This window comes from Marinobacter fuscus, assembly GCF_003007675.1.
GTDB lineage: Bacteria > Pseudomonadota > Gammaproteobacteria > Pseudomonadales > Oleiphilaceae > Marinobacter > Marinobacter fuscus.
This window is the reverse complement of sequence record NZ_PXNP01000109.1, coordinates 1389-59059: the sequence shown is the minus strand read 5'-3', so window position 1 is coordinate 59059 and position 57671 is coordinate 1389. Positions and strand designations below refer to the sequence as shown.

The 57671-nt window shown below is 56.6% G+C and carries 50 protein-coding genes, 1 tRNA gene and 2 pseudogenes (1 of these 53 only partly in view); 33 read left to right on the top strand and 20 right to left on the bottom strand.

Going from position 1 to position 57671, the window contains the following annotated elements; all coding sequences use genetic code 11:
* The 3 genes in view from prmB to C7H09_RS17355 are tightly spaced (at most 37 nt apart) and all read left to right on the top strand, a layout consistent with a single transcriptional unit that may run on beyond the window.
* Nucleotides 1-372, top strand: the 3' end of a protein-coding gene (prmB, locus tag C7H09_RS17365; protein ID WP_106765519.1) for a 50S ribosomal protein L3 N(5)-glutamine methyltransferase. The gene continues 534 nt to the left of window position 1, outside the view; only the last 372 of its 906 coding nucleotides appear in the window; its start codon lies beyond the left edge, outside the window; the stop codon is at nucleotides 370-372.
* 37 nt (nucleotides 373-409) lie between these two features.
* Nucleotides 410-1504 (top strand): chorismate synthase, encoded by a 1095-nt coding sequence (gene aroC / locus C7H09_RS17360; RefSeq protein ID WP_106765083.1) that lies wholly within the window; start codon nucleotides 410-412, stop codon nucleotides 1502-1504.
* Nucleotides 1505-1522: 18 nt separating this feature from the next.
* Entirely contained in the window at nucleotides 1523-2674 is a 1152-nt protein-coding gene (locus C7H09_RS17355) for an MFS transporter (protein ID WP_106765081.1), read from the top strand.
* 5 nt (nucleotides 2675-2679) lie between these two features.
* Here the strand turns inward: C7H09_RS17355 and C7H09_RS17350 are convergent, their stop codons facing one another.
* Entirely contained in the window at nucleotides 2680-3555 is an 876-nt protein-coding gene (locus tag C7H09_RS17350; protein WP_106765079.1) for a LysR family transcriptional regulator, read from the bottom strand.
* Between the two features lie 474 nt (nucleotides 3556-4029).
* Between C7H09_RS17350 and leuC the strand changes: the two genes are divergently transcribed.
* The 21 genes and pseudogenes from leuC to cobA all read left to right on the top strand — a co-directional run bounded on the left by leuC (nucleotide 4030) and on the right by cobA (nucleotide 28856).
* A complete protein-coding gene (gene leuC, locus C7H09_RS17345; protein ID WP_106765076.1) occupies nucleotides 4030-5448 on the top strand; it encodes a 3-isopropylmalate dehydratase large subunit in 1419 nt (472 codons plus the stop codon).
* A 17-nt stretch (nucleotides 5449-5465) separates the two neighbouring features.
* A complete protein-coding gene (gene leuD, locus C7H09_RS17340) occupies nucleotides 5466-6113 on the top strand; it encodes a 3-isopropylmalate dehydratase small subunit (protein ID WP_106765074.1) in 648 nt (215 codons plus the stop codon).
* A 19-nt stretch (nucleotides 6114-6132) separates the two neighbouring features.
* A complete protein-coding gene (gene leuB / locus C7H09_RS17335) occupies nucleotides 6133-7206 on the top strand; it encodes a 3-isopropylmalate dehydrogenase (protein ID WP_106765072.1) in 1074 nt (357 codons plus the stop codon).
* Between the two features lie 123 nt (nucleotides 7207-7329).
* Nucleotides 7330-8445 (top strand): aspartate-semialdehyde dehydrogenase, encoded by a 1116-nt coding sequence (asd, locus tag C7H09_RS17330; protein ID WP_106765070.1) that lies wholly within the window; start codon nucleotides 7330-7332, stop codon nucleotides 8443-8445.
* Between the two features lie 317 nt (nucleotides 8446-8762).
* A complete protein-coding gene (locus tag C7H09_RS17325; RefSeq protein ID WP_106765068.1) occupies nucleotides 8763-11906 on the top strand; it encodes a FimV/HubP family polar landmark protein in 3144 nt (1047 codons plus the stop codon).
* Nucleotides 11907-11990: 84 nt separating this feature from the next.
* Nucleotides 11991-12899, top strand: coding sequence for a tRNA pseudouridine(38-40) synthase TruA (gene truA / locus C7H09_RS17320; RefSeq protein ID WP_106765066.1), 909 nt, complete (start codon nucleotides 11991-11993; stop codon nucleotides 12897-12899).
* Nucleotides 12896-13525, top strand: coding sequence for a phosphoribosylanthranilate isomerase (locus tag C7H09_RS17315; RefSeq protein WP_106765064.1), 630 nt, complete (start codon nucleotides 12896-12898; stop codon nucleotides 13523-13525). The genes truA and C7H09_RS17315 overlap by 4 nt, the downstream gene beginning before the upstream one ends.
* The gene (trpB, locus tag C7H09_RS17310; RefSeq protein WP_206074358.1) at nucleotides 13518-14726 is read left to right on the top strand and encodes a tryptophan synthase subunit beta; all 1209 of its coding nucleotides are present in this window, start codon (nucleotides 13518-13520) and stop codon (nucleotides 14724-14726) included. The genes C7H09_RS17315 and trpB overlap by 8 nt, the downstream gene beginning before the upstream one ends.
* An 11-nt stretch (nucleotides 14727-14737) precedes the next feature.
* Nucleotides 14738-15550 carry a tryptophan synthase subunit alpha gene (gene trpA / locus C7H09_RS17305; protein ID WP_106765060.1) on the top strand — a complete coding sequence of 271 codons (813 nt, stop codon included), beginning with the start codon at nucleotides 14738-14740 and terminating at the stop codon, nucleotides 15548-15550.
* Nucleotides 15551-15588: 38 nt separating this feature from the next.
* Complete coding sequence (gene accD / locus C7H09_RS17300; RefSeq protein ID WP_106765058.1) at nucleotides 15589-16518, top strand: acetyl-CoA carboxylase, carboxyltransferase subunit beta; 930 nt, start codon at nucleotides 15589-15591, stop codon at nucleotides 16516-16518.
* Complete coding sequence (gene folC / locus C7H09_RS17295; protein ID WP_106765056.1) at nucleotides 16499-17794, top strand: bifunctional tetrahydrofolate synthase/dihydrofolate synthase; 1296 nt, start codon at nucleotides 16499-16501, stop codon at nucleotides 17792-17794. The genes accD and folC overlap by 20 nt, the downstream gene beginning before the upstream one ends.
* A 91-nt stretch (nucleotides 17795-17885) precedes the next feature.
* Complete coding sequence (locus C7H09_RS17290; RefSeq protein ID WP_106765054.1) at nucleotides 17886-18521, top strand: SPOR domain-containing protein; 636 nt, start codon at nucleotides 17886-17888, stop codon at nucleotides 18519-18521.
* Nucleotides 18522-18624: 103 nt separating this feature from the next.
* Nucleotides 18625-19164, top strand: coding sequence for a CvpA family protein (locus C7H09_RS17285; RefSeq protein ID WP_106765052.1), 540 nt, complete (start codon nucleotides 18625-18627; stop codon nucleotides 19162-19164).
* A 64-nt stretch (nucleotides 19165-19228) separates the two neighbouring features.
* Nucleotides 19229-20755 carry an amidophosphoribosyltransferase gene (purF, locus tag C7H09_RS17280; protein ID WP_106765050.1) on the top strand — a complete coding sequence of 509 codons (1527 nt, stop codon included), beginning with the start codon at nucleotides 19229-19231 and terminating at the stop codon, nucleotides 20753-20755.
* 25 nt (nucleotides 20756-20780) lie between these two features.
* On the top strand, nucleotides 20781-22013 hold the full coding sequence (locus C7H09_RS17275) for an O-succinylhomoserine sulfhydrylase (RefSeq protein WP_106765048.1): 1233 nt from the start codon (nucleotides 20781-20783) through the stop codon (nucleotides 22011-22013).
* 14 nt (nucleotides 22014-22027) lie between these two features.
* A pseudogene (locus C7H09_RS20575) lies at nucleotides 22028-22640 on the top strand (DNA translocase FtsK 4TM domain-containing protein); the annotation flags it as partial.
* A gap of 515 nt (nucleotides 22641-23155) precedes the next feature.
* Nucleotides 23156-24649, top strand: a pseudogene (locus C7H09_RS20570) (DNA translocase FtsK); the annotation flags it as partial.
* Nucleotides 24650-24660: 11 nt separating this feature from the next.
* Nucleotides 24661-25311 carry an outer membrane lipoprotein periplasmic chaperone LolA gene (gene lolA / locus C7H09_RS17265; protein WP_106765042.1) on the top strand — a complete coding sequence of 217 codons (651 nt, stop codon included), beginning with the start codon at nucleotides 24661-24663 and terminating at the stop codon, nucleotides 25309-25311.
* Nucleotides 25311-26645, top strand: coding sequence for a replication-associated recombination protein A (locus C7H09_RS17260; RefSeq protein ID WP_106765039.1), 1335 nt, complete (start codon nucleotides 25311-25313; stop codon nucleotides 26643-26645). The genes lolA and C7H09_RS17260 overlap by 1 nt, the downstream gene beginning before the upstream one ends.
* Nucleotides 26646-26739: 94 nt before the next feature.
* A complete protein-coding gene (gene serS, locus C7H09_RS17255; RefSeq protein ID WP_106765037.1) occupies nucleotides 26740-28014 on the top strand; it encodes a serine--tRNA ligase in 1275 nt (424 codons plus the stop codon).
* Between the two features lie 32 nt (nucleotides 28015-28046).
* Entirely contained in the window at nucleotides 28047-28856 is an 810-nt protein-coding gene (cobA, locus tag C7H09_RS17250; RefSeq protein WP_240616639.1) for a uroporphyrinogen-III C-methyltransferase, read from the top strand.
* 26 nt (nucleotides 28857-28882) lie between these two features.
* Here cobA and C7H09_RS17245 read toward each other — a convergent pair whose 3' ends face one another.
* On the bottom strand, nucleotides 28883-29956 hold the full coding sequence (locus tag C7H09_RS17245; protein ID WP_106765033.1) for a 3-deoxy-7-phosphoheptulonate synthase: 1074 nt from the start codon (nucleotides 29954-29956) through the stop codon (nucleotides 28883-28885).
* 184 nt (nucleotides 29957-30140) lie between these two features.
* On the opposite strand from C7H09_RS17245, the gene C7H09_RS17240 reads away from it, so the two are divergent.
* On the top strand, nucleotides 30141-31967 hold the full coding sequence (locus tag C7H09_RS17240; RefSeq protein ID WP_106765031.1) for a DUF1631 family protein: 1827 nt from the start codon (nucleotides 30141-30143) through the stop codon (nucleotides 31965-31967).
* An 8-nt stretch (nucleotides 31968-31975) separates the two neighbouring features.
* Nucleotides 31976-32392, top strand: coding sequence for a PilZ domain-containing protein (locus C7H09_RS17235; protein ID WP_106765029.1), 417 nt, complete (start codon nucleotides 31976-31978; stop codon nucleotides 32390-32392).
* Nucleotides 32393-32414: 22 nt separating this feature from the next.
* Here the strand turns inward: C7H09_RS17235 and C7H09_RS17230 are convergent, their stop codons facing one another.
* The 7 genes from C7H09_RS17230 to gloB all read right to left on the bottom strand — a co-directional run bounded on the left by C7H09_RS17230 (nucleotide 32415) and on the right by gloB (nucleotide 41547).
* A complete protein-coding gene (locus tag C7H09_RS17230) occupies nucleotides 32415-33200 on the bottom strand; it encodes an enoyl-ACP reductase FabI (protein WP_106765027.1) in 786 nt (261 codons plus the stop codon).
* A gap of 67 nt (nucleotides 33201-33267) precedes the next feature.
* Nucleotides 33268-34866, bottom strand: a complete 1599-nt coding sequence (locus tag C7H09_RS17225; protein WP_106765025.1) for an ABC transporter ATP-binding protein — start codon at nucleotides 34864-34866, stop codon at nucleotides 33268-33270.
* Between the two features lies 1 nt (nucleotide 34867).
* Nucleotides 34868-35893 (bottom strand): ABC transporter permease, encoded by a 1026-nt coding sequence (locus C7H09_RS17220; protein ID WP_106765022.1) that lies wholly within the window; start codon nucleotides 35891-35893, stop codon nucleotides 34868-34870.
* Complete coding sequence (locus tag C7H09_RS17215; protein ID WP_106765020.1) at nucleotides 35894-36979, bottom strand: microcin C ABC transporter permease YejB; 1086 nt, start codon at nucleotides 36977-36979, stop codon at nucleotides 35894-35896.
* A 44-nt stretch (nucleotides 36980-37023) separates the two neighbouring features.
* Entirely contained in the window at nucleotides 37024-38847 is a 1824-nt protein-coding gene (locus C7H09_RS17210; RefSeq protein WP_106765017.1) for an extracellular solute-binding protein, read from the bottom strand.
* 12 nt (nucleotides 38848-38859) lie between these two features.
* Nucleotides 38860-40596: a LysM peptidoglycan-binding domain-containing protein gene (locus C7H09_RS17205; RefSeq protein WP_106765015.1), complete on the bottom strand. Its 1737-nt coding sequence runs from the start codon at nucleotides 40594-40596 to the stop codon at nucleotides 38860-38862.
* 153 nt (nucleotides 40597-40749) lie between these two features.
* Nucleotides 40750-41547: a hydroxyacylglutathione hydrolase gene (gene gloB / locus C7H09_RS17200; RefSeq protein ID WP_106765012.1), complete on the bottom strand. Its 798-nt coding sequence runs from the start codon at nucleotides 41545-41547 to the stop codon at nucleotides 40750-40752.
* Between the two features lie 115 nt (nucleotides 41548-41662).
* Here gloB and C7H09_RS17195 point away from each other — a divergent pair, with 115 nt between their 5' ends.
* The 4 genes from C7H09_RS17195 (at nucleotide 41663) to C7H09_RS17175 (ending at nucleotide 45626) form a co-directional block, all read left to right on the top strand.
* The gene (locus C7H09_RS17195; protein WP_106765010.1) at nucleotides 41663-42469 is read left to right on the top strand and encodes a class I SAM-dependent methyltransferase; all 807 of its coding nucleotides are present in this window, start codon (nucleotides 41663-41665) and stop codon (nucleotides 42467-42469) included.
* Nucleotides 42469-42912: a ribonuclease HI gene (gene rnhA / locus C7H09_RS17190; RefSeq protein ID WP_106765007.1), complete on the top strand. Its 444-nt coding sequence runs from the start codon at nucleotides 42469-42471 to the stop codon at nucleotides 42910-42912. Before C7H09_RS17195 ends, rnhA begins: the two co-directional genes overlap by 1 nt.
* Before the next feature lie 85 nt (nucleotides 42913-42997).
* Nucleotides 42998-43708: a DNA polymerase III subunit epsilon gene (gene dnaQ, locus C7H09_RS17185; protein ID WP_106765005.1), complete on the top strand. Its 711-nt coding sequence runs from the start codon at nucleotides 42998-43000 to the stop codon at nucleotides 43706-43708.
* Between the two features lie 211 nt (nucleotides 43709-43919).
* Nucleotides 43920-45626: a FimL-related protein gene (locus C7H09_RS17175; RefSeq protein WP_106765001.1), complete on the top strand. Its 1707-nt coding sequence runs from the start codon at nucleotides 43920-43922 to the stop codon at nucleotides 45624-45626.
* Nucleotides 45627-45696: 70 nt separating this feature from the next.
* Here the strand turns inward: C7H09_RS17175 and C7H09_RS17170 are convergent, their stop codons facing one another.
* Complete coding sequence (locus C7H09_RS17170; RefSeq protein ID WP_106764998.1) at nucleotides 45697-46011, bottom strand: SCP2 sterol-binding domain-containing protein; 315 nt, start codon at nucleotides 46009-46011, stop codon at nucleotides 45697-45699.
* 227 nt (nucleotides 46012-46238) lie between these two features.
* Here C7H09_RS17170 and sohB point away from each other — a divergent pair, with 227 nt between their 5' ends.
* Entirely contained in the window at nucleotides 46239-47303 is a 1065-nt protein-coding gene (gene sohB, locus C7H09_RS17165) for a protease SohB (RefSeq protein ID WP_106764995.1), read from the top strand.
* A gap of 45 nt (nucleotides 47304-47348) precedes the next feature.
* On the opposite strand, the gene C7H09_RS17160 is transcribed toward sohB, so the two are convergent.
* From C7H09_RS17160 to metH, 4 genes are all read right to left on the bottom strand, one after another.
* Entirely contained in the window at nucleotides 47349-47855 is a 507-nt protein-coding gene (locus tag C7H09_RS17160) for a DUF934 domain-containing protein (protein WP_106764993.1), read from the bottom strand.
* On the bottom strand, nucleotides 47848-49500 hold the full coding sequence (locus C7H09_RS17155) for a nitrite/sulfite reductase (RefSeq protein ID WP_106764991.1): 1653 nt from the start codon (nucleotides 49498-49500) through the stop codon (nucleotides 47848-47850). Before C7H09_RS17155 ends, C7H09_RS17160 begins: the two co-directional genes overlap by 8 nt.
* Before the next feature lie 351 nt (nucleotides 49501-49851).
* Nucleotides 49852-50112 carry a DUF2970 domain-containing protein gene (locus tag C7H09_RS17150; RefSeq protein WP_106764989.1) on the bottom strand — a complete coding sequence of 87 codons (261 nt, stop codon included), beginning with the start codon at nucleotides 50110-50112 and terminating at the stop codon, nucleotides 49852-49854.
* A gap of 13 nt (nucleotides 50113-50125) precedes the next feature.
* Nucleotides 50126-53824, bottom strand: coding sequence for a methionine synthase (metH, locus tag C7H09_RS17145; RefSeq protein WP_106764987.1), 3699 nt, complete (start codon nucleotides 53822-53824; stop codon nucleotides 50126-50128).
* 247 nt (nucleotides 53825-54071) lie between these two features.
* On the opposite strand from metH, the gene nfuA reads away from it, so the two are divergent.
* Nucleotides 54072-54659: a Fe-S biogenesis protein NfuA gene (gene nfuA / locus C7H09_RS17140; RefSeq protein ID WP_106764984.1), complete on the top strand. Its 588-nt coding sequence runs from the start codon at nucleotides 54072-54074 to the stop codon at nucleotides 54657-54659.
* Nucleotides 54660-54755: 96 nt separating this feature from the next.
* On the opposite strand, the gene C7H09_RS17135 is transcribed toward nfuA, so the two are convergent.
* The 5 genes from C7H09_RS17135 to C7H09_RS17115 form a co-directional block, all read right to left on the bottom strand.
* Complete coding sequence (locus tag C7H09_RS17135; protein WP_106764982.1) at nucleotides 54756-55082, bottom strand: TusE/DsrC/DsvC family sulfur relay protein; 327 nt, start codon at nucleotides 55080-55082, stop codon at nucleotides 54756-54758.
* A 3-nt stretch (nucleotides 55083-55085) separates the two neighbouring features.
* Nucleotides 55086-55373, bottom strand: a complete 288-nt coding sequence (tusB, locus tag C7H09_RS17130; protein WP_106764979.1) for a sulfurtransferase complex subunit TusB — start codon at nucleotides 55371-55373, stop codon at nucleotides 55086-55088.
* Between the two features lie 17 nt (nucleotides 55374-55390).
* Complete coding sequence (locus C7H09_RS17125; protein ID WP_106764977.1) at nucleotides 55391-55741, bottom strand: DsrE family protein; 351 nt, start codon at nucleotides 55739-55741, stop codon at nucleotides 55391-55393.
* A 2-nt stretch (nucleotides 55742-55743) separates the two neighbouring features.
* Nucleotides 55744-56148, bottom strand: coding sequence for a sulfurtransferase complex subunit TusD (gene tusD / locus C7H09_RS17120; RefSeq protein ID WP_106765518.1), 405 nt, complete (start codon nucleotides 56146-56148; stop codon nucleotides 55744-55746).
* A gap of 95 nt (nucleotides 56149-56243) precedes the next feature.
* Nucleotides 56244-56963 (bottom strand): Bax inhibitor-1/YccA family protein, encoded by a 720-nt coding sequence (locus C7H09_RS17115; RefSeq protein ID WP_106764975.1) that lies wholly within the window; start codon nucleotides 56961-56963, stop codon nucleotides 56244-56246.
* A gap of 292 nt (nucleotides 56964-57255) precedes the next feature.
* On the opposite strand from C7H09_RS17115, the gene C7H09_RS17110 reads away from it, so the two are divergent.
* Nucleotides 57256-57346 (top strand) — tRNA-Ser (locus C7H09_RS17110).
* Between the two features lie 121 nt (nucleotides 57347-57467).
* Here the strand turns inward: C7H09_RS17110 and C7H09_RS17105 are convergent.
* On the bottom strand, nucleotides 57468-57671 hold a 204-nt coding region (locus C7H09_RS17105), incomplete at its 5' end, for a transposase (RefSeq protein ID WP_206074354.1).

Here is a 57671-nt window from a genome sequence, read left to right as displayed (position 1 = left end):
GATCGTGTACAAACTCTGCAGTCTGATGTCTTTGACCAGATAGAAAGCCGCTATGATGTCATCCTGAGCAATCCTCCCTACGTGGATGCGGAAGACCTCGCAGATATGCCGGAAGAGTACCAACATGAGCCTGCACTGGGGTTGGCTGCAGGCGCTGATGGGCTGGACATTGCACATCGTATTATTGCCGGGGCGGCGAACCACCTGACTGAGAACGGTCTGTTGATTGTCGAGGTCGGCAACTCCTGGGGTGCCATGGATGAGGCCTACCCGGATCTGCCTCTCACCTGGCTGGAATTTGAAAACGGTGGTGACGGCGTGTTCCTGATTTCGGCGCCCGATTTGCGGGAATGGCAGTCGAAGAATAATTAAAGTCAGATCTTATAAACTTAATATAAAGTGCTGAAATATGTCTGGAAATACATTTGGAAAGCTGTTCACAGTAACCACTTTTGGTGAGAGCCATGGGGCGGCTCTCGGGTGCATTATCGACGGTTGCCCGCCCGGGCTTGAGCTATCCGAAGAAGACATGCAGCGGGATCTGGATCGCCGCAAGCCGGGTACTTCCCGGCACACCACTCAGCGCCGGGAAGCGGACGAGGTGCGTATACTGTCGGGTGTGTTTGAGGGCAAAACCACCGGCACCCCGATCGGCCTGATCATCGAGAATACCGACCAGCGCTCGAAAGACTATTCCAAAATTGCCTCCCAGTTTCGCCCGGCCCATGCTGATTACAGCTACCACCACAAGTACGGCGTGCGGGACTATCGGGGCGGCGGCCGTTCCTCGGCCCGCGAGACCGCAATGCGTGTGGCGGCAGGTGCCGTGGCCCGTAAATTCCTGGAGCAACGCCTGGGCATCCGGGTTCGCGGCTATCTCTCCCAATTGGGGCCTATCAAGGCAGAAAAGCTCGATTGGTCACAGGTTCATAAAAACCCGTTTTTCTGCCCGGATGCGGACAAGGTGGCAGAGATGGAAGCGTACATGGATGCGCTGCGCAAGGAAGGCGATAGCATCGGCGCTCGTATCAATGTGGTCGCAGAGGGCGTGCCGCCGGGGCTGGGTGAGCCGATTTTCGACCGGCTGGATGCGGATTTGGCCCATGCGCTGATGAGCATTAATGCGGTGAAGGGCGTGGAAATCGGCGCCGGGTTCGCGTGCATCGAACAAAAGGGCACCGAGCATCGGGATGAGATGACGCCGGAAGGATTTCTGTCCAACCAGGCGGGCGGTGTGCTGGGAGGCATTTCCTCCGGCCAGCCCATTGTGGCCAGTATTGCTCTGAAGCCCACCTCGAGTTTGCGGTTGCCGGGCAAGAGTATCGACGTGGATGGCCAACCGACAGAGATCATCACCACCGGCCGTCATGACCCCTGCGTGGGCATACGCGCCACCCCGATTGCCGAGGCGATGATGGCCATTGTGCTGATGGACCATTATCTGCGTAATCGTGGGCAGAACGGCGATGTTGAGGTAAACACGCCGGTTCTCGGCCAGCTGTGATCCGGGGGAGGCGCTACCATCTACTGGCGGCTGTCTAACCTCTATTTCTGGTTCTTCGCCCTCCTCGGAGGGCTGTTGCCTTACTGGTCCCTCTATCTTGAGGGGCAGGGCTACTCCTATCTTCAGATCGCCACGCTGATGGCGACGATCCAGCTTACCAAAATTGTTGCGCCCAGCGTCTGGGGGCATCTCGGTGACCGAACCGGCCAGCGGGTATGGCTGGTGCGCTTTGGCGCCATTTCCGGCTCGCTGTTCTTTACCGGGGTGTTTCTGGAGCCGGGGTTTTACGGCTTGCTGCTGGTAATGCTGATTTTTACCTTCTTCTGGAACGCCGTCCTTCCTCTGTACGAAGTGATCACGCTGCGCACATTAGGGCCGCACAGGGAACGTTACGGCAAGATCCGTCTTTGGGGATCTGTGGGCTTCATTGGTGCGGTGGCGTTGGTGGGCGGTTTGCTGGAATGGCTGCCCGTCGGCTACCTGCCTTATCTATTGTTACCGGTTTTCGCGGGCATTGCGATATCGGCGTTTTTACTGCCATCCGAGCGGGGGCAGCGGAAGCCACCGGCGCCGAGAGGAAGTTTGAAGGCGATTGTCACACACCCGGCGGTGTTGGCGTTTTTTGCCATGAATTTTCTGTTGCAGGTATCGCATGGCGCTTATTACACCTTCTTCAGCATTCATCTGGCACAGCATGGCTATGGAAAGCTTGCCATCGGACTACTGTGGTCACTTGGGGTGCTGGCGGAAATCGGCCTGTTTCTGGTGATGCACCGTTTGTCTCGTCGCTTTAGTGTGCGCCAGATTGTGCTCGGTGCACTCTTTCTCACCATGATCCGTTGGCTGCTTATTGCCGAGCTAACGTCTGTTCTGCCCATTCTGCTTTTGGCCCAGCTGCTCCACGCGGTTTCCTACGGAGCGCTTCACGCCGTGTCGGTGCAATACGTCCAGAGCTTTTTTGGCAAGCATCACCATGGCCAGGGGCAGGCGCTATACAGCGGCCTGACCTTTGGCGCTGGCGGCGCCTTGGGCGCCTGGCTGTCCGGATTTCTGGTAGATGGTTTCAGCACGTCAGCCGCTTTTTTGGGCGGCGCTGCGGCCATGGCTTTAGCCCTGATCATCAGTTGGAGAGGTCTCAAGGCGCCTCCCGAGCTTCCATTCGCGAAGTAGCATCGCTACTGACAAGCTTCTTCCTCTTGCACAACTTTCAACAGTGCCCCCGCAGCACTGCTCAGGTGCCTGCGCTCCAGCGCGACCGCGCCCAGTACCCGGCTGACAGTGTGCGGAACCGGGAGTACTTTCAGGCTGCTGTCAATCATATTGACTGGTAACACGCTCCAGCCCAGACCAACGCTGGTCATCATCTTGATGGTTTCGAGGTAGTTGGTGGGCATCAAGGGTTTCAAAGTGAGGTTGGCCTCCAGGAACAGGCGGCTGATGCCGCGATAAGTAGCGGTGCTGGTGTCTGGCAGCAGGGCGGGATGGGGTGCGAGATCGGCAAGGCTCGGGCAAGGCAATAAGGCGAGGGGGTGCTCCCGGCCAACCACGAAGGCCATGGGGTCTGGCCATTGGGCGAGTACGGTAAATTGCGGGTCCATGCTGTCACTGAGGGTGACAAAGGCCAGCTCGGCATTACGCTTGTTCATCTGGTGGTAGGCGGCATCGGATTCCATGAACTGCAGGTGCAGCTCTACCTGGGGGTACTCTTTGCGGTATCGGCGCAGCCAGTCGGGCAGGTGATGCAGGCCTATGTGGTGGCTGGCAATGAAGTGCAGTTGACCGTCGATGGTGTTGGTGTCGTGGGTCAGCGCGCTTTTGGCGTTATGGATTTCATCGAGGATTTTGCGGGCATGGGGCAGTAATCTGGCGCCGCTTTCGGTGAGGCGGATTTCGCGGTTGCTGCGGTCGATGAGTTTGGTGCCGAGTTGGCTTTCGAGGGTGGCCAGGCGTTTGCTGATGGCAGGTTGGGTAAGATGCAGGGCTTCGGCGGCTTCAGAGAACGAGCCCTGGTCGACGATGGTCAGGAAAGCTTTTAGTGCGTTTGAGTCCATGGAGTTGCCCGTTCAGTAGCCTGATCGCGTTGGTGTAAGAATCAGCTTCGGGGCCCCTTCCCAAAAACCGCTACAAGCACATCCCTGTGCGCTTCTCTCCGGCCATCCTTGGCCTCCGAAATTTTTGGGAAGGGGCCCCGAAGCTGATTCCCCAACATTTCACTTGTATCCGGCGATGATGGTGCTGCTATGCAGTACGCCTGGGGCATGATCGGATGGGGGGTGGCTTTTCAAAACCGTTGAGGGCCATGGACGGCCCGAAACGAGACCACATGGACGTGCTTGTAGGCGTGTTTTGAAAAGTCACCCCCCATCCGATCGTGACTCGCACCAAGGTATCGTCCTGATCATGTTCTCGAATAGCTGATTGGAATGCAATGAATAAAAAACATGAATTGAGGTTATTTAACCGAAGGGAGTATGATGAGCTCAGCTAAAGCAAAAACAGAAACCCCCGGAAAGTGAGAGAGAATCATGGCGGGCAAGACCTTATACGACAAGTTGTGGGACGACCACCTGGTCAAGCAGCGGGATGATGGTTCCGCGTTGATTTATATTGATCGTCAATTACTGCACGAAGTGACTTCACCCCAGGCCTTTGAAGGCCTTCGGTTGGCAGGGCGTAAGCCCTGGCGTATCGATGCCAACCTCGCCACGCCGGACCACAACGTGCCAACGACGGATCGCGATAAGGGCATCGATGGAATCGTCGATCCGGTATCCCGTACCCAGGTGGAAACACTCGACAAGAACTGCGACGAGTTTGGCATTCTTGAATTCAAGATCAAGGATCAGCGCCAGGGCATTGTGCATGTGATCGGGCCGGAGCAGGGTGCCACCTTGCCGGGTATGAGCATTGTGTGTGGTGATTCCCATACCTCTACCCATGGCGCTTTCGGTTGTCTGGCCCACGGCATCGGTACCTCGGAAGTCGAGCATGTTCTGGCCACTCAGTGTCTGGTTCAGAAGAAAATGAAGAACATGCTGGTGAAGGTGAATGGCAAGCTCGGGCCTGGCGTGACCGGTAAAGATGTTGTGCTCGCGATTATTGGCAAGATTGGCACTGCGGGCGGTACCGGTTATGCCATCGAGTTTGGCGGTGAGGCCATTCGTGGCCTGAGCATGGAAGGGCGGATGACCATCTGCAATATGTCCATCGAGGCAGGTGCCCGGGTGGGTATGGTGGCGGTTGATGACACCACCATCGATTATGTGAAAGGTCGTCCGTTTTCACCTAAAGGCGAAACCTGGGACAAGGCCGTAGCATACTGGCGCACCCTGCACAGCGATGACGATGCCGAGTTCGACAAGGTGGTCGAACTGGACGGCAGTGCCATTCAGCCCCAGGTGAGCTGGGGAACTTCTCCGGAAATGGTGGTTGGTGTGGACGGCAATGTGCCGGATCCCGAGCAGGAAGACGATCCGATCAAGCGTGAGGGCATTGTTCGTGCGCTGAAGTATATGGGTCTGGCGCCAAATCAGAAGATTACGGATATCAAGCTCGACCGGGTGTTCATTGGCTCTTGCACCAACAGCCGGATTGAAGATTTGCGCGAGGCGGCGGCGGTGGTGAAAGGCCGTAAAGTGGCAGCCAGCCTGAAGCAGGCGATGGTGGTGCCGGGTTCCGGGCTGGTTAAGGCTCAGGCCGAGCAGGAAGGCCTGGACAAGGTTTTCGTCGAAGCAGGCCTGGAGTGGCGTGATCCCGGTTGCTCCATGTGTCTGGCGATGAATGCCGACAAACTGGGCCAGGGTGAGCATTGTGCGTCTACGTCGAACCGTAACTTTGAAGGCCGTCAGGGCTTTGGTGGGCGCACTCACCTGGTCAGCCCGGCGATGGCAGCCGCAGCGGCGGTGACCGGCCATTTCGTTGATGTTCGTGACTTGCTGAACTGATCCACAGGAGAGAGACCATGCGCGCATTTACGCAACACAAGGGTATTGTTGCCCCCATGGACCGTTCCAATGTGGACACGGACATGATTATTCCCAAGCAGTTTCTGAAATCCATCAAGCGCACCGGCTTCGGGCCGAATCTGTTTGATGAGCTGCGTTACCTGGACGAAGGCAAACCAGATCAGGATTGCTCCCAGCGTCCAATCAATCCGGATTTCATGCTGAACCAGGAGCGCTACAAGAGTTCGAGCATTCTGCTGGCTCGCCGCAATTTTGGCTGTGGCTCCAGCCGCGAGCATGCCCCCTGGGCGCTGGATGACTTTGGTTTCCGGGTGGTCATTGCTCCCAGCTATGCCGATATTTTTTACAACAACTGCTTTAAGAATGGCTTGTTACCCATTGTTCTTGAAGAAGAAATTGTTGATCAGCTGTTCCGTGAGACAGAGGCTGAAAGCGGCTATGAGCTGAGTGTTGACCTGGAAGCCAAAACCGTAACCACGCCGTCCGGTCAATCTTTCAGTTTTGAGGTGGACGATTTCCGCCGTCACTGCCTGCTCAATGGTCTGGACGACATTGGCGTGACCCTGGAGGATGCGGATACCATTCGCGCCTATGAAGATGCGCGTCGCTCATCGGCACCCTGGCTGTTTAACGCTGGAAACTGAAAAGACAAGGAAACTGACTATGCCCCGTAATGTATTGTTGTTGCCCGGTGATGGAATCGGGCCGGAAATTGTCGCAGAAGCCGAGAAGGTGCTGAACAAGATCAATGAACAGTTCAGCCTTGGCCTGAGCTTTGACAAGGCACTGGTGGGCGGTGCCGCGATCGATGCCGAGGATACACCGCTGCCGGAAACTACTCTGAGCAAGGCGCGTGAAGCCGATGCGATTCTACTTGGTGCCGTGGGTGGCCCCCAGTGGGACAGCCTGCCTATGGCGAAGCGCCCGGAAAAGGGTCTGTTGGGGTTGCGCTCCAATCTGGAGCTGTTCGGGAACCTGCGTCCGGCCATTCTGTATCCGCAACTGGCTTCTGCGTCTTCCCTCAAGCCGGAGGTGGTTTCGGGGCTGGATATCCTGATCGTTCGCGAGCTCACCGGCGGGATTTACTTCGGGCAGCCGCGGGGTGTTCGTCAGCTTGAGAGCGGTGAGCGCCAAGGCTACAACACCTATCAGTACACCGAGTCTGAAATCCGCCGTATCGGCCGTGTGGCCTTCGAAGCCGCACAGCAGCGTGGTAAGAAACTGTGCTCTGTCGACAAGGCGAACGTGCTGGAAGTGACCGTGCTCTGGCGTGAAATCATGGAAGACCTCAAGCGGGAATATCCCGATGTCGAGCTCTCCCATATGTACGTGGATAACGCCGCAATGCAACTGGTTCGTGCGCCGAAACAGTTCGATGTGATTGTGACTGGCAATATGTTTGGTGATATTCTGTCTGACGAAGCTGCGATGCTGACAGGCTCCATTGGCATGTTGCCGTCGGCCTCCCTGAATGCAGACAAGCAGGGTATGTACGAGCCCTGTCACGGTTCCGCCCCGGATATCGCTGGCAAGGGTATCGCGAATCCGCTGGCCACCATTCTCAGCGCGGCGATGATGTTGCGCTACAGTCTGAATGAAGAAAAGGCGGCCCAGGCCATTGAGGCTGCGGTCAGCAAGGTGCTGGATCAGGGGCTGCGCACCGCCGACATTATGGCGGAAGGTGGCACGCAGGTGTCGACCCGGGAAATGGGTGAGGCCGTTCTGGCGGCCCTGTAACAGTCATCGGCTTCAGATATTAACGACCCGACAGTGGCGGGATGCAGCCACTGCGGGATCATCCATCCCGTCCTTGTCAGCGATAACGGCAGCGGGCGGGCATAGAGTTGGAAGTCCTGGCACATGAAACGAGTTGGACTTGTAGGTTGGCGCGGCATGGTAGGCTCGGTCCTGATGCAGCGCATGCGCGAAGAAAACGATTTCGCCGACATAGAGCCGGTGTTTTTTACCACTTCCCAGGCGGGAAAACCGGCACCGGATGTTGGCAAGGAAGACGTTCCGCCTTTGCAGGACGCGTTTGATATCGACATTCTCAAGAGCATGGATGTGGTGCTTACCTGTCAGGGTGGTGACTACACCTCCGAGGTTTACCAGAAGCTGCGCGACACCGGTTGGCAGGGTTACTGGATTGATGCAGCCTCTACGCTGAGAATGGCGGACCATTCAGTGATTGTGCTGGATCCGGTGAACCGCAATGTTATCGACGCAGCCCTCGAAAAGGGCGTGAAGGACTACATTGGCGGCAACTGCACGGTAAGCCTGATGATGCTGGCCCTGGGCGGCCTGCTGCAGGAAGATCTGGTGGAGTGGGTTACGCCCATGACATACCAGGCCGCTTCCGGGTCTGGCGCCAAGAATATGCGTGAGCTTCTGGAGCAGATGGGCGCACTCAATGAAAGCGTTGCATCTGAGTTGGCTGATCCCTTTTCGGCCATTCTGGATATCGACCAGAAGGTAACCGAAACCATGCGCTCCGGTGACTTTCCCACGGAACACTTTGGTGTGCCGCTGGCTGGCAGCCTGATTCCGTTTATCGACAAGCAGCTCGATAACGGCATGAGCAAAGAAGAATGGAAAGCCGGGGTTGAGACCAATAAAATCCTTGGTCGTTCCGGTAACCCGATTCCGATTGATGGCATCTGTGTGCGGATTGGCGCCATGCGCTCCCACAGTCAGGCTTTGACCATCAAGCTGAAAAAGGATCTGTCGGTTGCCGAGATCGAGAGCATTCTTGCCAAGGCAAACGACTGGGTGAAAGTGGTTCCGAATGATCGGGATGCCACAATGCAGGAACTGACACCGGCCAAGGTGACCGGAACCCTGAGTGTACCGATTGGCCGTATTCGCAAACTCGCGATGGGGCCGGAGTACATTTCTGCGTTCACGGTTGGTGATCAGTTGCTCTGGGGAGCGGCAGAGCCGTTGCGCCGGATGCTCCGGATCCTTCAGGAGCGTTAAGAAATGTTACGCAGAGGCAATTAATGCCAACTGCGTCCGGTTTTTTGACTGCCGGTCAGGGGCGGAGGCTGATTTCAGTGTCCGCCCCTGTTATTTTCAGTGCATCTAACAAGTTCCGCCAGACAGATCAAAAAATGGTGCAAGGAATCCGTCTGATTCATTGATTAAACGGGTTATATCAACAATACTTGCCCAACCGAGCGGTATTACTGCTAAAAAAAGAAGAATGAGAAATATTCAGGCGAAAGTCATCCAACCTCATCCGATTCTGTTGATAGACAGCAGTAACGAATAACGGAGACTGGAAAGGAAAAAGCATGAAGGTACGCAAGCTTGCGGTTGCCCTGGCGCTGGCGGGAGGGCTCGGCTCTGGAATGGCTCAGGCCTTGGGGTTGGGAGAGATTGAGCTCCAGTCCTGGCTGAATGAGCCCCTGGATGCAGACATATCATTAAATCAGAGTCGTGGCGTCGATCCCGGTGAGGTGTTCGTCAATGTGGCACCGGAAGCCGCGTATCAGCGCGTGGGTCTGGAGCGCCACCAGTTTCTGAGCCAGTTACGTTTTGAGGTTGTGACGGGAGCCGATGGCAACCTGTCGATCAGCGTGTCGTCCCGGGAACCGGTGCGGGAGCCCTATCTCAATTTTCTGCTAGAACTGACCTGGCCCAATGGCCGGTTGATGCGTGAATACGCGGTTCTGGTTGATCCTCCTGTTTATGCCGAAGAGTCCGGCATTCAGGAGCAGATAAGTGCGCCGGCGGTGGCTCGCCAGTCAGCGGCCGGTTCCGCCCGGTCGTCAGAGTCTATTCGCCGCCAGGAAACCGTTCAGGGTTCAACCGGTCGGGGTGCTTCTGCCGGTACGTTCGGGCCTACAGGTTCTTCCGATACCTTGTGGACAATTGCTCAACAAGTGCGCCCGAACGATTCTGTCTCCATGCAGCAAGTCATGCTGGCTCTGCAGGATCTCAACCCCGGTGCGTTTATCGGTGGCAATATCAACCGCCTCAAGCGCGGCGAAATATTGCGCATTCCATCGATCGAACAGATCAGTGATCGCAGCCGTGCGGAAGCGAATCAGATCGTCGCCCGCCAGAATCAGGAATTCCAGTCGCCGCGTGCTGTTGATGCAACCGACACCGCTTCGGCTGGGGGTGCTGGCGCCGGAACAGCAGCAGGCGGAGATGAGTTACGTTTGCTGGTTGCCGATGAGGCCGATACCCGCACATCAGAAGAAGGTGGCTCTGCCGGTGGGGACGGTGATTTACCAGGAGGGGCAGACGCAGGTTCGGCCATGGCCATGGAAGAGCTGGAGGCGGCACGGCGTGCGAATGAAGACCTGAATACCCGCGTTGAGGATCTTCAGGATCAGGTTGAGACATTGCAGCGCTTGCTGGAGCTCAAGAACAGTCAGTTGGCGGATCTTCAGGGTCTGTCGGCAGAGGCCGCTGAGGATGGCACGGAAGTTTCCGGTGACGCCCCGGGTGGCCCGGTTGGTGAGAGTTCAGGTTCAACAGTAGAAACGGCTGAAGAGCTCGATGCTGAGGTAACGACAGCCTCGGATGCCGGGCCTGAGATCGGGAACGACGGGCAACAGCCATCTGAAGAAGAGCTGACGCCTGCCGATGGCGAGAGTGTTGAACCGGAAGTTGTGTCTGATGAGGCTGGTGCCGCAGCGGCAACGCCCGAGCCAGAAGCCGCTATAGAGCAGGCAGGCGACGAGTCGGCTGCTTCGGAATTGGCTGAAGAGCCTGCTACTCCGCCAAAGGCGGAGCCTGCACCTGCACAGCCGCCGGTAGTCTCGCCGGAAAAGGCCTTCCCGGGGAATATCATTGACGGCATCCTCAACAATCCGATGTACCAGATTGCGCTTGGCGGCGGTCTCGTGTTGTTGCTGCTGTTGTTGCTGCTGGTCGCCCGCCGCAATGCGAGCCGGGAAAAAGAGTTTTACGAACAACTGAACAGTGATGATGGCGATGATAAGGACTCCTTTGACCTGAACCTTGATGATGGTGAAGAGCAAAGCGCCGGAGAGGGCGATGTATTGGCCGAGGCGGACACCTACATTGCTTATGGGCAATGGGAGCAGGCAAGTCAGGTTCTTGAGGCAGCAATTTCCCGAGAACCAAGCCGGGCAGATCTGCGCCTGAAGTTGCTCGCGGTATACGCCGAGAGTCAGGATCGGGGCGCGTTTGAGAAGCAGCATCAGGAAATTGCCGCTCTTGAAGATGAAGATGCCCTGGCGCAAGCGGATATCCTGCGCGAGAAGCTGGCGGAAGCCGAGGCCATGCCCAGCATTGACGACCTGGAATCCCAGTTGCGTACGGGGTCGTTTGGCAGTAGCCCGGATCTTGATGACGAGAGCAGAGGCGGGAACCTTGCCGATGCTGATCCGATGGTTTCCGATGAACTGCAAGTCGATGAGTTTGAAGCGACGGCTCCGGAAAACGATGAAAATGAGTTCGGTGAACTGGCATCTGATGTCGAGGCCGATAAAGACAGCCGGGACGATCTGATTGAGTATGACCTGTCTGTGCTCGACCAGAAGGCGGACGAAGACGTGTCGGAATCGGCTGATGAGCTGCCATCCGAAACGGACTTTGCATCTCTGGAGTTGGATGAGGAACTGGACAAACAGAAGGCGAAAGATCCTGACGATGAACTGGATCTTGATCTGGAGTTCGAATCTGCATTTGAGGATGTTTCTCTGGCGGAGGGTGATGACAAGTCGCTCGACTCCTCTGATCTGGAAGATGACCTGCCGGACACCGGTTTGGCGTCAAGTGCTGCCGACACCGGGGATGGCGCTGAGGAGATCGAACTGGCTGAGGAGTTCGACGCAGAACTCGATGACAGTCTTGACGAGTCTTTCCTCGACGAGCTGGATGCCGAGCTGGACAAGGTCGCAGACGAGGAAAAGCTCACAGGTGAGCTGGATATGGATGAGTCCGACCTGGATGATTTGGAGTTAGACGTTTCAGATGAAGATCTGGCCTTGATGGAAGAGTTTTCAGAATTTGCAGAACCTGTATCGGGCGCTGGTGATCAGCCGTCTCTTGATGATGAACTGAACCTGGAGGAAGCCCTCGCGGATATAGATCCGGATGAGAGTCGCCAAGAACAGCAGAATCCTGAAACGCTCGCAGAGGAAGCGGAGCTTTCTGAAGACGAGACACCTGAGGCGGATCTTGAGGACGACGCTGTTCCTGTTGCATCCGATGCACTTGATGCCGGTTTGGAGCAGAGTGAAACGGTTGCCGACATAGACGAAAATGATTTGGGTGAGGATGACGACTTCGACTTCCTGGCAGGAACCGACGAAGCGGCGACCAAACTTGATCTGGCCAGAGCCTACATCGAGATGGGTGATGGCGATGGTGCGCGCGACATTCTGGAAGAGGTTGCGCTGGAAGGAACAGAGGAGCAGAAGGCGGAAGCCAAGGAGCTTCTTAAAAATCTTTCCTGATTCGTTATAATCGGATCATCAGCGGCAAACGCCGGCCAGTTGGCCGGCGTTTGCGTTTTCTGCGTTTAAAGACCGGGTCTGCTCTTGTTTCTTACACCACAACCCCTGACTACAGACAACGCCATTGGCAACGGGCGTGTTGTTATCATTTTTGAATACGACGGGCAGGCCTTCCATGGCTGGCAATATCAGAAGAGCGGTGTCCGTTCGGTTGAAGGTGAGCTTGCCAAAGCCGCCAGCAGAGTGGCAGACCAGCCTGTGAACCTGGTGTGCGCCGGGCGAACCGATGCCGGAGTGCACGCCAGTTTTCAGGTGGCCCACTTCGACACCTCGGCCATTCGTAACCGGCGTTCCTGGGTGATGGGGATGAATACCGCCTTGCCAGCGGATATCTCTGTGCATTGGGCCGGCATGGGTGAGGGGGACTTTCATGCCCGCTTCTCAGCTGTCTACAGGCGCTACCGGTATGTCATATTCAACCACCCGGTGCGCCCGGGTATTCAGCGGGGTCAGGTAAGCTGGACCTTCCGCCCGCTTGACGAGCTCCGTATGCACAGAGCTGCCCAGGCTTTGGTCGGCGAGCATGATTTTTCGGCATTCCGGGCAGCTGGCTGCCAGTCACGAACACCTGTTCGCTTTCTTGAGCAGATTGCAGTAACCCGCCACGGTAATTTCGTCGTAATTGATGTGCAGGCCAATGCGTTTCTGCATCATATGGTTCGCAACATTGCCGGTGCCTTAATGGCGGTTGGTAACGGGCAGCAGCCGGAGAGCTGGATAAGTGGTATTCTGGCGGGCCGGGATCGGAAGCGGGCAGGCGTGACAGCGCCGCCAGACGGTTTGTACCTGGTGGATGTGGGTTATCCCTCTGGTTTCGGAGTGCCAAAGGCGTCCTGTGGTCCGGCATTTGTTAACGCCTGGTTTGATGACGCTCAAAATGCGCCCATTGAGCCTACTCACATACACCCGAAACAGGAGCGGTCGCAGCCATGACGGTGCGGGTAAAAATTTGTGGGTTAACGGTGGAAGCCGATGTCGATGCGGCCGTGGCAAGCGGTGCCGATGCCATTGGGCTGGTATTCTTTGCTGATAGTCCACGGTCGGTATCCATTGATCAGGCAGTCGCCCTGAGCCGGAGGATACCCGCGTTTGTCAGTGTGACCGGGCTGTTTGTAAATCCTGATCCGGACTACGTGCAGCGGTTGCTGGCCGAGGTGCCTCTGGATTTGTTGCAGTTCCATGGAGATGAAAAACCGGCATTTTGCCAATCGTTTCGCCGCCGTTGGATCAAGGCGGTGCGCGTGCGTGAGGCGGGGCAGATAGAGCAGGCGTTTTCTGATTACCATCAGGCATCCGGGCTTCTGGTGGACGCCTGGGACCCGCGAAAATATGGCGGTACCGGGCACTCCTTCAACTGGAGCCTGATACCGGAAAAGCGCCCGATGCCGCTGATACTGGCGGGCGGCTTATCGTCGGCCAACGTAGCAAGCGCAATTGAGCAGGTTCGCCCCTGGGCTGTGGATGTCAGCGGCGGAGTGGAAGAATACAAAGGTAAAAAAGACGCCACCAAATTGTCTCAATTTTTCAAAGAGGTTAATCGTGTCTGTAAAACTGACTGAGGATATGTTGAAGGCGCTGCCTGATTCCCGGGGCCATTTTGGCGCCTTCGGCGGGCGCTTTGTCTCTGAAACCCTGATGGACTCCCTGATGACGCTTGAGCGTGAATATCTGCGCCTCAAGGAGGATCCGGAGTTTCAGGCGACATTTGACAAAGATCTGGCAGACTATGTGGGGCGCCCGAGCCCGCTGTATTTTGCAGAACGGCTGACCCGTGAGGCGGGCGGGGCACAGATCTGGCTGAAGCGCGAAGATTTGAATCACACCGGTGCTCACAAAGTAAACAACACCATTGGCCAGGCCTTGTTGGCCAGCTTTCTGGGCAAGAAGCGGGTTATCGCTGAAACCGGTGCCGGGCAGCATGGTGTTGCCACTGCGACTGTGTGCGCGCGCCTGGGGCTGGAGTGCCACGTTTTCATGGGCTCCGAAGACGTCAAGCGTCAGTCGCTGAACGTTTACCGTATGAAACTTCTGGGGGCGACGGTGCATTCGGTTGAAAGTGGCACCAAGACCCTCAAAGATGCGATGAACGATGCGATGCGCGACTGGGTCGCCAACGTCGATGATACCTTCTATATCATCGGTACCGTAGCCGGGCCTCACCCTTATCCTTTGCTGGTTCGTGATTTTCAGTCGGTGATCGGTCGCGAACTGCGCGAGCAATCAGTGGCCCAGGCAGGCAGATTACCGGATGCCCTGGTCGCCTGTGTGGGCGGTGGTTCCAACGCAATCGGTATGTTTTATCCTTTTTTGGGGGACGAGTCAGTTCAACTTTACGGTGTCGAAGCGGGTGGTCTGGGCATCGACTCGGGTCAGCATGCTGCACCCTTATGCGCTGGACGTCCCGGTGTTCTGCACGGTAACAGAACCTATTTGATGGAAGACGAGAACGGGCAGATTGCTGGCACCCATTCGGTTAGTGCCGGTCTGGATTACCCGGGGGTCGGGCCCGAGCATGCCTGGTTGAAAGATATTGGCCGGGCTAATTACGTGTCTGTTACGGATGAGGAGGCGCTGGATGGCTTCCGTAAACTCACCCGGATTGAGGGTATTATGCCTGCCCTGGAAAGCGCTCATGCCGTTGCCTATGGCCTGAAACTGGCAGCAACCATGGATAAGGATCAGGTGCTGGTAATTAACGTGTCCGGGCGCGGTGATAAAGACATTCATACTATCGCGCAACTTGACGGAATCGAGATCTGAGGGAAGCAGGCATGAGCCGAATTGAAGGTGTTTTAAAGGCGTTGAAAAGCCAGGGGCGCAAGGCGCTTATCCCGTTTGTGACCGCTGGCGACCCCCACCCCGATGAGACCGTTGCGCTGATGCATGCGCTGGTGGCTGCGGGTTCCGATATCATTGAGTTAGGCGTTCCGTTTTCAGACCCCATGGCCGACGGTCCCGTTATCCAGTTGGCGTGTGAGCGCGCTTTGAAGCACGGTACCTCTTTGCGCCGGGTGATTGCCATGGTCAAGGAGTTCAGGGAAACCGATACCGAAACGCCGGTCGTTCTGATGGGGTATCTGAATCCCATGGAAGCCATGGGCTACGAAACGTTTGCCGATGCCGCTGCCGATGCGGGCATTGACGGTATTCTGACGGTGGATCTGCCGCCGGAAGAAGCTGATGAAGTGGCGCCTTTGTTTGCAGCACGAAATCTGGACCCGATCTTTTTGTTGGCGCCAACCACAACCGACGAGCGTATCCGGGCGATCAGTGAGCACTCTTCCGGCTATGTGTACTATGTTTCTATCAAGGGTGTGACCGGCTCAGCCAGTATTGATGTGGATGAAGTCGCCAGAAAAGTCGCTCACGTACATGAATTGACCGCTTTGCCGGTTGGTGTGGGCTTCGGTATCCGGGATGCGGAAACTGCCGCCGCTGTCGGCAGAGTATCCGATGGTGTAATTGTTGGCAGCGTGCTGGTCGATACAATAGCCCGACATCAGACCGATCCAAAAGCGCTGCATCAGGCCTTGACGGATCTTTTGAACCCTATGCGCAAAGCGCTGGATAGTCTGGCTCAGTAAGCCGGTCGTTTCCAGGCGCCAAAGGACAGGATGAAAGCATGAGTAACTGGCTGGACAAGATCATGCCGAGCAAAATCCGCTCGGAATCACGGCAACGTACCGGAGTACCGGAAGGTCTCTGGAAAAAGTGCCCGAAATGCAGTGCTTTTCTGTACAAGCCTGAGCTCGAAAAAAATCTGGATGTATGTCCCAAGTGCAACCACCACCTGAGGGTATCAGCCAGGCGGCGCCTCGAAATTTTCCTCGACACCGAGGATCGGGAAGAGATTGCCAACCACCTGGAGCCTTCGGATCGCCTCAAGTTTAAGGATAGCAAGCGTTACAAAGACCGCCTTGCCGCAGCCCAAAAGGCAACCGGCGAAAAAGATGCGCTGGTCGCCATGCGGGGTACTACCCTTGGCGTGCCTCTGGTGGCCTGTGCATTTGAGTTCAACTTCCTTGGCGGTTCCATGGGGCAGGTGGTGGGCGAAAAATTTGTCCAGGCAGCCAACGTTGCCCTGGAACACCGGATTCCGCTGGTATGCTTTTCGGCCAGTGGCGGTGCCCGTATGCAGGAAGCGATTCTGTCTTTGATGCAGATGTCGAAGACAGCGGCCGTGCTGGAGCGCATGAAGCAGGAAGGTATTCCCTATGTTTCGGTGATGACCGATCCGGTGTTTGGCGGTGTTTCTGCAAGTCTGGCGATGCTTGGCGATTTGAACATTGCCGAGCCCTTCGCGCTGATCGGCTTTGCTGGCCCGCGGGTGATCGAGCAGACGGTGCGGGAAAAGCTTCCTGAGGGGTTCCAGCGCAGTGAATTCCTGCTGGAGCATGGGGCAATCGATATGATCTTGCACCGGCATCAGATGCGCGAACGTATTGCGCACCTGCTGGCCAAGTTTACGGCTCAGGAAAAGCCGGGAACAGAAGCGCCCATCGAATTTGAAGTGACGGAAAAACCGGGTGTTGATGAACCAGATGAAGCCTGATTCCGAGGCGCTTGGCCAGGCTCCGGCGAGGGGAGCTACGGTTGATGAGTGGCTTCACTGGCTTGAGGCCATTCATCCCACCGAGATCGACCTGGGCCTGGATCGTGTGCTGTTGGTGCTCAGGCGACTGTTTCCCCGTAAACCCCGGGCCCGCATCACGACGGTGGCAGGTACCAATGGTAAAGGAACCACCGTTGCAGCGATTGAAGCGCTGCTTCTGGCGGCAGGGCGCACGGTCGGAGCCTATACGTCACCCCATCTTGTTCGCTACAACGAGCGGGTGCGCCTGGCCGGGCGTGAGATTTCCGATGGCGAGCTGGTAACCGCGTTTGAGCGGGTCGAATCAGCCCGAGGGGGAGTTTCATTAACCTATTTTGAATTCGGTACCCTCGCCGCATTTGTTGCTTTTGAGAATGCCGGTGTCGAGGACTGGATTCTCGAGGTGGGTCTTGGCGGCCGTCTTGATGCAGTCAACGTTCTGGATCCGGATGTGGCGGTAATCACCTCTGTCGACATCGACCATATCGGCTTTCTGGGCGATAACCGGGAGGTGATCGGTTTTGAAAAGGCTGGAATTCTCCGCCCGGGTATTTTTGCGGTATGCGCGGACCCTGAACCTCCGGCATCGGTATTGCAGCAAGCCAGCGCCCAGAAGGTTGCGCTCAGGCTGACCGGCCGTGATTATTCCCTTGAGTGCCGCGGAGCAGACGCAGTAACGCTGACAGTGGATGGCGTGCAGTTGGCCTTGCCCGCAGATCCCCTCCCCATACAAAGCCTGGCCGCGGCTGTGGTTGTCAGTCGCGCATTGGAACCCGGGTTGGGCCGTGATGTGATTGAGGAATGCCTGGCCGGCCTGTCCCTGCCCGCAAGGTTCGAAAGGTTGCAGTCAAAGCCCGCTGTGATCGCCGACGTAGGGCACAATCCCCACGCTGCGCGATGGCTGGCAGGCAAACTTGCGGTCTTCAAAGGGCAGGGGCAAAGGGTACATGCGGTGTACGGTGCCTTGATGGACAAGGACATTGAGGGTGTACTCAGCGCCATGATTACGACGGTCGATGACTGGTATCTGGGTGGGCTATCCGTGCCCCGCGGGCTGAGCCAGGGAGCGCTGGAGCAGCGGGCCGGAGCAGTCCTTTCCGCGAAGCCGGTTCGGTCTTTCGATTCCGTGCCGGATGCGGTGTCGGCCGCTTTGGCGCAAGCGGCCCCGGAAGACGTTATTATTGTGTTCGGGTCATTCTTTACTGTAGCCGAGGCACGTCAGCTTTTTCAGCCTTAAAGTTTGTCCATGGGTCTGGCGGGGCTTTGAGTTATGGTTGGGAGCCCGTTAGTATCGGGTTTTTGAGCATGCTTAACGGGAGTTTTGTCAGGTGGATGGACTGAAACAGCGGATTATCGGGGCATTGGTACTGGTATCACTGGCGGTGATTTTTGTACCCATGATCTTCGACGAGCCGCACTCCAGGCGTGAGTCCACGGCGATTACCATTCCCGAAGAGCCTCCTTTTCCGGAAGTGGACTTGCCGGATCAGTCCGGTGAACCGATAGCCACGCCGCCTGTGGCCACCGAACCATCGGAAACAGAACGCGCCGGTAGTGGCTACCGGATTATCGAAGAGCCTGCCGAAGAACCCCAAAATCGGGCGGAAGAGCCTGAAAAGGCTATAGTATCCGAGCCCGAGGCCGCCAAACCGGAGGAGGCGGTAAAGCGGGTGCTGGTTGGCGATGCGGAAATCGCCGACAAGGCCGAGTTCAGTGGATCCCTGGCGGGAGCCTGGGTGGTGCAGCTGGGCAGTTTCGGCAACGCCGACAACGCGCAGCGGCTTCGCGACAAAGTATTGGAAATGGGGTATGGCGCTCACCTTCAGCAGGTGTCCCGCGGTGACACCTCTCTGACCAGGGTATTCAGCGGCCCCTTTGTTAACAAGGATGATGCTGCCAGAGCCAAGGCCGAGCTTGATAAGGCATTCGGCCTTAACAGCCTTGTGACAACCGGCGATAAGTAGTTTTTCAGTCTCTGATAAATACCACGAATTTCCGGTTCCGCCGGTTTGGTGCGGGCAGGATTCCTGTTAGAATCCGCCTTTCGTTTTCTCCACCGGGTTTTCCATGGAAGCGCTGATCTGGATAGACTGGGTCATCATAGCCCTGATTGCCGTGTCCACGCTTATCAGTCTTAAGCGGGGTTTTGTGCGCGAGGCCTTATCGCTGGTTACCTGGGTCGGCGCCTTTATCCTTGCGCGTACCTTTCACCCGCAGATGCAGTCCCTGCTTGAGTCTACCGTTGAGACACCCTTGGTGAGGCTGATTGCGGCCTTCGCGATTTTGTTTTTCGGCACGCTGATTGTCGGTGCCATCATCAATAACATGATCGGTCATCTGGTGCGGGTCACCGGGCTATCGGCTACGGACAGGGTCCTGGGCATGGGTTTTGGTTTGCTCAGAGGCGTGGTTGTCGTGATTGTGGCGATCGCGTTTACCCGGTACACACCCCTGGCCCAGGATACCTGGTGGCGAAGCTCGGTAATGATCGAGCGTCTGGCCGTGGTCGAAGATTGGTCACGCCGGGTGCTCGGCGATGAGTTTGCCCGTTTCCTGGGCCCTGAAGCAGATGCGCAGGTAATGCCTGATGCACCTGAAAAGACATAAGGCGTAGCACCTGCGCCTGCATCCCGCTAACATTCAGTTTTAACACTCGGAGAGTTGTCCAGCCATGTGTGGCATTGTCGGTATCGTCAGTACTTCAAACGTCAATCAGCTTCTTTATGATGCGCTGACCGTTCTACAACATCGTGGCCAGGATGCAGCGGGTATTGTTACCTTTCAGGACGATCGGTTTTTTCTGCGCAAAGACAACGGGCTTGTGCGTGATGTCTTTCACACGCGCCACATGCGCAGGCTGGTGGGCAATGTGGGTATCGGCCATGTCCGGTATCCCACAGCTGGCAGTTCCAGCTCGGCCGAGGCGCAGCCGTTCTATGTCAACAGTCCCTATGGTATTACGCTGGCCCATAACGGTAATCTGACCAATGCCGACGAACTGAGCAGCGACCTGTTCCGCACCGACCTCCGCCATATCAACACCAACTCGGATTCCGAGGTGTTGCTGAACGTATTTGCCCACGAGTTACAGAAGCTTGGCAAGCTCAACCCCACCAAAGCGGAGATTTTCGCCGCCGTTCGGGCCGTACACAAGCGTTGCCGCGGAGCCTATGCGGTTATTGCCATGGTCACCGGCTACGGTATTGTCGGATTCCGCGATCCTAACGGCATTCGCCCTGCCTGTTATGGCGTTCGCGAAGCCGAAAATGGCCAGAAGGAGTACATGATTGCTTCCGAGACAGTGGCGCTGAATGCTGCCGGTTTCGAGGTGGTTCGTGATATCGCACCGGGAGAAGCGGTTTACATTGAGACCGACGGCACCCTCTATACAGAACAGTGTGCTGAGTCGCCCAAGCTGTATCCCTGTATTTTCGAACACGTTTACTTTGCCCGCCCCGATTCGATCATTGACCGCGTCTCTGTGTACAAGGCGCGCCTGAAAATGGGCGAGGTGCTGGCGGATAAAGTGCGCCGGGAACGCCCGGATCACGACATCGATGTGGTCATGCCGATCCCGGATACCAGCCGTACCTCGGCTATGGAAATGGCCAACCATCTTGGCGTGAAGTACCGGGAAGGCTTTATCAAGAATCGCTACATTGGCCGTACCTTTATTATGCCTGGCCAAAAAATGCGCAAAAAGTCCGTGCGTCAGAAGCTTAACCCGATCGACCTGGAATTCCGGGGCAAGAACGTGTTGCTGGTGGATGATTCCATCGTGCGCGGGACAACGTGCAAAGAGATTGTTGAAATGGCTCGGGATGCCGGAGCCCGCAAGGTCTATTTTGCTTCGGCTGCGCCCCCTGTGCGTTATCCGAACGTGTATGGTATTGATATGCCATCGGCAAGCGAGCTGATTGCCCACGACCGTACGGTGGACGAAGTGCGGGATCTGATTGGCGCCGACTGGCTGGTATACCAGGATCTGGATGATCTGATTACCTGTGTCAGCGAGGTGAATGAGGACATCGATGGCTGGGAATGTTCGGTGTTTACCGGCGATTATGTAACCGGTGATATTGATGACGCCTACCTGGCCAGGCTGGAAGGGCAGAGAAAGGACGAAATGCGGGCCTCTGCCGGTACGCCCGATGGTCAGGATAACGGCATTATCGATTTGCACAACGACGAAGACTGATCAAACACACCTACTGGAGACAGATATGACGCACGGTCGGGATGAGCATGTATGGATACCGGAGTCTGACCTGGACGGTATGTCTGTCGACACACTCGCGGTGAGGGCAGGGCAGATTCGCACCGGACAGCTTGAGCACAGCGATGCAATTTTCCCAACCTCCAGCTTTGTCTACGGCAGTGCTGCTCAGGCGGCTGCCCGGTTCGGAGGTGAAGAGCCGGGCAATATCTATTCCCGCTTTACCAACCCGACCGTGCAGGCGTTTGAGGCTCGCATTGCCGCTATGGAAGGTGGTGAAAAGGCCGTGGCGACGGCGTCCGGGATGGCGGCGATTCTCAGTACGTGTATGGCTTTGCTGCAGTCAGGAGATCATGTCGTCTGCTCCCGGGGCGTATTTGGCACCACCAACGTGCTATTTCAGAAATACATGGCGCGTTTTGGTGTGACAACATCTTTTGTGGATCTGACCGATATGGCAGCCTGGCGTGCCGCGACAAATGCGAACACCCGAATGCTGTTTTTGGAAACACCGTCCAACCCGTTGTGTGAGGTGGCAGATCTTGAAACGCTGTCAGATCTTGCCAGGGAAACTGAGGCTTTGCTGGTGGTCGACAACTGTTTCTGCACCCCGGTGCTGCAGCGGCCTCTGGAGTTCGGTGCGGATATCGTTATTCATAGCGCCACCAAATATCTCGATGGCCAGGGCCGGTGTGTCGGCGGTGTTGTAGTGGGGCCAGCCAGCTACCTGGACGAAATCTACGGCTTTATCCGGTCTGCCGGGCCCACCCTGAGTCCGTTCAATGCCTGGGTCTTCCAGAAGGGGCTGGAAACCTTACCGATTCGTATGCGCGCCCACTGCGACAATGCGTTAGAGTTGGCCCGTTGGCTGGAGCAGCAGGAGGCCGTCGAGCGGGTATATTACTCCGGGCTTGAAAGCCATCCTCAGCATGCGCTGGCAAAAAAGCAGCAAAGTGGCTTTGGTGGTGTTTTGTCGTTTGCCTTGCGTGGCGGCCGGGAGCAAGCCTGGGCATTGATTGATGCTACCCGGATGATCTCGATCACGGCCAATCTGGGTGATGTAAAGACAACCATTACTCACCCTGCAACCACCACCCATGGCCGTTTGCCGCCAGAGGACAAAGCGCGGGCAGGTATCACTGAAAACCTGATTCGCTTGTCCGTTGGAATTGAAGCCATCGACGACCTGAAAGCAGATCTTGCCAGAGGCTTTCAGGCGTTACGCGCGCAAACATCCTGACGGTTTGAGTATTCATGGCGGAATCCGCTAAAGCGAAGAAAGCAGTACCAACAGAACTGACCGAGAAGCAGCAGCGCTTTCGTCGTCTGGTGAGCCAGGGGGCCAGAGAGGGTGCTGTTATCGGGCTCATCGTTCTCTGTATCTATCTGAGTATGGCCCTGGTGACGTTCCACCCGGGGGACCCCGGATGGGCCAGTATCGGACATGACGTCCATGTGCAGAATCACGCGGGCCGAACCGGTGCCTGGCTGGCCAGTCTGTTGATGGATTTTTTTGGCCATGTGGCCTGGCTTTTTCCTGCAATGATAGCCGGTTACGCGTTTATGCTCATCCGGCTTCGCAATCAGCCCCTCGACATGCACTGGCCATTATTCATGGTTCGTTTTGGCGGATTTGTCCTGATCTTGCTGTCGGCCACAAGCCTGCTGTCGCTCTATTCTGTATTCGGGCTGGGCGCATCCTCTGGCGGTGTACTCGGCACTGCCGTATCCGAGTCCATGATCCGGTTTTTTAACCTCCCTGCCACGACGTTGCTACTGATTGCAATCTTTCTCTTTGCGCTGACCGTTACGACCGGGCTCTCCTGGTTCAGGTTGATGGATCACCTGGGCGGGTTCACTATCAAGTGCATCGAGTCGGTAAAAACACTGGTTTTCCAGCGCGGCCGGAACAAGGCTTCTGGCTCTGACCAGCCCGTGAAGCCGCAACCTGCGGCCCTGGCCTACCAGGAGCCGGAGTCAGAGCCACCTGTAAAAGCCAGGGAGGAAAAAAAGCCCAACGAGCAGAAGGCCTCCGGGGGTGTCGCCTGGTGGAAGCGGCTGTTTACCCGGCGCCCGAAACCAGCTTCGGAACAGCAAATCCGAGAAAGGCTTGAGCCGGAGATTGAAGGTCTGGCGGCGGTAGAGCATGAGCCTGAGCGTCTTGAAAGCTTCAGTTCCCGTGATTCGCAGGAGTCCGCAGAAGAACCCGGCGCCGGTGTTGCTGCCCGTCCGGAACCGGCCCCTCTGGCGAAAGCAAAAGAGGCGGCCCGTTCCCTGAAAATCTCTCCCTTCAAAAAAGACGATCAGGATGCTTCAGTCGGCAAGCAGAAAAAACAGCGGCAGGGCTCTCTGCTAGAGGACATCGAGAGCCCTGTTCCGGCGATTACATTGCTGGATCCGCCCGAGGAGCATAAAGAAACCGGATATTCCGAGGAGGCGCTGGAGCATATGTCGCGCCTGCTGGAAGAAAAACTGAGTGATTTCGGGGTGTCGGTTGAAGTGGTCGAGGTAAATCCGGGGCCGGTGATTACCCGTTTCGAGATTAAACCGGCGCCTGGCGTTAAAGTTAGTAAGATCTCGAATCTGGCGAAGGATCTTGCGAGATCGCTCGCGGTTCTGAGTGTCCGTGTTGTTGAGGTGATCCCGGGCAAGTCTGTGGTTGGTATCGAGATTCCCAACGAAAAACGGGAAATCGTTCGCCTGAGCGAGGTGCTCGGGGCGCGGGTGTTTTCTGATTCTTCCTCGCCGCTGACACTGGCCCTGGGCAATGATATCGGCGGCAACCCGATGGTGGCGAATCTGGCCAAGATGCCCCATTTGCTGGTGGCGGGCACAACAGGATCGGGTAAGTCTGTAGGCGTGAACGCCATGCTGTTGAGCATGTTGCTTAAGGCAACGCCTGATGAAGTCCGATTCATTATGGTAGACCCGAAGATGCTTGAGCTGAGCATCTACGATGGTATTCCCCACCTGCTGGCTCCCGTTGTCACCGACATGAAAGAAGCCGCCAATGCCTTGCGCTGGTGCGTCGCGGAAATGGAGCGACGCTACCGTCTGATGGCGAGCCTCGGTGTCCGAAATGTTGCTGGTTACAACAAGAAGGTGAAGGATGCCCGGGCAGAGGGCGAACCTTTGCTGGATCCTCTCTGGAAGCCTGACGACCATTTGGCAAATGACGAGCAGGAACGCCCCGAACTGGACACTCTGCCATTCATCGTTGTCGTGATTGATGAATTTGCTGACATGATGATGATTGTTGGCAAAAAAGTGGAAGAACTGATTGCCCGGATCGCCCAGAAGGCAAGGGCGGCAGGCATCCACCTTATTCTGGCCACCCAGCGCCCGTCGGTGGACGTGATCACCGGTCTGATCAAGGCCAATATCCCGACCCGTATCTCGTTCCAGGTGTCTTCGAAAATCGACTCCCGAACGGTACTGGATCAGGGCGGCGCGGAACAGCTGCTCGGGCACGGCGATATGCTCTATCTGCCACCGGGCTCCGGTTTGCCGGTACGCGTTCACGGCGCTTTTGTGGATGATGACGAGGTACACCGGGTGGTGAGTGCCTGGAAAGCGCGGGGTGAGCCCGAGTACGTGGATGATGTGCTCAACGGAGCCGAGGGTGAGCACCTGCCGGGCGTACCTACGCTCAGTGAAGGCGGTGGTGGCGACGAAGGAGACGCACTGTTCGATGAAGCGGTTGCGTTTGTGACCGAAAATCGCCGGGTATCCATTTCTTCCGTGCAGCGGAAGTTCAAGATTGGTTACAACCGCGCAGCCAACCTGGTAGATGCCATGGAAACCTCGGGAGTGGTTAGCCCGGCTGGCCACAACGGGGCCAGGGAAGTTCTTGCACCTCCGCCACCAAGAGATTAGGAGTATTATTAATGATCAGGTATATATCAGGTATTGTCCTGGCATTCTCAGTAATCATTGCAGGTGTTGCCCAGGCAGACGATCGATCCGCCTCGCAGGATGCGGCAGCCCGGCTAGCGAAGGTGCTGGGGAGCTATGAGACCTACCAGGCCAGCTTTATCCAGATCGTCGTGAATGAAAACGGCAGCCGTGTGCAGGAGTCCCGGGGTTTCCTGAAGGCAAAACGCCCGGGGTTATTTTACTGGGAAACCGGCGCGCCCCTTTCCCAGTTCATAGTCAGCGACGGGGAGCAGGTGGAGGTCTACGATCCCGACCTTGAACAGGTCACCATCCACTCGCTGGATGATCGCATCCAGACCACTCCCGCACTGTTGCTCAGTGGTGAGGTGGATAACCTGGCAGAAACCTATGAAGTCAGTGTCCGTGATCTGGGCGATCAGGTACTGGAGTACACGCTGATTCCTCGGGGTGCGGACTCGCTGTTTACCTCTCTGCGTTTGAGCCTGAGCAACGGTGAACTGCAGGAAATGCGCATGCATGATTCGCTGTCCCAGATGAGCATTCTGAGCTTTGATGACATCCGGCTGAATGAGAACATCGACCGCAGTGCGTTTCGCCTGGACTACCCGAAGGGCGTCGACGTCATTCGGGACGGCGCCTGATGCAGGACAGTCTGTTCCAGCCAGACAGTGGTGTACAACCGCTGGCGGCGCGGATGCGCCCGGGAACACTGGCGGACTACGTGGGGCAGGCCCATCTGGTTGGCCCGGGCAAGCCGCTACGCCGGGCGGTCGAGCAGGGGCAGCTCCACTCCATGATACTCTGGGGGCCTCCGGGGGTCGGCAAGACCACATTTGCCCGCTTGCTTGCCAATGTGGGCGACCTGGCCTTCGAAACACTCTCAGCGGTGCTCAGCGGTGTCAGAGACATTCGTGAAGTGGTTGAGCGCGCCCGCAATCGCAAGGTCACCGGCGGGCAGGGCACACTACTATTTGTGGATGAGGTTCACCGCTTCAATAAGAGCCAGCAAGACGCGTTTCTGCCTCACATCGAGGATGGCACGTTCATTTTTGTCGGCGCGACAACGGAAAACCCCTCTTTTGAGCTGAACAGCGCCTTGCTGTCACGCACTCGGGTGTATGTACTCAAGAACCTGGAAACTGCGGATATCCGGCAGTTACTGGAACGTGCGCTGTGTTCGGAGCAGGGGCTGAACGGAGCGCTGGCTGTTGACCCGGACGTGCTGGATACCATGGCCGAAGCATCCGGCGGAGACGCCCGCCGTGCACTGAACATTCTGGAAGTATCCGGTGATCTCGCGGAACCGGAAGCAGAGGGTGTGGGCAGGGTAACGGCACAAACCCTGGAGCAGGTTCTGCAAACCAGTCTCCGGCGTTTTGATAAAGGCGGTGACGTTTTTTATGATCAGATATCGGCCTTGCACAAATCGGTTCGTGGCTCCAGTGCCGACGGATCTCTCTATTGGTTGTGCCGCATGCTGGACGGTGGCTGCGATCCGCTCTACATCGCCCGCCGGTTGGTTCGGATCGCCAGTGAGGATATCGGTAATGCAGACCCGAGGGCCCTGCAGCTTAGCCTGCAGGCCTGGGATGCACAGGAGCGGCTAGGCACGCCGGAAGGCGAGCTGGCGCTGGCGCAGGCGGTTACTTATCTGGCCCTTGCGCCGAAAAGCAACGCCGTTTACAAGGCGTTCAACCAGTGCATGGCCGATGTGCGCAACGACCCGGACTACGAGGTGCCGGTGCATCTGCGCAATGCGCCCACCAAGCTGCTCAAAAGTATGGGGCATGGAGACGACTACCGTTATGCTCACGATGAGCCCGGGGCTTATGCAGCCGGTGAGTCTTATCTTCCCGAGGCGATTTACGCGCGCCGGTATTACCAGCCTGTTTCCCGTGGCCTGGAGATCAAACTGGCCGAAAAGCGACAGCGGCTTGAAATCCAGGATGCCGAAAGCCCGAAAAAACGGTATTGAGGTCATGGTTTCCCTTCCGTTGGTGGCGAGGGTTTTCTGGCGCGGTATAATGCCCGCAAATCTATTCATTCGTTAATTGCAAATCAGGAACAACATGCTCGATCCGAAACGTGTCCGTACCCAGACTGAAGAGATCGCCCGTCGACTGGCTATCAAGAATTTCGAGTTTGATATCGCCACCTTCGAGCAACTGGAAGAACGCCGGCGTGCCATTCAGGTTCGTACAGAAACCTTGCAGAGCGAGCAGAACAAACGTTCGAAATCTATTGGTAAAGCCAAGGCTGCCGGGGACGACATTGCGCCACTGTTGCAGGAAGTGGATGACCTGAAGCGTCAGCGTGGCGAGGCCGAGGATGAATTGCGGTCCGTCCAGGAATCGCTGAATGCCTTTTTTGCCGGTATTCCGAATCTGCCGGACGACGATGTACCCCCGGGCGAAAGTGAAGACGACAACGTCGAAACCCGGGTCTGGGGCAAACCGAAGACGTTTGATTTCGAGCCCAGAGACCACGTGACTCTGGGCGAGGCGATCAAGGGGCTGGATTTTGAGAAAGCAACACACCTGGCGCACTCCCGGTTCGCTGTCATGCGTGGTCAGCTGGCCCGTCTGCACCGTGCACTGGCCCAGTTCATGCTGGACCAGCATACCCTCAAGCATGGCTATACCGAAGCTTACGTGCCTTATCTGGTAAACGCCAACACCCTGTTCGGCACCGGCCAGCTACCAAAGTTCGAGGAGGATCTGTTCCGTACTGCAGGAGAAAACCCGCTGTACCTGATTCCCACTGCAGAGGTTCCAGCGACCAACCTGGTAGCCGATACCATTCTTGATGACGCCGAACTTCCGTTGCGTCTGGTCTGCCATACGCCCTGCTTCCGCAGTGAAGCCGGCTCCTACGGCCGGGATGTGCGCGGTATGATCAGACAGCACCAGTTTGACAAGGTGGAACTGGTTCATATTGTTCGCCCCAACGAGTCCGAGCAGGCACTGGAAGAGCTTACTGGCCACGCCGAGAAAATCCTGCAGCTGCTGAACCTTCCGTACCGTGTCGTAACGCTGTGCGGCGGGGACATCGGGTTCTCTGCTGCCAAAACCTACGATCTTGAGGTCTGGCTGCCGGGTCAGGGTAACTACCGTGAAATCTCTTCCTGTTCGAACACGCGGGATTTCCAGGCCCGGCGCATGCAGGCGCGCTGGCGCAACCCGGAAACCGGCAAGCCCGAGCCAGTGCATACCCTTAATGGCTCCGGCCTGGCTGTTGGGCGGGCCATGATTGCCGTGATGGAAAACTACCAGCTCGAAGACGGAAGCATCGAAGTACCCGAAGCGTTGCGGCCTTATATGGGCGGCATTGAGCGTATCCAATGAGCGATGGGCGCACGGAGGAGCCCGGTCGGGGCGTGCCCGTAGGAGCGGCACCTACCCGTTACCGGGTAAACCCGGTAACCGATAATCCCAATAACTCCGCGGGTGAGGTGGCGCTCGTTGGCGCAGGCCCGGGAGACCCTGAGCTGCTGACGCTGAAGGCCTGGCGATTGATTCGTTCAGCCGAAGTGGTACTTTACGACCGGCTGGTGTCTGCAGAGATCATGGCACTTATTCCGGACACGGCAGAAAAAATTCACGTTGGCAAACAACGCTCGAATCACACCTTGCCACAGGATCAGATCAATCAGCGACTGGTAGACCTGGCACGTCAGGGGCGCCGTGTCGTTCGCCTCAAAGGGGGAGACCCTTTTATTTTCGGGCGCGGCGGTGAGGAGATTGAGACGCTGGCCGGTGCCGGTGTTCGTTTTCAGGTGGTTCCGGGCATTACAGCAGCGTCGGGCTGTGCAGCTTATGCTGGGATTCCCTTGACCCACCGGGATTATGCCCAGTCGGTACGCTTTATCACCGGTCATCTCAAAAACGATACCTGCGATCTGCCTTGGAAGGATTTTGTCCAGAACAACCAGACTCTGGTGTTTTATATGGGGCTGGTAGGGCTGCCGATTATTTGTCGGGAACTGATCGCCAACGGTATGAGTGATGACATGCCCGTCGCGCTGGTGTCTCGGGGTACGACACCGGAGCAGGAGGTAATTACCGGCACATTGCAAAATATCGTCGAACGGGTGAACCAGCAGGGTGCCCAGGCACCAACACTGGTTATTATCGGTCAGGTGGTGTCTTTGCGTGATCGGCTGGACTGGATAGGCGCCGGGCGCTGAGGCCCGGCGGTTTCATTCTTTACCATTCAGGCAGTGCGCCCGGGCAGCACGTTCTTGAGCTTCTCGCGCATGTCGCGAATGGCCTTTTCGGTGGTATCCCAGTCAATACAGGCATCGGTGATGGAGACACCGTACTTGAGGTCGTCCAGGTTTTCCGGAATAGACTGATTACCCCATTCCAGGTGACTCTCTACCATCAGGCTCTGGATAGACGTGTTGCCCTCTACGATCTGGTGGGTAACGTCCTGCATGACCAGGGGCTGGATAGCGGGGTCCTTGCTGGAGTTGGCATGGCTGCAATCCACCATAATGGATTTTCTCAGGCTGGCCTTTTCCATGGCCTGCTCACACAACGCCACGCTCACGGAGTCGTAGTTCGGCTTGCCGCCACCACCGCGCAGAACCACGTGCCCGTAGTTGTTGCCCTTGGTACGGATAATAGCCACCTGGCCTTTCTGGTCAATTCCCAGGAAATTGTGGGAGTGTGACACCGACTTCATGGCGTTAACGGCAACGTCCAGACTGCCATCCGTGCCGTTCTTGAAACCGATGGCCATCGACAAGCCACTGCTCATCTCGCGATGGGTCTGGGACTCTGTAGTACGGGCGCCGATGGCAGACCAGGCAATGGTGTCTTGCAGGTACTGTGGTGAAATCGGATCCAGGGCTTCGGTAGCAACTGGCAGGCCCAGTTCGTTAATGTCGAGCAGAAGCCTGCGACCAATGTGCAGGCCTTGTTCAATGTCGAAAGTATCGTTAAGGTGTGGGTCGTTGATCAGCCCTTTCCAGCCAACGGTTGTGCGGGGTTTCTCGAAATAAACGCGCATTACCAGCAACAAGGTGTCACTGACTTCATCAGACAGTTTCTTCAGGCGACTGGCGTATTCCCTGGCGGCTTTCACATCGTGGATAGAGCAGGGGCCGACGACGATAAACAGGCGGTGATCCTTGCCATCCATGATGTCGTAAATCGCTTGCCGGCCGCTGGCCACCGTTTCCGCCGCCTGATCCGACAGCGGTAACTCTTGTTTGAGTGCTTCTGGAGTGATCAGCGGTTCCTGACTGGCCACGTTCAGGTTTTCCAGTATTTTGCCAGACATCTTGTTGTGTTTCCCCGAGTCTTTCGTTGCTTCATCCGGGAACCTGGTTAGCTGATTGCCGGATGATCAGAATTGCGAATGGCGCCGGAATCCCTTTGCGATAAAATCCGGCGAGTTCGTTATACTGCTTTATTTAAGGGCCCTTTTCAACGCATTCTCAATGGACAAGGACTACAGGTAAAGGATGTCGCTCTCAACGCCGAAGCCCCGTGCCGGAACTTCTTCAGAGAAGGCGGTTGCAAAAAGTATCGCCAGTATTCTGTCGGATATCCGTGTTCCGGAATTGCCGTATCCGGCTGGAAAACAGGCGCCCGTGAGCACGCCGGACTGGCGCCCATTGCTGCTTTCCTGCTGGACCGAACAGCGCGATGAACGGGTTACCCGGGTCTTGCAATCGGTGGAGGTGGAATGGACCATCCGCCAGGTGAATGCGGCCTATCTGTCCGATCGGATCATGGACGTTTACCTCAAGACCTCGGGCCTGCATCCCACCCTTGTAAGCCGTATTGCCCGGCTCCGTTTCTGGCTGGCCTGGCAACTGGCCTCGGCCGGTGCGGAGGTCTTCACCGGAGAGCTTCTGGGCTGGCTCGACAGCTTACAGGAGTGGCGGGGCTGGAGTGAAACCGGTGGGCGTTCGTCCCGCGCTCTGCTGGATCAGCTTGATAGTCTTGTGATCGCGGTATCCGGCAGTTTCGAGTCTGAGTCCCGTCGTCCGGTCGATGAGTATTGCCGGCAGTGGCTGGATGAGCTTGCCCGGCGCAATGCCCAGGTCGAGCGTTTGCGAGAGCGCCTGCTCGAGACTGAGCAGGGGGCAGCCCGACAACGATATGCCGATCAGGTGGCGCGAGCGCTTATCGGCAGAGCCCTGACCGGCCGACAGCTGCCACCGGCGATCTCCCGTTTTATCCTTGAAGACTGGTACCGGGTGCTGAAGCAGAGCGTCTGGGCAGACGGCATGGAGAGCGAACTGTTCAGGCATGCCAATAAGTTGCTGGAATGGCTGGTATGGATTGGGGATCCCCAGCTGTCGGATCGGGACCGAAACAAGCTTTATCAGGTTGGCGAACAGTTGGGTGACCGGGCCCGCGAAATCTGGTCGCGGGTTCTCGGTGATGAGGTTCCGGAAAGATCGCTGAACGAGGTGCAGCTGGAGATCGTCGCCCGTATCCGCGGCGGCGTACAGGATCTCGCCCCGGCATTGCCAGCTGGCAGTGGATTCAGCTGGGATGGCAGTTGGCTGAATCTCGCTGGGGTTACGGCGGAACTTGCAGCACCTCATGTCGGGCATTGGTTTGTGGAGGGTGAGGGGGTTCGTGAGCAGCGCCGGTTCTTTTTCAGCCTGCTGGAAGATACCGGAGAAGTGCTCTGGACCAATGGCGCGGGCGTCAAGCTCGGTATGCAACCCTGGCATGAGTTTCTGGAAGCTCTGGCCTCGGGCGGTATCGGGCCCCTTCCCAAAGCCACCGCTTTTGGCCAGGTGCTGACAGACACCCTGGAGGTATTGAACCGTGTTTGCACTCAGCAGATGGAGCAGCGCCAACAGGCAGCCCTGAAGGCCCAGGCCCGCGCCGATGCCTTGAGGCGACAGCGAGAGCAGGCGGAGCAGCGCCGGCGCGAAGAAGAGCTGGCCCGGCAGGAAGCGCTGGAGCAACAGCGTCGGGAGGCAGAACGCCAACGTCTTGAAGACGAGCGGGCGGAGCAGGCGCGGTTGCGGGCCGAGGCCGAACTTGCGGCTGGTCGCCAGATCGATTGTATGGGGTTGGGCGGCTGGATCCTTGTTAGCAGTACTGACCCAGAAGCCAATCCGGTTCGTCTGAAGCTAGCCGTGAAGATATCGGCTTCCCGAAAGTATGTTTTTGTCGACCGCCTGGGGCTTAACCGGCAGGAGTTTCTGGAAGACCAGCTGATCGAAGGCATCGTTGAGGGTAGAATTCGGGTTTTGGGAAGTTCTGCCGAGTTTGACGACACATTAAGCCGCGTCGTCGGCCGGATTCGGGTAGGCCGCAATTGAGGAGCGCTATGATCAACGACGACTATGATTTCGGATCGGACGAGCAGCTGCCACAGGGAAGGGATTTGCGGAAGGATTATCGGCTGACAGCCCGGGCAAGAGCCTGGATTGAGTTCGAATGCGACGAACCGGAAGGCGAAACCATGCGGAGCAACGGCCCCTCAGGCAGCTTTGAGTGTCAGGTGCGGGACATTTCAGCAGGCGGGTTCAGTTTTGTGACCGAACATGCATCCACGCCGGGTTCGATTCTTGCGGCGCAGGTTTGCCTGGGAGAGGGTGAGCGGGTGTTCCGGTTAATCGTTGAGGTGGTCTGGTGCCGCTCTGCGGACTACAGCTATCTTGTGGGAGTGCATTTGCTGGAATCGGATGAAACGGATTATCCAGACTGGATGGATGCTGTGGCCAGGGCGCTTGCGGCACCCTGACCAGCAGAACGGCTGCGGCGAATCAGTCTTCGAGTTCGCCCATGCCTGTAATGTTGAAGCCGCCGTCGACATACAGGATTTCGCCTGTGATGCCAGAGGCGAGATCAGAAGACATGAAGGCGGCTGCATTACCGACTTCCTCAGTGGTAACGTTACGGCGCAACGGCGCACGCCTGGCATTTTCGGCCAGCATTCTGCGGAAACTCTTGATTCCCGAAGCGGCCAGTGTCTTGATGGGGCCAGCGGAGATGCCGTTCACCCGGATGCCCTCTTTGCCAAGGCTGGCCGCCATATAGCGCACGTTGGCTTCCAGAGATGCCTTGGCCAGGCCCATTACGTTGTAGTTTTGCAAAACCTTCTCGGCGCCCAGATAACTCAGGGTTAGCAGACTGCTGCCCTCGTGCATCATCTTGCGGGCACCCTTGGCGAGGGCTACAAAGCTGTATGAGCTGATGTCGTGGGCGATCTTGAAACCATCCCGGGTGGTGATGTCGACGTAGTTGCCATCCAGTTCATGGGCCGGAGCGAAGCCAACGGCATGAATGATGATGTCAATGTTGTCCCAGTGCTTGCCCAGGTCTTCGAACACCTGCTCGATCTGCTCATCGCTGGCAACGTCGCAGGGAAATGTCAGCTTGCTGCCCCATTGCTCTGCAAACTTTTCCACGCGGGATTGCAGCTTTTCATTCTGGTAAGTGAAGGCCATTTCTGCGCCTTCACGGGCGAAAGCCTCGGCGATGCCGTAGGCGATGGAATGCTTGCTGGCAACACCAACAATCAGTGCCTTTTTGCCACTGAGAATTCCCATGGGTATGTGCTCCCTGTGTTCCTTGGTTTTCGTGTATTATCCCCGACTTGCGTTGCCCGGGTAACGCTCAATTGGTCGTAGACTGATAGAAGAACGCGGCGTTCAGCAACTCCCGGGTGTATGGCTGACGGGGGTTGCTGAACACAGTGTCGGCATCGCCATATTCGATCATCTGCCCCTGGCGAAGCACCAGCAGCTTGTGACTGAGCGCCCGAACCACGGCAAGGTCGTGGCTGATAAAAATGTAGCTTAGCCCATAACGGGCCTGTAGTTGCTGCAACAACTCGATTACCTGCTTCTGGACAGTGCGATCCAGCGCCGATGTGGGCTCGTCGAGGATGATCAGGTCGGGCTGCAGAACCAGTGCTCTCGCAATCGCAATCCGTTGCCGCTGGCCACCGGAAAACTCGTGGGGATATCGGTGTCTTGCGTTCGGATCCAGCCCTACATCGTTTAATGCCTGAATCACCCGTTGCTCGTGATCGCAGGCGTTTTCCGGCTCGTGAACGCCCAGGCCCTCACCAATAATTTCGGCAATCGACATCCGCGGGCTGAGGCTGCCGAAAGGATCCTGGAAGACAATCTGGATTCGCCGGCGCCAGGGGCGGAATGCTTTCTGGCTCAGTGGCGACAGATCTGCGCCTTCAAAGCGAAACGCTCCGGTGCTGGCGGTCAGTTTCAGCAAGGCGTGGCCGAGGGTGGTTTTTCCGCTGCCACTTTCACCGACAATCCCGAGAGTTTCACCGGCCTTCAGTTCAAAGCTGACGTGTTCGACGGCTGTGAAGCTCTCCAGCACTTTGCCGAACAGTGATTTCCGGGTCGGGAAATCGACGTTAAGCCGGTCGGCTTCCAGCAGCGTTCGGCCATCAGACACGGCTGGCATGGGGCGGGGAGGCGGCTCCGCCTCCAGCAATGTTCGGGTATAGGCTTCAGAGGGTGCCGCAAGCAGTGATTCCGCGGGTCCCTGCTCCACCAGTTTTCCCTTTTTCATCACCACCACATGGTCTGCATAACGCTGGACAATGCTCAAATCATGGGTAATCAGCAGAACCGCCATACCCAGTTTCTTTTGCAGAGTCTGGAGCAACTCCAGCACCTGTTTCTGGACGGTGACATCCAGCGCGGTGGTGGGTTCGTCTGCAATCAGGAGCTCTGGCTCATTGGCCAGTGCCATGGCGATCATAACCCGCTGCTTCTGGCCTCCCGACAGCTGGTGAGGGTAGCTCGTCAGTCGCGTTTCCGGGTCATGAATGCCAACCAGTTCCAGCAGTTCGATACATCGCGCCCTTGCCTGAGCCCCACGCAACCCTTTGTGGAGCGACAGGACTTCGCTGATCTGTTTTTCCACTGTATGCAGCGGATTGAGTGAGGTCATGGGCTCTTGAAAGATCATGCTGATGTGGCGGCCACGAATTTGCCGAAGGCGCTTTTCCGGGGCGTGCAGCAGGTCTTCTCCCCGGTAAAGGATGGATCCGGCGGGGTAGCGGGCGTGGCGTTCATCCAGCAACCTAAGGATGGACAGCGCCGAAACGGATTTTCCGGAGCCACTCTCACCCACCAGAGCCAGGGTCTGGCCCGATGCAATAGACAGGGACAAACGGTCGACGACCAGAGAGCCGTCGTCGAAGCAAATGGAAAGATCCGAGATGGTCAGCAATTCGCTCATATCAGTTTTTTCTCGGGTCAAAGGCATCGCGCACGGCTTCGCCTACAAAAACCAGCAATGTCAGCATGATGGCCAGGGAGGCGAAGGCTGACAGGCCCAGCCAGGGGGCATGAAGATTGGCCTTGCCCTGTGCGATCAGCTCGCCCAGTGACGGCGATCCGGCTGGCAGGCCAAATCCGAGAAAGTCCAGCGAAGTCAGGCCGGTAATGGCACCCGTTAAAATGAAGGGCAGGAAAGTCAGGGTGGCAACCATAGCGTTCGGCAGTATGTGCCGGAACATGATTTTTCGGTTATCCAGCCCCAGCGCTCTTGCCGCCTTTACGTACTCGAAATTCCGCGCCCTGAGGAACTCCGCCCGAACGACATCTACCAGCCCCATCCAGCTGAACAGCAGCATAATACCCAGCAACCACCAGAAGTTCGGCTGCACAATGGCAGATAGGATGATCAGAAGATAGAGCATCGGTAAGCCGGACCATATTTCGATAAAGCGCTGGCCGAGCAAGTCTACCTTGCCGCCATAGTAGCCCTGCAGTGCTCCCACAGCCACTCCGACAATAGAGCTGGCAATGGTGAGTGTAAGGCCAAACAGTACCGAAATCCGGAACCCGTAAAGCACGCGGGCTGCAACATCCCGCCCCTGGTCATCCGTTCCCAGCCAGTTTTCTGCGCTTGGGGGCGCAGGTGAGGGCACATCCAGCTCGTAGTTGATGGTGTTGTAGCTGAAACGGATCGGTGGCCAGAGCATCCAGCCATTAGCCTGGATTTCGCTGGCAATGAACGGGTCGCGGTAGTCTGCCTCGGTGGGTAGAAAGCCGCCGAAGGTTTCTTCGGGTATGCTCTGGAAAACCGGAACGTAAAGATCGCCCTGGTAAGAGACCAGCAGCGGTTTGTCATTGGCGATCAGTTCGGCTACCAGGGATAATCCGAAAAGCGCAAGAAACAACCAAAGGCTCCAGACGCCCCTGCGGTTCGCACGGAAATTGGCCAGTCTGCGACGCTGGATAGGGGAGAGTGTGCGCCTCATTCAGGCACCCTCCCGGCTTTCGAAATCAATACGAGGGTCTACCAGTACGTAAGTCAGGTCGCTGATCAGCTTCATGATCAGTCCCATCAGGGTGAGTATGTAAAGAGTACCAAAGATAACCGGGTAATCACGGTTCAGCGCTGCTTCAAAGCCAAGCAGTCCAAGGCCGTCCAGGGAGAAGATAACCTCAATCAGCAGTGAGCCGGTAAAGAACAGTGACACCAGAACCCCGGGCATGCTGGCAATGACAATCAGCATGGCGTTGCGGAACACATGGCCGTACAACACCTGTTTCTCTTCAAGCCCCTTGGCCCTGGCGGTGACCACATACTGCTTGCTGATTTCATCCAGAAACGAGTTTTTGGTCAGTAGAGTCAGCGTTGCAAAGCCGCCAATCACATTGGCGGTCACCGGAAGGGCAAGATGCCAGAAATAGTCTCCGATCTTCTGGTACCAGGTCATCTGGTCAAAGTCCGGCGATGTCAGCCCCCGCAGCGGGAACCAGTCGAGATAGCTGCCACCGGCAAACAGAACGATCAGCAAAATGGCAAACAGGAAACCCGGTATGGCATAGCCGACTACGATAGCGGAACTGGACCAGACATCGAAACGGGAGCCGTCAGCCACCGCTTTTTTGATGCCCAGGGGAATAGATACCAGGTAAATGATGAGGGTAGACCAGAGCCCAAGTGATATGGATACCGGCATCTTTTCGAGGATCAGTTCGATCACACTCCGGTCACGAAAAAACGAATTACCGAAGTCGAATGTTGCGTAGTCGCCAAGCATCTTCAGGAAGCGTTCGTGAGCCGGTTGATCGAAGCCATACATGGCTTCCAGATCCTGCAGCAGTTCCGGCGGCAGGCCTCTGGACGCTCGACTATCGCCGGAACTGGTGGCAACTTCGCTGCCGGTATCGCCACCACCGGCGCGGGCCAGAGCGCTGCCACCGTGGCCCTCCATCTGGGCCAGGATCTGTTCAATCGGCCCTCCGGGTGCGGCCTGAACGATGACGAAGTTCAACAGCATAATTCCCACCAGCGTGGGAACAATCAGGGCGAGCCTGCGAAGAATATAGATGCCCATTCAGGGAGGAATCCTTCCTTATTTTGAGCCCGGGGAACCGGGCTTCAGGGTTCTATCCACCAGTTATTCAGATCAACGCCGTCTTTGGGCGTGAGTTCCGGGCGTTTGAGCTGATGCCAATAGGCGATGCGGTCTTTGCGCAGGTGCCAGTGGGGAATCACGTAATGGCCATGCAGCAGAACGCGATCCAGAGCGTGGGTGCGATGCAGCAGAGACTCGCGATCCGGAGCCTGAATAACCAACTCGACGAGGCTATCGACCACAGGGTCGGAAACCCCCATAAAGTTGCGTGAACCTGCCACACCGGCGTTGCTTGAATGCCAGTAGTCCCGCTGCTCGTTGCCGGGGGAGTCGGACTGTGGCAACACCTGGGAAATCATATCGAAATCGAAGTTGCGTACCCGCTGAACGTACTGGTTGCTGTCGACCATACGCACGGTTACGTCAATCCCCAGTTTTTCCAGATTCTGTTTAAATGGCAGCACCACCCGTTCAAAACTTTTCTGGAACAGCAAAATTTCGAAAGCCAGAGGCTTACCGGTTTCGCTATGTACCATTTTGCCGTCCCGGATCTGGTAACCGGCGTTGGTCAGCAGTTTCAGTGCGGTGCGAAGATTGCCTCGCAGGGTGTTTTCACCCACGGTGTCTGGCGGTGAGTAGGCCTCGGTGAATACGGCGGGGCTCAGCTGATCCCGGTAGTTGTCAAGAATGGCCAGTTCCCGACCGTCGGGAAGGCCGGATGACGCCAGATCGCTGTTCTCGAAATAGCTGCTTGTGCGGGTGTACTGATCGAAAAACAGGTTGCGGTTGGCCCACTCGAAATCAAAACCGTAGGCCAGTGCCTTGCGCACCAGTGGATCCCGGAATACGGGCTTGCGGGTATTGAACAGGAACCCCTGCATACCGGTGGGTCGGTGGTGCTCTACCGCAGCTTTAACAATATCGCCGTTCTCGAACTGACGGCCGGTGTACGCCGTGGCCCAGTTTTTGGCCGAGGTTTCCAGCCGGAAATCAAAGTTGCCCGCTTTAAATGCCTCAAGGGCGACCGTATCGTCGTTGTAGTACTCGTAAGAAACTCTGTCGAAGTTGAACCTGCCCCTGCGGGTGCCCAGATCTTCCGCCCAGTAGTTATCTACCCGTTCGTAGGTAACAGACCGGCCTGCCTCGAAGGAGGCGATGCGATAGGGGCCGCTGCCGACCGGGATGGTCAGCCCGCTGCTCTGAAAATCCCGGTCTTTCCAGAAATGTTCCGGCAGTATCGGCATCTGCCCGAGGATCAGTGGCAATTCCCGGTTATCCGCGTCGCCAAAATCGAAACGAACCCGGTGACGGTTCTCAATAGTGACGGATTCGACGTCGGCATAGTAGTTCTTGTAGAAAGGGTGCCCTTCCGTGGTAAGAATTTTGAACGAAAAGGCGACATCGTTGGCGGTAATGGCTTTGCCATCATGGAATCGCGCCTGCTTGTTCAGATTAAAAATAACGAAACTACGATCTTCCGGAACCTCAACGGTTTCAGCGATCACGCCATACTCTGAAAAGGCTTCGTCTGCAGACGACTCCAGAAGTGTGTCGTAAACGTAGGTGTTGATTCCGGCTGCTGCGATGCCTCGAATAACGAACGGATTGAAGCTGTCAAAGCCGTTGGTAACCACAGACAACTTGAGCTCACCACCCTTTGGGGCATCAGGGTTTACATACTCGAAATGCCGGAAACCCTCGGGGTATTTCAGCGCTCCATGCATCGCAATGCCATGCAGGGGGGCAGTTGCCCGGGCTTCCGGCTCAGCCTCTGCCGTTAACGCTGTGCTGGCGAGCAGTAGGCTGGCGGTGAAAATGCATAATGAGGCTTTTGGTATTTTTATCATGGATCTCGTACGTTACGGGCTGTTTCTTATGTCCACGTAGAGTACCAGACTTTGACCGGGTTGCAGATAACGCTTGGTGTTAAGATCGTTCCATGATGCGATATCCCGCACATTCACCGAGAATCGGCTCGCGATAGCAGACAGCGAATCACCGCTGCGCACACGATAACCAACTTTGCGCACCATGGACTTTCCGCGTGCCGTGTTACTGGCGGACGAAGCCTGGGCAGTTTTGGACCAGATCACCAATTCTTTGCCGGGAATCAGCGGATCGCCAGGTGCCATGCCGTTCCAGGCAGCAACCTGGCGCACGCTTACCCGGTGTTCACGGGCTATGTCCCAAAAAGTATCGCCCCGGCGAACGGTGTAGCGGAGTTTGTTGCCACTGCGTGTGCGCTGTTGCTTCTTTTCCAGGCGCTGGGGCTGGCTTAGCGCATAGCTGTTGGAATTTTTGGTGGCAGACGGAATCAGCAGTTGCTGGCCAATGCGGATCAGATCGCTGTTGAGTTTGTTGACTTGCCGGATTACCGCAGGCGTTGTGGCATACTTTCGGGAAATGGTGTTCAGACTATCGCCCTTGCGCACTTTGTAGTTGCGCCAGCGAACCCGCTGTGATTCAGGAAAGCTGGCCAGGGCGCTCTGGAAGTCCGCGGCTTTATCCCGCGGAATCAACAACCGGTGAGGGCCATCAGGGTTCGTGGCCCAGCGATTGTAGGACGGGTTCAACAGATAAATTTCGTCGATGTCGACTTTCGCAAGTTCCGCCGCCTGGGCAAGATCCAGTTGTGAGCCGGTATCAACCACTTCAAAGTAAGGAGCATCTTCCACGGTTGGCAATGTCAGCCCATAGGCTCCAGGATCATCAAAGATTTTTGCCAGTGCAATAAGCTTGGGTACGTAATGCCGGGTTTCTGTGGGCAGTGACAACGACCAGTAGTCGGTGGGTTTGCCGGCGTTGCGGTTCCGGCGCATGGCGCTGGACACAGTGCCACCGCCAGAGTTGTAGGCAGCCAGCGCCAGCATGTAGTCACCATCAAAGCGGTTCGCCAGCCGCTCCAGATAGTTGAGCGCGGCGTCTGTTGCGGCGATCACGTCGCGCCGGTCGTCATGCCACCAGCTCTGGGTCAGGCCGAAGTACTTGCCGGTCGAGGGAATGAACTGCCACAAACCGGCAGCTCGGCCATGGGAATAGGCAAAGGGGTCAAAGGCGCTTTCCACAATGGGCAACAAGGCAAGTTCAGCAGGCAAGCCCCGCTTTTCAGTCTCTTCAATAATGTAGTGAAGGTAGCGGGTACCGCGCTCAACTACCCGGTTAATATACTTCGGATGTCGGACGTACCAGTCCAGTTGTGCCTGAACGCGATCGTTGTCGACCGAGTGATCCATGACAAAACCGGAGCGAAGGCGGCTCCAGAGATCAGCGTTGTCAAGGCCGTCGCCCGCCTGGCGCTGCGGGTTATCGAGTTTTTCCCGGGCGTCCCGGGCCTGGGCCTGAAGTTCCGGAGATATTGCGTCATCAAGTGGTGACTGCTCTTCGGTTTCCGTGCCTGTAGCAACATCGGCTTTCAGGTCTTCATCGCCTTTGGCGACAACGACTTGTTCAGACTCAAGTGGATTCGATGATGATTCGTTCTGGTCATCAGAAAACCACATGGAGGGCGAGTGCCAGTTTTCGGCAATATGTTGGGTGCTGCAGCCTGTAAAAAATGTAGACGCGAGCAGTAAGCAGGAGATGCGTTTGGCTGGCATAGATATTCGATTCCGGTTGTTGGCGGCATATGTAAAAAAAGCCGCTATATTTAATTAGTTGCGAATCAAAACTGCTCCGGATTCTATGGGAGCGGGGGTAACAGGGCAAGCTGGGCCCTGTTACGGCTTTGAGATAAATTGTTAAGCTTTTGTTCAGAAGTGATCTTTGCCGTGCCTGACCGCTGCGAAAACGGAAGCAGGACTGTTATCAGCGGAGAGCCCCGCAGCGTTCGCGTAGTCCCTTGCGGCAGCGATCACCTCCGGATCGTCCCAACGCAGAAAGAGGTTCAGTTTTTTCTCCTGGCCCAGAGTGCCGGGAACTGTTGGCTGGCCCTGATTGCGTAGCGCCTGACAGTCTGCTTCAAATTCTGCCAGTGCGGCATCACCCGGTAGCCAGTGGCGGGCAAACTTCAGGTTGGCCAGGGTGTATTCATGGGCACAGTAGACGGCTGTGGTATCTGGTAGAGCCCGCAGTTGTGCCAGAGACTTTTGCATTTGCCCGGCTGTGCCTTCGAACAGACGGCCGCAACCACCCACAAACAGGGTGTCGCCACTGAAAAGAACCGGTTGGCCTTCAACGGGCGTATCGCTGAAATAAGCAACGTGATCCAGTGTGTGCCCAGGCACTGCATACACCCGGAAGCGGATATCCTGCCACACAACCTCACTGCCGGAGGTGACGGTTTCGGTGCATTTCTTGAACGGGGAGTTGTCCGGCCCAATAATTCGAAGATCGGGAAACTGCTCGATCAAATCCCGCACGCCACCTACGTGATCCGGGTGATGGTGGGTGATCAGCAGGGTGTCTGCCGCCAGATTATTTGCGCTGAGGAACTCCAGAACCGGTCTCGCCTGGCCCGGATCAACAATCAGTGCCTTGCCGCTGTCGGTGTCGCAAAGACACCAGATGTAGTTGTCAGAAAACGCGGGTATCGGATGAATTCGAAACATGGTCGCCCACTGTGTTTAAAAAGTGTGCTTGATATGATAAAGCAATCAGTGGGGCATCCCAAGGGTAGCGCCCGATAACGGTGAACGTGCAGTTTAACCAAACAGGAGAAGTGCGGTGGCAGATTCCGGTGCGCCTGATTTTGTTTCCCGTCACGAGAGCTTTGAGCGCTGGTTTCAGACGCCTCTTGGCCGTGCTTTGCTGGCCAGTCAGCGTGCCGTTCTGGATCGGGAGCTCAAAGCTGTAACCGGTGCACGGCAACTGCAGGTAGGCCTGAGCCACCGGCTGCCGCTGGCGACGGGCACCGATTTTGCCCAGCGAATCATCGGGTGCCCGGCGTGGCATGCGCACATGCCAGAAGGTGTTGCTGTGTGTGATGCGGCCGAACTGCCGTTCCCCGGCAGCTCCATGGATCTTGTGATTCTGCACCATACTGCTGATTTTTCAACAGACCCGCATCAGGTATTGCGGGAGTCTTGCCGAGTCTTGCGTGGTGAAGGAACCATCGCTTTGATCGGCTTCAACCCCCTGAGCTTCTGGGGGGTGCGGAGGTTGCTTGCGCGGCAGCGCCTGGGCCCTTGGGGTGGCAGGTTCCTGATGCGCGCACGGATGGAAGACTGGCTGAGGTTGCTGGGCTTTGAGCTGGAGAACAGTGCAACCTATTTTTGTACGCTTCCTCTACAGCGGAAAAAGGGTGGGGATCGCCGCTACCGGGTAGCGTCGCAAGGTAAGCCTCACATGCTGCCCGTGGGCGCCTATTACTGTATCCTTGCGCGCAAACGGGAGTATGCACGTATCCGGCCCAAGCTGGCCTGGCACCAGAAAAAGGTAATTACCCTGCCGGGAGCCGTAAGCGCATCCGGGGGCTGCGCCAGCAAGTCCTCTACTTCCATATCGGAATGTCAAATCAAACAGGAGCAGTGATGTCGGGCAAGGTTGTGATGTACACCGATGGTGCCTGCAAAGGAAATCCCGGGCCTGGTGGTTGGGGGGTGGTACTGCAATACGGCGATGCATCGAAAACCCTTCACGGTGGCGAAAACCAGACTACAAACAACCGCATGGAACTGATGGCGGCGATTTGCGGATTGAGAGCTCTGAAGAGAGCCTGCGAAGTGGAGCTTTATACCGACTCTCAGTACGTTCGCAAAGGTATCACGGAATGGCTGGCGGGCTGGAAGCGTAATGGCTGGAAAACGGCTGCCAAAAAGCCCGTGAAAAATGCCGATCTCTGGCAGGAACTGGACGCAGAAACCCGGCGTCACACCGTGAACTGGCACTGGGTAAAAGGCCATGCCGGAAACCCGGGGAACGAGTTGGCCGATGAACTGGCCAACCGTGGTGTAGCGGAGCTTGCAGGCGGATAGGGGGCTGCGCGGCTGAGCACAATTTTTACCGCGCAGACTCCCGACCCTGAATGCACATCGATCAAGCAATCAAAGCAGGTTAGTGATGAGACAGATTGTACTGGACACCGAAACCACGGGTATCGACCCGAATGATGGCCACCGGATTATCGAAATCGGTTGCGTGGAGGTGATCGAGCGCAAACTCACGGGACGCAATTATCACGTTTACATCAATCCAGAGCGGGAGGTCGAAGCCGAAGCCATCACTGTGCATGGCATTACCAACGAATTTCTGGCCGACAAACCCCGTTTTGCGGAAGTTGCCGAAGAGTTTTTCAGTTTTATTGAGGGTGCGGAGTTGGTAATCCACAACGCGGCGTTTGACGTGGGCTTTATGGATTCCGAGTTTGCCCGCCTGAAACCAGTGCGTAAAACCGCAGATCATTGCGGTATTGTCGACACCCTGGCAATTGCCCGGGCCAAGCATCCGGGCCAGAAGAATAATCTGGATGCGTTATGCAAGCGCTACGGCGTTGATAACTCCAACCGTGAACTGCACGGCGCTTTGCTCGATGCCGAGATTCTGGCCGATGTCTATTTGCTGATGACCGGCGGGCAAACGGCTTTGTCGCTGGATGCAGACTCGGGCGAGGGAGGCGCTATTGGCGGTATCCGGCGGCTTGCAGCGGGTCGGAAGCCGCTGCGGGTCGTTCGCGCCACAGACGAAGAGGCCAGCGCCCATGAAGAATTGCTTGGTGTGATGGAAAAGCAGGCAGGGCAGACAGTGTGGGCGAAACTGCAGGGCGCAGAATGAGAACCAGGTCCTGCTGTACCAAATGTTACACGCCGGTTTTGTTGAGCAACTTGAGTTTTGTGTTATAAGTAATGGTTAGTTCGCGCGTTTTGCGGCTTTTTCCCGGTGGAACCGAGGGAACTTCCATCAGGATCCGGATTTCCTGCACCTGCGGCAGGCTGCAGTTTACGAACAGGATGCGGTAGTCTCCGCAAGTTAACAGGAAGCGTTTATGGTTCAATCGTCTCTGGCGACGAAATCGCAGTCGTTTGATCTGGTCAAAAATGAAATTGAGCAGACCATCAAGCAGGCCGAGTCCAGCCTTGAACGCTTTCAGGAAAACCGTGAAAGCGGCGAAGATCTGCAGAACTGCGTCGATTACCTGAACCAGCTTCGCGGCATCTTCATTCTGGTGGAACTGCGGGGTGGGACACTGCTGTGCCAGGAGGCCGTTACGTTGGCCAACGACGTGCCTGTCGGGGCTAACGATGACAAGAACATCCTTCTGACATCGCTAAACAGCGCCCTGTTCATTTTGCGTCGCTACGTTGAGTACTACCAGCAGCAGCGGGAAGATCATCCTGAACTGTTACTGCCGGTTATTAACGAACTGCGCGAAGCGCGCCGGGAAAAACCCTACCCGGAGTCCTGCTTCTTCGAACTTACCCACCACGACCACCCCGAATTCTGTGAAGGACTCGGGCTGAAGCCGCCACAAGAAAACGATTCCGGCTACGATGTTCTCGCCCGCCGGATGCGTCTGACTTATCAGGTGGCTCTGCTGGGGGTTTTGCGGGAGCGCAACGAGGTGGTCAGTAAAAAACTGTTTGCCCGATCTGCCCGGGGGTTTGCCCGACTGTGTGAGGGCCAGCCCATGGGGCAGTTGTGGTGCTTGCTGGCACTTGTATCCGATACGATGCTGGACCGTGCCATGGGGTTTAGCAAGGCCCGAAAGCGGCTGCTGATGTCGGTCGAAAAGTATACCCGTGACTTTGTCTATGTGGGCGAGGCAGCGGCAGCCAAAGAAGTCCCCGACGACCTGATCAAGGATCTCATCTACCTGCTTTATCGTAGTGGCTCAGCCAACCCGGAGATCACCCGGGTACTCTCGGCATATCAACTGGCACCAGCCGAATTCCCCGATGCCATACTTGAAGCGCACTCCCGCCGCCTATACGGTCCGGGTACCGATGTGCTCAGGTCGCTGTCGGAGGCCTTGCAAGAAGAGCTTAACCAGCTAAAAGATAAGCTCGATATTATTGAAAGGGGGATTGAGCCCGATCTTGCCGAGCTTGCCTCGATTGCAGATGCTCTTGATCGTCTTGCCAACACACTGCAAATGCTTGACCTCAATCGTCTGGCGGGCATTTCCAGAGAGGAGGCTGGCAAGCTACGGCAATGGGAGGAAGAGAACCGCCTGCCAGAGGAAGACGAACTGTACCGTCTTGCAGACTCCGTGCTTGGAGTTGAGGATGCGGTTATGCAGATCGTTACCCGTGGTATTACGTCTGAAACCGATGCGCTGCTGGGGAGCGAGCGCAAGCGTGAAGAATCAATATACCTTCAGGAAGCCATCTGGGTTGTTGCAGACGAGGCCCGTAGTGCGCTTACACTGGCCAAGCGCGCAATCACCGCGTTTATCGAGTCTGATTACGACAAGCTCCACCTGGCAAACCTTCCTGCCACGCTTCGCAGTATCTGGGGTGGCCTGCAGATGATTAACGATCCGGTTGCGGCAGAGGTGATTGCCCGGGTGGCAGGCTCCATCCAGGATCGCCTTCTGGATGCCCGCGAAGCGCCCGCAATGCAGGTTCTCGAAGCACTGGCCGACGCCCTTACATCACTGGAATACTACATCGAAGGGGTGGGCCACCACGAGGATCGCAATCTGGATCTGTTGAAGCTGGCTCAGACATCACTGGATGATGTGGGCCTGTAGCGGAGGGGTGCAGCACAGACATAAAAAAACCTGCGATTGCGCAGGTTTTTTTTGAGCTGTCGAAACGGGCTTAGCCCATGTTGAACAGTTCGCCCAGCTTGGTTGCCAGCATCATGTCGCCTTCGGCGCGCAGCTGACCGGCCATGAATGCCTGCATGCCGTCAGTCTCACCAGACACGATGCCCTGCAGGGTTTCAGAGTTCATGATCAGGGTAACAGAAGGGTCGTCGTGGGCGCCTTCATGCAGTTTGCAGGAGCCGTCGTTGATCACCAGGTGGTAGGTCTTGTCGTCTTCGATATCGAACTGAAACACCAGATCCAGGCCCTGGGCGGCGTCTGCGTTGAAGTTCTGTTCGAGTTTTTCAAATACCTGAGCTACGGACATTGTTTTACCCTTTTTGATGGTTGTCTTGTCATGGTGACGACTAGTGATCCCTGGCGGAGGACGCCGATTCAGCGGCCCGGGTAGCGCCAACCTCGCAATCCGACTTTATGGTGAGTGTGGGGCTCTGTCAAGCTTGATCGAACGCTTGTTTTAATTTTTGGCGGGCTTATCACGCACAAGACAAGCCGGTACACTGCAGGGTTTACAAAACCCTTGGAGAAAGCACTTTGGAATTTCTGACCGAATACGGCCTTTTTCTTGCCAAGGTCGCTACCTTTCTGGTGGCTGCCGTGATTTTTGTATCGATTATCGTGTCCGCGACCCAAAGGGATCATGATGATCACGAGGGCGACGGTGAACTGAAAATACGAAAACTGAATGATCAGTACAAACGATTGAAAGAGTCGATTCAGGCCCGGTTGATGACCGATGACGAGCACAAAGCCTGGGTGAAGAAAAAGAAAAAGGAAAACAAGGCCGAAAAGAAGAGTGCTAAGAAACAGAAGCCGGAGGCTGATGCCGGGAAATCTGAAAAACGTCGTATTTACGTTATCGATTTTGACGGAGATATCAAAGCCAGCGATACCGATACGCTGCGCCGCTCGGTTTCGGCGGTTCTGAGTGTGGCAGACCCGGAGAAGGATGAGGTGGTGGTTCGCCTGGAAAGCGGCGGAGGCCTGGTGCATGCGTACGGGCTGGCAGCCGCTCAGCTTGACCGGATTCGCGCAAAGGGTGTGCCATTGACCGCCTGTGTCGACAAGGTGGCCGCCAGTGGTGGCTACATGATGGCGTGTGTCGCCGACCGGATTGTTGCGTCGCCATTCGCGATTCTCGGCTCCATCGGGGTGGTGGCCCAACTGCCGAACTTCCATCGCCTGCTGAAGAAAAACGATGTGGATTTTGAAGTGCTCACGGCGGGCGAGCACAAGCGTACCCTGACCGTGTTTGGCGAGAATACCGAAAAAGGCCGCCAGAAATTCCTCGATGATCTGGAAGACACTCATGTGTTGTTCAAGGAATATGTCAGCGAACGCCGGCCGGATCTTGATATCCAGGCGGTGGCCAATGGCGATATCTGGTTCGGGCGCAGGGCGTTGGAGGTCAAGCTGATCGACGAGATCAAGACCTCAGACGAGTACCTGATTGAAGCCTGTGAGCGTGGAGAGGTGGTGTCGGTCTCTTTCCAGCGTAAGCGCACGCTCCCGGAAAAACTCGGCCTGGCAACCAGCAGCGCTCTGGAACACAGTGTCTGGAAACTGTTAAGTGCATTCCGCAACCAGAAAATGCAGTGAGCCAATGAAAAACGCCAGCGATGTTCGGTCGCTGGCGTTTGTGTTTCAGGAGGCTCTTCGGCGGAACAGTGGTTGATCCGTGTCGGTAGCGGCCTGATAAGTCTGGCTAAAGAAGTTCAGGCACCGGGCAGCCTTGGTAATGTCCTTGTCAGCCCGCAGTACAAACGCATCGAAACCACAGCGCTTCATGAACTGCAGCTGATCCAGCAGCACATCGCCAATGGCCCGCAGCTCGCCCCGGTAGCCAAATCGCTCCCGCAGCAGGCGGCCAATGCTGTAGCCCCGGCCATCGACAAAGCGAGGAAAGTTGACGGCGATCAGTGGCAATTCCTGGGCTTTGCCAGCGAGCAGTTCCGGTTCATCGTGGCTATCGAACCAGACACCGATATCCTCCCGCCCGGCAAACTGATCGTACCCGGCCAGCCAGAGATCCGCTGGAATCAGCGCGGCCTGACCCTCAGGAATAGTCAGAGACTCACCCTCGGCAGGGCGCTCGACTACCACCCAGCGATTTTCAAATAGTGCTCCGTCGGCGGCAATTACCTCAGGCATATACCTTCTCCTTGAATGGGGCCAGCCCGACCCGGCGGTAAGTGTCCAGGAAGGTCTCTTCTTCAGTGCGATGATCCACGTACACGTTGATCAGCCGTGAAATCACCTCGGGCATTTCCTCCTGGGCAAACGACGGCCCCAGAATCTTGCCGATGCTGGCGTCGTGGTGGGATGAGCCACCCAGGCTGACCTGGTAGAACTCTTCGCCACGTTTGTCGACACCGAGTACGCCGATATTACCCACATGGTGGTGTCCGCAGGCGTTCATGCAACCGGATATATTCAGGTCGATAGGCCCCAGATCGTACAAATAGTCCAGGTCGTCGAAACGATCCTGAATGGCCTGGGCCACGGGAATGGATTTGGCATTGGCCAGGGCGCAGAAGTCACCGCCAGGGCAGCAGATGATGTCTGTTAGCGTGTTCAGGTTAGCGGTGGCAAAGCCAAGGGGTACAAGGCGCTGCCACAACTCGAACAGCTGATCCTGGCGCACATCCGCCAGAACGATGTTCTGTTCATGGGTTGCCCGGGCTTCACCGAAGCTGAACTCGTCGGCCAGGTCGGCAATCTGTTCCAGCTGGTAGTCGGTCACATCACCCGGGGGTGTACCGGTTTTTTTCAAAGTCAGGGTGACGATCGCGTAGCCGGGCTTTTTGTGGCTGGCCACGTTGTGAGTCAGCCACTGGTCAAACTGACGGTTGTCGAAGCGCAGGCTCGCGAGGGTGTCCGTTGCATTTTCCAGAACCTGATAGTCCGGCTCGGTAAAGTACTGCTGGAAGTGAGAGACCACATCCGGAGTCAGGCGGGTTGGGGAGTCCTTCACCTGTTGCCATTCGGCTTCGACTTTTTCCGCAAAGCCTTCCGGGCTCAGCGCCTTCACCAGTATCTTGATGCGGGCTTTGAACTTGTTATCCCGGCGGCCATAACGGTTGTACACCCGGACAATGGATTCCAGGTAGGTTAGCAGATCCAGTTCCGGCAGGAATTCCCGGATTACCGGCCCGACCATCGGGGTACGACCCAGGCCGCCGCCAACGTGTACCCGGAAGCCAAGTTCACCGGCGCTGTTGCGAACCATTTGCAGGCCAATGTCGTGTACCCGGATGGCAGCACGGTCGGTATGCTCGGAGGCATTGACTGCAATCTTGAATTTCCGGGGCAGGAAGGCAAACTCCGGATGGAACGTAGACCACTGGCGAATGATTTCGCAGTACGGCCGCGGATCGGCGATCTCATCCAGATGCGCGCCGGAGAACGGATCGGTGGTGGTGTTCCGGATGCAGTTGCCGCTGGTCTGGTTGGCGTGCATTTCCACCTCGGCCAACTCGGCCAGAATATCGGGCACGTCTTCCAGGTTCGGCCAGTTCAGCTGAATATTGGTGCGGGTGGTTACGTGGGCATAGCCCTTGTCGTAATCCCGGGTAATTCGGGCCAGGCGGCGCAGCTGTTCAGAGCGAAGCATGCCGTAAGGCACGCAGATTCTCAGCATAGGCGCCAGCCGCTGCACATACAGGCCGTTCTGCAGGCGCAATGGCAGAAATTCCTCTTCGGAAAGCTCTCCCGCCAAGGCGCGCTCGGTTTGATCCCTGAACTGGGCAACACGCTCCCGGGCGATTTGCCGGTCGTGCTCGTCATAAACATACATACTGGAACGTCCTGCCTTCTACATCAGAATGCTTAATTATATGGCGCACAAGTATCTGGATAGCGCCTTATTCCGGGAGAGAAGGATACCACTACGTTTTTATTCTCAAAATGATTATTTCAACATAACATTATCGATTCAGGTGATAAGCGCTCCGTCACTGGCTGGACGAATATCAAATTCCTGCTTTACTTGAGCCTGACGGAGAGCTGATAAACAGTGTGCGACGGGAGATGTGCCATGAAAAAATCTGTGCGAACCGACAGCCAGGTGGATGCGGTAGCGGCGGTGTTGCTGGTATTGCTGGCGGTAGCGTTTGCGGTGGTGTGGGTGGCGGGCCAGTAAGTTACTTTACTGGTTGGCAAGCACCAGTTTCACCACCACAACCAGCACAGCGATGAACCCGGCTGTGAACAGTAGGCCAGCGACTATAAAGGGCAGGGGGCTGTGGTGTGCAAAATCCTCCCGGCGACGCCGGTCCGACTGCACACCGAAAGCACCCGCCAGAATGCTCTGCATGATTCTGAGAACGCCCGGGCGGTTTGCCGGGCGTTCCTCATTGCCAGTGTTGGAGCGGTTGCCGTTGTTGTGATTGTTGTCGGCGTCAGTCATGATTTCCTCAGTGTTATTCAGCCGGGTCGTAGGCCAGGCTCGGCATCAGCCAGCGTTCGGCCTCGGCCTTGGATAGCCCTTTGCGTTTAGCATAGTCCTCAACCTGATCCACGCCAATCTTGCCTACCGAGAAATACTTGGATTCGGGGTGGGCAAAGTACCACCCCGACACTGCAGCCGCCGGGAACATAGCAAAATGCTCGGTCAGTTCGATGCCGGCGTTGTCGGTGGCTTTCAGCAACTCGAACAGGGTGGTTTTCTCGGTGTGATCCGGACAGGCCGGATAGCCAGGCGCCGGGCGAATACCGCGATAGCGCTCCCTGATGAGGTCTTCGTTGGCCAAGGTTTCGTCGCCCGCGTAACTCCAGAACTCTTTGCGGACGCGTTCATGCATGCGCTCGGCGAAGGCTTCGGCCAGGCGATCGGCCAGAGCCTTCACCATAATGGCGTTATAGTCGTCGTGTTTTTCTTTGAACTCTGTCGCGAATTCTTCGGCGCCAATACCGGTGGTGACGGCGAAGCCGCCAACATAGTCCAGCTTGCCGGAACCTTCCGGCGCCACGAAGTCGGACAGTGCCATCATCGCTTTGCCGGGGGCTTTTTCATCCTGTTGGCGAAGATGGTGCAGCACGGTCAACTCTTCAGAGCAGGTTTCGTCGGTGTACACAACGATGTCGTCGCCGCGCCGGCTGGCGGGCCAGAAACCAATCACACCCCGGGCCGTGACCCGTTTGTTCTGCACCATGTCCTTGAGGATCGCCTGGGCATCGTCGTACAGGTTTCGAGCGGCTTCACCCCGCTTCGGATCGTCGAAAATGGCCGGGTACTTACCGGCGATGTCCCAAGAGATGAAGAATGGCGTCCAGTCGATGTAATCGATCAGTTCTTCCAGGTTGTAGTTATCGAACACCTGCACGCCGGTGAAGGCCGGGCGGGGCGGCTCATAACCGTCAAAACTGATCTCCGGCGCCCGATCTCGGGCTTCTTTCAGCGTGACCAGCTTGGTGCGCTCACCGCGGTTTTTACGGCGTTCGCGGATTTCGTGGTATTCCGTTTTGGCGGCATCGACAAACGCGGGTTTGGCGGTTTTGCTTAACAGTTGAGAGGCCACGTTCACACAGCGGGAGGCATCAGAAACGTACAGAGCGATGTCGTTCTTGTACTGGGGCTCGATTTTCACCGCGGTGTGCGCCTTGGAAGTAGTGGCGCCGCCAATCATCAGCGGAATCTGGAAGTCCAGCCTCTGCATTTCCCGGGCTACGTGCACCATTTCGTCCAGAGACGGCGTAATCAGGCCGCTCAGGCCAATGATGTCGACGTTTTCTTCCCGGGCCTTCTCCAGAATCTTCTCGCAGGGCACCATAACGCCCATGTCGATCACCTCGTAGTTGTTGCACTGCAACACCACGCCGACAATGTTTTTGCCGATATCGTGTACGTCGCCTTTCACCGTCGCCATCAGGATTTTGCCCTTGGCTTGCTGTTCCGAGGTTTTTTCAGCTTCGATGTACGGTATCAGGTGGGCAACCGCCTGCTTCATAACCCGGGCACTTTTCACCACCTGGGGCAGGAACATCTTGCCGTCGCCGAACAGATCGCCCACCACGTTCATGCCGTCCATCAGCGGCCCTTCAATCACCTCGATGGGGTGGCTGGCGTTCAGGCGACAGGCTTCGGTGTCTTCGATGATGTAGTTGGTGATGCCTTTGACCAGCGCATGTTCCAGGCGTTTCTCAACGGCCCATTCGCGCCAGCTGAGGTCCTCTTCCTGGGTCTTTCCGGCTTTGCCCTTGAACTTCTCGGCCGCTTCCAGCAAACGGTCGGTGGCGTCGTCGCGGCGGTTGAGCACCACATCCTCGACCAACTCTTTCAAACTTGGTTCGATTTCATCGTAAATCACCAGCTGGCCCGGGTTAACAATACCCATGTTCATGCCGGCTTTGATGGCGTGGTAGAGGAATACCGAATGGATGGCTTCCCGTACCGCGTCGTTACCCCGGAGCGAGAAGGACACGTTACTCACGCCCCCGGAGATCGATGCGTAGGGCAGGTTCTTCTTGATCCAGCGGGTGGCGTTGATGAAATCCACCGCGTAGTTGTTGTGCTCCTCAATGCCGGTGGCGATGGCAAAGATGTTGGGGTCGAAAATAATGTCACCCGGGTTGAAACCAATGCCGGTGAGCACGTCGTAGGAGCGCTTACAGATTTCGGTCTTGCGCTCGAAAGTGTCTGCCTGGCCATCTTCATCAAAGGCCATAACCACCACCGCCGCACCGTAACGCATGCAGTCTTTGGCGCGCTTGATGAATTCATCTTCGCCTTCTTTCAGACTGATGGAGTTGACCACCGCTTTACCCTGGATGCAGCGCAGCCCCGCTTCGATCACTTCCCATTTGGAGGAGTCGATCATGATGGGCACCCGGGAGATGTCCGGTTCCGAGGCCACCAGATTCAGGAAGGTGACCATGACATCTTTGGAGTCCAGCATCCCTTCATCCATGTTGATGTCGATGATCTGGGCGCCGTTTTCCACCTGATCCCGGGCTACACTGAGGGCTTCCTCGTACTGCTCTTCCTTGATCAACCGCAGGAATCGCTTGGAGCCGGTAACGTTGGTGCGTTCGCCCACGTTGATGAACAGAGTGTTTTCGTCACCGGTAAAAGGCTCAAGGCCTGACAGCCGCAAGGCCTTCGGGCGTTCAGGGATTTGTCTCGGCGGATATTTGGCAACCGCTTTGGCAACGGCTTCGATGTGTTCGGGCCGGGAGCCGCAGCAACCGCCAATGATGTTCAGGAAGCCGTCTCTGGCAAAGCCTTCCACGATCTCTGCCATTTCTTCCGGGGTCTGGTCGTATTCACCGAATTCGTTGGGCAGGCCCGCGTTCGGATGCGCAGATACGTAGGACTCTGCCTTGGCCGACAGCTCTTCAACGTAAGGGCGCAGAGCGTCAGCACCCAGAGCGCAGTTCAGGCCCACCGAAATTGGCCGGGCGTGGGCGATGGAGTTATAAAAGGCCTCGGTGGTCTGCCCGGACAGCGTGCGCCCGGAGGCGTCGGTAATAGTACCGGAGATCATGATCGGCAGTTCGACGCCGCTATCAATAAAATACTGCTGGGTGGCGTAGATTGCCGCCTTGGCGTTCAGGGTATCGAAGATGGTTTCGATCAGGATCAGATCCGAACCGCCCTCAACCAGGCCGGAAACCGCCTCGTAATAATTGTCGACCAGCGTCTGGAAGTCGACGTTGCGGAAACCCGGGTTGTTCACGTCGGGTGACAGCGAGGCGGTGCGAGAGGTTGGCCCGACGGCGCCCGCCACAAAGCGTGGCTTGTCCGGGTTGCGGGCCGTGAACTCATCGGCTATCGATCTGGCCAGGCGAGCCGATGCTACGTTCAGCTCCCGGGCAATATCCTCCAGTCCGTAATCCGCCTGCGATAGCCGGGTGGAGTTAAACGTATTGGTTTCGATAATGTCTGCACCTGCATCCAGATAATCCGCGTGGATGTTGCGGAGCAGAGCAGGTTGGGTCAGGTTCAGCAGATCGTTGTTGCCTTTGACTTCCCGTTCGTAATCCTTGAATCGGTCGCCCCGGAATGCGGCCTCGTCCAGTTTCTGGTTCTGGATCATGGTGCCCATGCCGCCGTCAAGGATCACGATTCGCTCCTTGAGGGCTTGCTGCAACTGTGCCAGGCGGGTGTTGAGGTCGGTCATAGAGAGTCTTCCGGGGTCGTGTTTTACATCAGTTTTCGTTATGGCGCGGGATCATAGCAAAAACGTGGAGTGTCGTCTTAGTACGGATGATCATTATCAAGTAACTGTCGTCAACGCCGGGAACCAGTGTTCAGTGGGATGTAGGGGAAACTGATTATCCGTTTAATGCCCGACCATTTTACTTGGTCTTTTATGTTTGTGCGATCTCTCCTAAAATGATCGGTAAACTCGAAAACAGGTAGGAAGCATGGCTTTGGTAACAGTGACTGATTCCGCAAGAGACTATCTTGCGCAACTGATTGAAAAGCAAGATGTTGAGGGGATGGGGGTTCGGATATTTGTAACCCAGCCAGGCACTCGTAACGCGGAAACCTGTCTGGCCTACTGCCCGCCCAACGAGGTGGTGCCCACCGACGAACAAGTCGATCTTGAAAAGTTTACCCTGTATCTTGACCACAACTCTGTACCTTTCCTGGAAGAAGCCTACGTAGACTACTCCAAGGATCAGATGGGCGGGCAGCTGACCATCAAGGCGCCCAATGCCAAGGTGCCCCAGGTAGCCGATGATGCGCCGCTGCCGGATCGGGTGAATTATGTGCTGGCCTCTGAGATCAATCCCAACCTGGCCGCCCACGGTGGTGATGTGTCGCTGGTTGAAATTGTTGAAGAGTCGGTTGCGGTGCTGCGTTTCGGCGGCGGTTGTCAGGGCTGTTCTGCGGTCAGTCTTACCCTCAAGCAAGGCGTTGAGAAGACCTTGAAGGAGCGTGTGCCCGAGATTTCTGCCGTGCGGGATGTAACCGATCACTCCAACACCGAAAACGCCTACTATCAGTAGACGTTCTGGCAGTAGAAGTTCTGGTGTCTTTCCGGGCGTATTGTCCGGCCAGGTTTGCAGTACGGCCACCTTTGGGTGGCCGTCGTCATTTTCGGTTCAGAGGCAGTTTGTCGGTCGCGGCAGGCCGGCGATCCTGCAAGCGGTTTTTGCCGGTGTGCCGGGAAACAGCGTCATCAGATAGATGCTGTCTCCCCGAGCGTCTCCCAGCGTTTCCTTCACCGCTTTCACAAACAGTCGGTTCGAGGGTGGCGCTACTTCATGTGCTTTATAAAAGTCCCTCAAAAACTCTATGATTTCCCAGTGCTTTTCAGTGAGTTCAATGTCTGACTCCTGAGCGATAGCCTGGGCAACCGCCGGTGACCAGTCGGCCGGATTCTCCAGGAAACCTTCGTTATTGCGTGGCGGGAATGGTGTGGCGTTCATGTTCTACCAGTTGATGATGCGTGTGTGTTCTTCGGTTAAGGCTACGAAGCCTGCATAGTCCACGTGTTTTTCGGCGGTCGAGCCTACCCCCCGGGCCTGGGCGTCTGCCTGCAAGGCATGGGTACCCATGGGCAGCGAAATCTGCTGATCCAAGAGTGCGATCACGGCATCTTCAATCAGCAGCAGGGTATCACCATCTGCCTGGGCGGCCAGGCACAGAGCAAATCGGGAATGATCCGGTGCTTTGTTAAGGATGTGCAGAGTTTTTGGGGTATCGGTAGAGTCAGGCACGGTTGCTCCATTGGCTGTCAGTTGGCAAAGACCACACGGTCAAATTGCTTGAGCGTGGCCTGGGAGGATTCCACAAGCGTGCAGCCAGCTATCAGTTGCTCTTTGGTCAGCCCAAAGCGTTCGCAGGAGGTGGCGTCTACCTGAAGCGATTCGACGCCGAACAGACCCGCGGCCGACAGGTTCTTCGCAACCGTCTTCTGACCAATAGCCGTGGCATCCTGGTCTCTTTTCGCCCAGTGGACACCCGCGCCCGTCAATAACAGGCTCACCGGCTGATCGAAGGCAGCCAGGGAGAACGCCATGTCCAGACCCTCCCGGCCAGCCCAGGAGCCATAGGGTGCGCGGTCGATCACAATTAGAGTGTTCATGGTCAGGATGTCCCGTGGAAATAAATGACTCGATCCGAGTGGCTGTTGCTTTCCACCCAGTCTCCGAGCCCCGCCACCTCGAAGGGTGGCAGAAGATTGCTGGCAGCCAACTGGTACCTGGCCTGTTCCGCTTCATCGATAATGCCCCGGCGCAACGCCGACGCAATGCAGGCTGTGGCCGGTATCAGCTGTTCTTGCAGCAGCTCTACCCAGAGTGCAGGCCAGTGTTGTTCGTCGGAAGGGGGCGTGGCCAGCGCTGAGGCCAGATGCACGCCGTCGCCATACAGAAAGACCCGGTCAATGCGGTGCCCGGCGCTGAGCAGGGCTTTGGCAAAGTTGAGCGCACTCTGGGGCGCCTGGGATGTCCAGGGGGCACCGGTGATCACTAGCGTGTAATTCAAGGCCATGGCATTGGTCATCGGGACAAATGGGGAAATCAAGTGTACCTAAAGCAAAAACCCCAGCAAAGGCCGGGGTTTTCGGGTTGTGCCGTACGCTGGTCTCAGTCGTTACCGCTGAACGCTGAGATCAGGTGCAGCAGGGCAACGAACAGGTTATAGATGTTCAGGTATAGGCCTGTGGTTGCCATGATGTAGTTCTGCTCACCACCGTTAATGATGCGGCTGGTGTCGTAAAGAATGAAGCCGGACATCAGGAACACGATGGCCGCACTGATCGCCAGGCTGAAGGCGCTGATTTCAACGCCGAACATGCCAGCAACCACGGCGCCCAGGGCCGCAACCAGCACCACCACCAGGCCAGCAACCAGTACCCCACGCATGAAGCTGAAGTCTTTCTTGGTGGTCAGCACGTAACCGGACAGGGCGAAGAAGACCAGTGCGGTACCGCCCAGAGCCTGCATGACGATCTGGCCGCCATTAGCGAGCTGCAGGTAGTAACTAAGGGTTGGCCCCAATGAGAGGCCCAGCAAGCCGGTGAAGCCAAACACAACACCGATACCCGCACTGCTGTTGGCGGTGCGCGGCAGAACAAACCAGACCAGCGCCAGTGCGCCCAGGCTACAGATCAGGCTGGCGCCCTGGCCGAGCCCCATTGCCATGGAAATGCCAGCCATCACGGCGCTGAAGGCCAGAGTCATCGCCAGTAGAGTGTAGGTGTTACGCAATACCTTGGTCGCCTCCGGCCGAATGGCTTCGGTAGCGGACCCGCGGGCAATCATGCCGCCTTGGTTCTGCGAATAGTTATACTGTCTGTTCTCCATGGTGCTCTCCGTTTGTGATCACCCGAATGATGACCGAATATTGTTCGGTGTCTGGGGCATTCCAGATTCGTACTTCAGATAATAATGCCCGTTACAGAACTTTCAATTGCTTAGGACAAAATTCCACGCCAGGAATTTCATTAAAATGAGGTAATGTTGAAAATTTTCACTATCTGCTTTTCGGGCGTTGACACGAAAATCAGTTCCGGTATTATGCACACCGCTGTCGCCAAGGCGGCAGACAAATGGTTCTGGAAGGTGCTCTGTTACTTTCAGGATTATTCGCAGTAACGGTGGGCTGGCAGAGTGGCTGAATGCAGCGGTCTTGAAAACCGCCGACGGTTAATAGCCGTCCCGGGGTTCGAATCCCTGGCCCACCGCCATTTATTAATTATGCGCAGTATCCAACCGGATAGAGTCACGATTTTCTATTCAGGCAATCAAGACGCTTATAAGCAAGTTCACAACCGTGGCCCGACCACTCGGCACGCCGCCTCAGATCGCCTATGTCAGCCTCATCAGCGAACTCATCCGCCTGAGGTTAAGCGACAGGCAGACCAGATCCCATTCGCCTTGCACGGCATTAAGCCCCCTCAGGCTGAACTGCCGGAAGCCCAGAATATGCTTGATCCAGCCATTAACCGCCCCAACCAGATGCTTGCGCCGGGCGTAAACCGATCGCCCCGTCGCGGTGGCCAGCTTCTCGGC

Excerpts from the sequence above, each read along its gene's own strand:
- aroC (WP_106765083.1), top strand. The coding sequence starts at position 410 with ATGTCTGGAAATACATTTGGAAAGCTGTTCACAGTAACCACTTTTGGT.
- C7H09_RS17350 (WP_106765079.1), bottom strand. The coding sequence starts at position 3,555 with ATGGACTCAAACGCACTAAAAGCTTTCCTGACCATCGTCGACCAGGGC.
- leuC (WP_106765076.1), top strand. The coding sequence starts at position 4,030 with ATGGCGGGCAAGACCTTATACGACAAGTTGTGGGACGACCACCTGGTC.
- leuD (WP_106765074.1), top strand. The coding sequence starts at position 5,466 with ATGCGCGCATTTACGCAACACAAGGGTATTGTTGCCCCCATGGACCGT.
- leuB (WP_106765072.1), top strand. The coding sequence starts at position 6,133 with ATGCCCCGTAATGTATTGTTGTTGCCCGGTGATGGAATCGGGCCGGAA.
- asd (WP_106765070.1), top strand. The coding sequence starts at position 7,330 with ATGAAACGAGTTGGACTTGTAGGTTGGCGCGGCATGGTAGGCTCGGTC.
- C7H09_RS17325 (WP_106765068.1), top strand. The coding sequence starts at position 8,763 with ATGAAGGTACGCAAGCTTGCGGTTGCCCTGGCGCTGGCGGGAGGGCTC.
- C7H09_RS17315 (WP_106765064.1), top strand. The coding sequence starts at position 12,896 with ATGACGGTGCGGGTAAAAATTTGTGGGTTAACGGTGGAAGCCGATGTC.
- trpA (WP_106765060.1), top strand. The coding sequence starts at position 14,738 with ATGAGCCGAATTGAAGGTGTTTTAAAGGCGTTGAAAAGCCAGGGGCGC.
- accD (WP_106765058.1), top strand. The coding sequence starts at position 15,589 with ATGAGTAACTGGCTGGACAAGATCATGCCGAGCAAAATCCGCTCGGAA.
- folC (WP_106765056.1), top strand. The coding sequence starts at position 16,499 with ATGAACCAGATGAAGCCTGATTCCGAGGCGCTTGGCCAGGCTCCGGCG.
- C7H09_RS17285 (WP_106765052.1), top strand. The coding sequence starts at position 18,625 with ATGGAAGCGCTGATCTGGATAGACTGGGTCATCATAGCCCTGATTGCC.
- purF (WP_106765050.1), top strand. The coding sequence starts at position 19,229 with ATGTGTGGCATTGTCGGTATCGTCAGTACTTCAAACGTCAATCAGCTT.
- C7H09_RS17275 (WP_106765048.1), top strand. The coding sequence starts at position 20,781 with ATGACGCACGGTCGGGATGAGCATGTATGGATACCGGAGTCTGACCTG.
- lolA (WP_106765042.1), top strand. The coding sequence starts at position 24,661 with ATGATCAGGTATATATCAGGTATTGTCCTGGCATTCTCAGTAATCATT.
- C7H09_RS17260 (WP_106765039.1), top strand. The coding sequence starts at position 25,311 with ATGCAGGACAGTCTGTTCCAGCCAGACAGTGGTGTACAACCGCTGGCG.
- serS (WP_106765037.1), top strand. The coding sequence starts at position 26,740 with ATGCTCGATCCGAAACGTGTCCGTACCCAGACTGAAGAGATCGCCCGT.
- C7H09_RS17245 (WP_106765033.1), bottom strand. The coding sequence starts at position 29,956 with ATGTCTGGCAAAATACTGGAAAACCTGAACGTGGCCAGTCAGGAACCG.
- C7H09_RS17240 (WP_106765031.1), top strand. The coding sequence starts at position 30,141 with ATGTCGCTCTCAACGCCGAAGCCCCGTGCCGGAACTTCTTCAGAGAAG.
- C7H09_RS17235 (WP_106765029.1), top strand. The coding sequence starts at position 31,976 with ATGATCAACGACGACTATGATTTCGGATCGGACGAGCAGCTGCCACAG.
- C7H09_RS17230 (WP_106765027.1), bottom strand. The coding sequence starts at position 33,200 with ATGGGAATTCTCAGTGGCAAAAAGGCACTGATTGTTGGTGTTGCCAGC.
- C7H09_RS17225 (WP_106765025.1), bottom strand. The coding sequence starts at position 34,866 with ATGAGCGAATTGCTGACCATCTCGGATCTTTCCATTTGCTTCGACGAC.
- C7H09_RS17220 (WP_106765022.1), bottom strand. The coding sequence starts at position 35,893 with ATGAGGCGCACACTCTCCCCTATCCAGCGTCGCAGACTGGCCAATTTC.
- C7H09_RS17215 (WP_106765020.1), bottom strand. The coding sequence starts at position 36,979 with ATGGGCATCTATATTCTTCGCAGGCTCGCCCTGATTGTTCCCACGCTG.
- C7H09_RS17210 (WP_106765017.1), bottom strand. The coding sequence starts at position 38,847 with ATGATAAAAATACCAAAAGCCTCATTATGCATTTTCACCGCCAGCCTA.
- C7H09_RS17205 (WP_106765015.1), bottom strand. The coding sequence starts at position 40,596 with ATGCCAGCCAAACGCATCTCCTGCTTACTGCTCGCGTCTACATTTTTT.
- gloB (WP_106765012.1), bottom strand. The coding sequence starts at position 41,547 with ATGTTTCGAATTCATCCGATACCCGCGTTTTCTGACAACTACATCTGG.
- rnhA (WP_106765007.1), top strand. The coding sequence starts at position 42,469 with ATGTCGGGCAAGGTTGTGATGTACACCGATGGTGCCTGCAAAGGAAAT.
- dnaQ (WP_106765005.1), top strand. The coding sequence starts at position 42,998 with ATGAGACAGATTGTACTGGACACCGAAACCACGGGTATCGACCCGAAT.
- C7H09_RS17175 (WP_106765001.1), top strand. The coding sequence starts at position 43,920 with ATGGTTCAATCGTCTCTGGCGACGAAATCGCAGTCGTTTGATCTGGTC.
- C7H09_RS17170 (WP_106764998.1), bottom strand. The coding sequence starts at position 46,011 with ATGTCCGTAGCTCAGGTATTTGAAAAACTCGAACAGAACTTCAACGCA.
- C7H09_RS17160 (WP_106764993.1), bottom strand. The coding sequence starts at position 47,855 with ATGCCTGAGGTAATTGCCGCCGACGGAGCACTATTTGAAAATCGCTGG.
- C7H09_RS17155 (WP_106764991.1), bottom strand. The coding sequence starts at position 49,500 with ATGTATGTTTATGACGAGCACGACCGGCAAATCGCCCGGGAGCGTGTT.
- C7H09_RS17150 (WP_106764989.1), bottom strand. The coding sequence starts at position 50,112 with ATGACTGACGCCGACAACAATCACAACAACGGCAACCGCTCCAACACT.
- metH (WP_106764987.1), bottom strand. The coding sequence starts at position 53,824 with ATGACCGACCTCAACACCCGCCTGGCACAGTTGCAGCAAGCCCTCAAG.
- nfuA (WP_106764984.1), top strand. The coding sequence starts at position 54,072 with ATGGCTTTGGTAACAGTGACTGATTCCGCAAGAGACTATCTTGCGCAA.
- C7H09_RS17135 (WP_106764982.1), bottom strand. The coding sequence starts at position 55,082 with ATGAACGCCACACCATTCCCGCCACGCAATAACGAAGGTTTCCTGGAG.
- C7H09_RS17125 (WP_106764977.1), bottom strand. The coding sequence starts at position 55,741 with ATGAACACTCTAATTGTGATCGACCGCGCACCCTATGGCTCCTGGGCT.
- tusD (WP_106765518.1), bottom strand. The coding sequence starts at position 56,148 with ATGGCCTTGAATTACACGCTAGTGATCACCGGTGCCCCCTGGACATCC.
- C7H09_RS17115 (WP_106764975.1), bottom strand. The coding sequence starts at position 56,963 with ATGGAGAACAGACAGTATAACTATTCGCAGAACCAAGGCGGCATGATT.